The organism is Corallococcus terminator (assembly GCF_003611635.1).
GTDB lineage: Bacteria > Myxococcota > Myxococcia > Myxococcales > Myxococcaceae > Corallococcus > Corallococcus terminator.
Map to the genome: position 1 here is coordinate 1 of NZ_RAVZ01000038.1, position 42,029 is coordinate 42,029.

40 protein-coding genes and 1 pseudogene are annotated in these 42,029 nt (G+C 68.4%); 25 read left to right on the plus strand and 16 right to left on the minus strand.

Translation table 11 applies throughout. The features are described from left to right. From D7V88_RS08280 to D7V88_RS08300, 5 genes are all read left to right on the plus strand, one after another. The coding region (locus D7V88_RS08280) for an ICP22 family protein (protein WP_120540066.1) at positions 1–1,256 on the plus strand (1,256 nt) is incomplete at its 5' end. A 12-nt stretch (positions 1,257–1,268) separates the two neighbouring features. Next, positions 1,269–1,988 carry a VTC domain-containing protein gene (locus tag D7V88_RS08285; RefSeq protein WP_120540067.1) on the plus strand — a complete coding sequence of 240 codons (720 nt, stop codon included), beginning with the start codon at positions 1,269–1,271 and terminating at the stop codon, positions 1,986–1,988. 6 nt (positions 1,989–1,994) lie between these two features. Continuing rightward, positions 1,995–3,707 carry a dTMP kinase gene (gene tmk / locus D7V88_RS08290; protein ID WP_120540068.1) on the plus strand — a complete coding sequence of 571 codons (1,713 nt, stop codon included), beginning with the start codon at positions 1,995–1,997 and terminating at the stop codon, positions 3,705–3,707. A 5-nt stretch (positions 3,708–3,712) separates the two neighbouring features. Beyond that, positions 3,713–4,423, plus strand: a complete 711-nt coding sequence (locus tag D7V88_RS08295; protein WP_120540098.1) for a DUF4956 domain-containing protein — start codon at positions 3,713–3,715, stop codon at positions 4,421–4,423. Then, complete coding sequence (locus D7V88_RS08300) at positions 4,420–5,229, plus strand: hypothetical protein (RefSeq protein ID WP_120540069.1); 810 nt, start codon at positions 4,420–4,422, stop codon at positions 5,227–5,229. Before D7V88_RS08295 ends, D7V88_RS08300 begins: the two co-directional genes overlap by 4 nt. 206 nt (positions 5,230–5,435) lie before the next feature. Here the strand turns inward: D7V88_RS08300 and D7V88_RS08305 are convergent, their stop codons facing one another. Together D7V88_RS08305 and D7V88_RS42555 are read right to left on the minus strand one after the other, a co-directional pair. Beyond that, the gene (locus D7V88_RS08305) at positions 5,436–5,858 is read right to left on the minus strand and encodes a hypothetical protein (protein WP_120540070.1); all 423 of its coding nucleotides are present in this window, start codon (positions 5,856–5,858) and stop codon (positions 5,436–5,438) included. A gap of 51 nt (positions 5,859–5,909) precedes the next feature. Beyond that, positions 5,910–6,110 (minus strand): hypothetical protein, encoded by a 201-nt coding sequence (locus D7V88_RS42555; protein WP_147448661.1) that lies wholly within the window; start codon positions 6,108–6,110, stop codon positions 5,910–5,912. Positions 6,111–6,380: 270 nt separating this feature from the next. Between D7V88_RS42555 and D7V88_RS42955 the strand changes: the two genes are divergently transcribed. The 10 genes and pseudogenes from D7V88_RS42955 to D7V88_RS08345 all read left to right on the plus strand — a co-directional run bounded on the left by D7V88_RS42955 (position 6,381) and on the right by D7V88_RS08345 (position 16,817). Continuing rightward, entirely contained in the window at positions 6,381–6,911 is a 531-nt protein-coding gene (locus D7V88_RS42955) for a hypothetical protein (RefSeq protein ID WP_158625039.1), read from the plus strand. A 40-nt stretch (positions 6,912–6,951) separates the two neighbouring features. Then, on the plus strand, positions 6,952–7,746 hold the full coding sequence (locus D7V88_RS42960) for a helix-turn-helix transcriptional regulator (RefSeq protein ID WP_158625040.1): 795 nt from the start codon (positions 6,952–6,954) through the stop codon (positions 7,744–7,746). A gap of 241 nt (positions 7,747–7,987) precedes the next feature. Beyond that, the gene (locus tag D7V88_RS08315; protein WP_120540072.1) at positions 7,988–9,661 is read left to right on the plus strand and encodes a metallophosphoesterase; all 1,674 of its coding nucleotides are present in this window, start codon (positions 7,988–7,990) and stop codon (positions 9,659–9,661) included. A gap of 264 nt (positions 9,662–9,925) precedes the next feature. Beyond that, positions 9,926–11,290, plus strand: coding sequence for an RsmB/NOP family class I SAM-dependent RNA methyltransferase (locus D7V88_RS08320; RefSeq protein ID WP_120540073.1), 1,365 nt, complete (start codon positions 9,926–9,928; stop codon positions 11,288–11,290). A 39-nt stretch (positions 11,291–11,329) separates the two neighbouring features. After that, positions 11,330–13,102 carry a M61 family metallopeptidase gene (locus D7V88_RS08325; protein ID WP_120540074.1) on the plus strand — a complete coding sequence of 591 codons (1,773 nt, stop codon included), beginning with the start codon at positions 11,330–11,332 and terminating at the stop codon, positions 13,100–13,102. A gap of 17 nt (positions 13,103–13,119) precedes the next feature. Further along, positions 13,120–13,209, plus strand: a pseudogene (locus D7V88_RS45470) (B-box zinc finger protein); the annotation flags it as partial. Positions 13,210–13,230: 21 nt separating this feature from the next. Beyond that, the gene (locus tag D7V88_RS08330; protein WP_244238053.1) at positions 13,231–14,556 is read left to right on the plus strand and encodes a tetratricopeptide repeat protein; all 1,326 of its coding nucleotides are present in this window, start codon (positions 13,231–13,233) and stop codon (positions 14,554–14,556) included. Positions 14,557–14,623: 67 nt separating this feature from the next. Then, positions 14,624–15,013 carry a carboxypeptidase-like regulatory domain-containing protein gene (locus D7V88_RS08335; RefSeq protein WP_244238054.1) on the plus strand — a complete coding sequence of 130 codons (390 nt, stop codon included), beginning with the start codon at positions 14,624–14,626 and terminating at the stop codon, positions 15,011–15,013. 290 nt (positions 15,014–15,303) lie between these two features. Further along, positions 15,304–16,182, plus strand: coding sequence for a ribonuclease HII (gene rnhB, locus D7V88_RS08340; RefSeq protein ID WP_120540077.1), 879 nt, complete (start codon positions 15,304–15,306; stop codon positions 16,180–16,182). Then, on the plus strand, positions 16,179–16,817 hold the full coding sequence (locus tag D7V88_RS08345) for a hypothetical protein (RefSeq protein WP_120540078.1): 639 nt from the start codon (positions 16,179–16,181) through the stop codon (positions 16,815–16,817). The genes rnhB and D7V88_RS08345 overlap by 4 nt, the downstream gene beginning before the upstream one ends. A 41-nt stretch (positions 16,818–16,858) precedes the next feature. Here D7V88_RS08345 and D7V88_RS08350 read toward each other — a convergent pair whose 3' ends face one another. Further along, entirely contained in the window at positions 16,859–18,145 is a 1,287-nt protein-coding gene (locus D7V88_RS08350; protein WP_120540079.1) for an amidohydrolase family protein, read from the minus strand. A gap of 140 nt (positions 18,146–18,285) precedes the next feature. Beyond that, positions 18,286–19,410, minus strand: coding sequence for a sterol desaturase family protein (locus D7V88_RS08355; protein WP_120540080.1), 1,125 nt, complete (start codon positions 19,408–19,410; stop codon positions 18,286–18,288). A 195-nt stretch (positions 19,411–19,605) separates the two neighbouring features. On the opposite strand from D7V88_RS08355, the gene D7V88_RS08360 reads away from it, so the two are divergent. After that, the gene (locus D7V88_RS08360; protein ID WP_120540081.1) at positions 19,606–19,839 is read left to right on the plus strand and encodes a hypothetical protein; all 234 of its coding nucleotides are present in this window, start codon (positions 19,606–19,608) and stop codon (positions 19,837–19,839) included. Positions 19,840–19,866: 27 nt separating this feature from the next. Here D7V88_RS08360 and D7V88_RS08365 read toward each other — a convergent pair whose 3' ends face one another. Beyond that, positions 19,867–20,949: an SMI1/KNR4 family protein gene (locus D7V88_RS08365; protein WP_120540099.1), complete on the minus strand. Its 1,083-nt coding sequence runs from the start codon at positions 20,947–20,949 to the stop codon at positions 19,867–19,869. 127 nt (positions 20,950–21,076) lie between these two features. Here D7V88_RS08365 and D7V88_RS08370 point away from each other — a divergent pair, with 127 nt between their 5' ends. The 3 genes from D7V88_RS08370 to D7V88_RS08380 are packed head-to-tail and all read left to right on the plus strand — an operon-like array spanning position 21,077 to position 22,391. Next, a complete protein-coding gene (locus D7V88_RS08370; protein ID WP_244238055.1) occupies positions 21,077–21,520 on the plus strand; it encodes an ArsR/SmtB family transcription factor in 444 nt (147 codons plus the stop codon). Beyond that, the gene (locus D7V88_RS08375) at positions 21,517–21,987 is read left to right on the plus strand and encodes an SRPBCC family protein (protein WP_120540083.1); all 471 of its coding nucleotides are present in this window, start codon (positions 21,517–21,519) and stop codon (positions 21,985–21,987) included. Before D7V88_RS08370 ends, D7V88_RS08375 begins: the two co-directional genes overlap by 4 nt. A 17-nt stretch (positions 21,988–22,004) precedes the next feature. Next, on the plus strand, positions 22,005–22,391 hold the full coding sequence (locus D7V88_RS08380) for a DoxX family protein (protein ID WP_120540084.1): 387 nt from the start codon (positions 22,005–22,007) through the stop codon (positions 22,389–22,391). A 102-nt stretch (positions 22,392–22,493) separates the two neighbouring features. On the opposite strand, the gene D7V88_RS08385 is transcribed toward D7V88_RS08380, so the two are convergent. The 8 genes from D7V88_RS08385 to D7V88_RS08420 all read right to left on the minus strand — a co-directional run bounded on the left by D7V88_RS08385 (position 22,494) and on the right by D7V88_RS08420 (position 32,261). Further along, positions 22,494–22,730: a hypothetical protein gene (locus D7V88_RS08385; RefSeq protein ID WP_120540085.1), complete on the minus strand. Its 237-nt coding sequence runs from the start codon at positions 22,728–22,730 to the stop codon at positions 22,494–22,496. Then, positions 22,727–23,335, minus strand: coding sequence for an imm11 family protein (locus D7V88_RS08390; RefSeq protein WP_120540086.1), 609 nt, complete (start codon positions 23,333–23,335; stop codon positions 22,727–22,729). Before D7V88_RS08390 ends, D7V88_RS08385 begins: the two co-directional genes overlap by 4 nt. A gap of 20 nt (positions 23,336–23,355) precedes the next feature. Beyond that, the gene (locus D7V88_RS08395) at positions 23,356–23,907 is read right to left on the minus strand and encodes an AHH domain-containing protein (protein WP_120540087.1); all 552 of its coding nucleotides are present in this window, start codon (positions 23,905–23,907) and stop codon (positions 23,356–23,358) included. Between the two features lie 263 nt (positions 23,908–24,170). After that, entirely contained in the window at positions 24,171–25,265 is a 1,095-nt protein-coding gene (locus tag D7V88_RS08400; protein ID WP_120540088.1) for a hypothetical protein, read from the minus strand. A gap of 472 nt (positions 25,266–25,737) precedes the next feature. Next, positions 25,738–27,732, minus strand: coding sequence for a S8 family serine peptidase (locus D7V88_RS08405; protein ID WP_120540089.1), 1,995 nt, complete (start codon positions 27,730–27,732; stop codon positions 25,738–25,740). Between the two features lie 209 nt (positions 27,733–27,941). Further along, positions 27,942–29,045: a PE-PPE domain-containing protein gene (locus D7V88_RS08410; RefSeq protein ID WP_120540090.1), complete on the minus strand. Its 1,104-nt coding sequence runs from the start codon at positions 29,043–29,045 to the stop codon at positions 27,942–27,944. 192 nt (positions 29,046–29,237) lie between these two features. Further along, on the minus strand, positions 29,238–30,830 hold the full coding sequence (locus D7V88_RS08415; RefSeq protein ID WP_244238056.1) for a hypothetical protein: 1,593 nt from the start codon (positions 30,828–30,830) through the stop codon (positions 29,238–29,240). Positions 30,831–31,304: 474 nt separating this feature from the next. Next, on the minus strand, positions 31,305–32,261 hold the full coding sequence (locus D7V88_RS08420) for an alpha/beta hydrolase family protein (protein WP_120540091.1): 957 nt from the start codon (positions 32,259–32,261) through the stop codon (positions 31,305–31,307). A gap of 211 nt (positions 32,262–32,472) precedes the next feature. Between D7V88_RS08420 and D7V88_RS08425 the strand changes: the two genes are divergently transcribed. The 3 genes from D7V88_RS08425 to D7V88_RS08435 all read left to right on the plus strand — a co-directional run bounded on the left by D7V88_RS08425 (position 32,473) and on the right by D7V88_RS08435 (position 34,664). Next, positions 32,473–33,252 (plus strand): helix-turn-helix domain-containing protein, encoded by a 780-nt coding sequence (locus D7V88_RS08425; RefSeq protein WP_244238057.1) that lies wholly within the window; start codon positions 32,473–32,475, stop codon positions 33,250–33,252. Between the two features lie 105 nt (positions 33,253–33,357). Further along, positions 33,358–33,843 carry a VOC family protein gene (locus tag D7V88_RS08430; RefSeq protein WP_120540092.1) on the plus strand — a complete coding sequence of 162 codons (486 nt, stop codon included), beginning with the start codon at positions 33,358–33,360 and terminating at the stop codon, positions 33,841–33,843. Between the two features lie 248 nt (positions 33,844–34,091). Further along, complete coding sequence (locus D7V88_RS08435) at positions 34,092–34,664, plus strand: hypothetical protein (protein WP_120540093.1); 573 nt, start codon at positions 34,092–34,094, stop codon at positions 34,662–34,664. A gap of 43 nt (positions 34,665–34,707) precedes the next feature. On the opposite strand, the gene D7V88_RS42965 is transcribed toward D7V88_RS08435, so the two are convergent. The 3 genes from D7V88_RS42965 to D7V88_RS08445 form a co-directional block, all read right to left on the minus strand. Continuing rightward, positions 34,708–34,863, minus strand: a complete 156-nt coding sequence (locus D7V88_RS42965) for a hypothetical protein (protein ID WP_158625041.1) — start codon at positions 34,861–34,863, stop codon at positions 34,708–34,710. A 54-nt stretch (positions 34,864–34,917) separates the two neighbouring features. Next, positions 34,918–36,228, minus strand: coding sequence for an adventurous gliding motility lipoprotein CglB (cglB, locus tag D7V88_RS08440; protein WP_120540094.1), 1,311 nt, complete (start codon positions 36,226–36,228; stop codon positions 34,918–34,920). 203 nt (positions 36,229–36,431) lie between these two features. Further along, positions 36,432–37,535: a hypothetical protein gene (locus D7V88_RS08445; RefSeq protein WP_120540095.1), complete on the minus strand. Its 1,104-nt coding sequence runs from the start codon at positions 37,533–37,535 to the stop codon at positions 36,432–36,434. Between the two features lie 421 nt (positions 37,536–37,956). On the opposite strand from D7V88_RS08445, the gene D7V88_RS42560 reads away from it, so the two are divergent. From D7V88_RS42560 to D7V88_RS08455, 3 genes are all read left to right on the plus strand, one after another. After that, positions 37,957–38,160 (plus strand): hypothetical protein, encoded by a 204-nt coding sequence (locus tag D7V88_RS42560; protein WP_147448663.1) that lies wholly within the window; start codon positions 37,957–37,959, stop codon positions 38,158–38,160. A gap of 338 nt (positions 38,161–38,498) precedes the next feature. Next, a complete protein-coding gene (locus D7V88_RS08450) occupies positions 38,499–40,724 on the plus strand; it encodes an RCC1 domain-containing protein (RefSeq protein WP_120540096.1) in 2,226 nt (741 codons plus the stop codon). 199 nt (positions 40,725–40,923) lie between these two features. After that, complete coding sequence (locus D7V88_RS08455; protein WP_120540097.1) at positions 40,924–41,934, plus strand: hypothetical protein; 1,011 nt, start codon at positions 40,924–40,926, stop codon at positions 41,932–41,934. The last annotated feature ends 95 nt before the right edge of the window (positions 41,935–42,029 follow it).

The following is a 42,029-nucleotide window of genomic DNA, read 5'->3' on the forward strand; positions in this document are numbered from 1 at the left end:
GGATGGAGGAAAAGGGGTGGCGGCGGGGCTTGCTCGTCGCGGTCCTCCTGGGCCTTCCGGCGGTGGCGGGAGCCGAACCGGTGGAAGACCCGGCGAAGGACGAAGCGGAGCAACCGCTTGAGGTCGACCAGGAAGACAGCGCGGACACCTCCACGGCTTCATCGCCGGACGACGCACTGGACGGCGCGGTGGCGCAGGCGATGCCCGGCCCTGGACAGGGGCCGGTGAGGGGTTCGCCGGAGCAGGTGGATGATCCGAGCGCGCCGGTGCCCGACGCGGCGGTGCCGGGCCCGAAGAAGAAGAACAAGGGCGCGGACACGCTGGGCGAGGCGCCGGACGAAGCGGACAAGGCGGACGACAAGGGCAAGCCGCAGCAGCGCATCCGGGTGTTCGGCCGCGTGTTCGCACAGGGCACCGCCGACGAGCGCGCGAAGTACCAGCGGGAGCTGGGCATCGAGTCGGCGCGCGTGGGCGTGGCCGCGTCGCTGTCCAACCTGGAGGCGGAGGTCAGCGCGGATCTCGCCTCCAAGACGATCCTCAAGGACGCCTTCGTGCGGCTGGCGAACGACGCCAAGCAACTGCGCCTGTACGCGGGCCGCTTCAAGTCGCCCTTCCTCCAGCGCTCGCTGGAGTCGGCGTGGAGCCTGCCCCTGCAGGGGCGCGGCCTGGTGGAGGACTACCTCACGGACACCAACCAGCTGGGTGGCCGGCGTCTGGGATTGATGGGCGAGGTGCGGCTCAAGGAGGCCTGGGGCCTGAAGCTGTCCGCGGGCCTCTTCGAAGGCGGCGAGGGCCCGGGCGGGGAACGGCTGAGCGAGGACGGAGCTGCGCGCCTGAGCGTGCGGCCCTTCAAGTTCCTCACCGTGGGCGCGAGCACGTACCTCACGCAGGTCATCGACGGGACGCAGCAGTACGCGACGGCGGCGGACGCGGAAGTGACGCTGTGGGGTCTGTCATTGACGGGGGAAGTGGCGCGCGGCCAGTTGCCGCTGGGGCCCTTCATGTCGCAGTCGGTGCTCGCGTACTGGACGGTGCCGGTGGGGCATGACGGCTGGGCCGTGCAGCCCATGGTGGGGGCGGAGGCCTTGCAATTGCAGGGTGGTATCCAGGCGCGGGGTCACGCGCTGACGGGGGGCTTCAACGTGTTGCTGGCGGATTCCTTCAAGGCCCAGGTCCAGGCCGAGCGTGCGCTCCGGCCGGGGGATCTGGAGCCCGCACTTGAGCTGTCATTGCAGCTCGCCACCCGCTTCCGGTGAGGAGACACGACCATGATCTCGTTCGCTGAAGGCGAAGTCACCAAGCTGCGTCGTGAATTCAAGGTGGTGCTGCAAGGCACCGAGGCCGGGGCGGTGTGCGCGCGGCTGTCGCAGGAGTTGGGTGGGGGGCTGCCGCCGCCCACGCGCATCGTGTCGGTGTACTTCGACAAGCCGGGGTATCCGCTGGCGGAGCGCGCCATCCTCACGCCGGACAACTGCATCAAGGTGAGGACGAAGGAGTATTCACCAGACGTGGGTACGGCGGGCCGTGAGCGCGTGGTGCTGGAGGTGAAGCGCGAGCGCGGTGGGCTCACGCAGAAGCGGCGTGTCTGGGTTCCGCGCGCGGAGCTGGGCCGGGCGATTCGCGGCGGGGTGAGCCTGTTGCCGCTCATCGCGGGCGGCAGCCTGATGCCGGTGCTGGCGGTGACGTACCGGCGGCACGTGTATCAGGTGTCCCAGGCGTGGCGGGTGACGGTGGACCGGGACATCGGCTTCCATCAGGTGTCGCCGGAGCTGGCGTTGTCGCCCATCGCGCTGACGGTGGAACGCCTGGGAATGCCGCTGTGGGAGGACTCGCGGGTGGTGGTGGAGGTGAAGCACCTCGGGGCGGCACTGCCCGGGTGGCTGGCGGCCCTCAATCCGGGGGGCGCGTCGGCCTACAGCAAGTTCGCGGAAGGTATGGCGAGGGTTCATGCCTTCGCTTCGGCCGGGGTTGGGGTTGTAGGGGGATAGGGCACCGTGTTCATCGACTTCGAAGGCATCGACGGCAGCGGCAAGACGACGCTGTCCAACCTGCTCACCGCGCGGCTCAAGCGGCTGGGTTACAAAGTGACGCATGCGCGGGAAGGCGGCGAATTGCAGTCGCCCACGGCCCGGCGCATCCGCGAACTGACGCGGGACTCCAAGCTGTTGGAGATGGGGCCGCGCGCCGAGTTCTTCCTGAACCTGGCGCGGGATGCGCAGCAGTTGGAGGAGGTCATCGCGCCCTCGCTCAAGCGGGGCGAGGTGTGCGTCACCGACCGCTACCTGTATTCGCAGCTCGCGCTGACGGCGGGGGGCCGGGGCCTGAAGGAGAACGCGCTCCTGCCCGCCTGCGAGCTGGCCTCGCAGGGCCTGTGGCCGGACCTGGTCATCCTGGTGGACGTGGATCCGGAGCTGGCGCGGCTGCGCAAGCGGTTGGGCAAGCTGCAGAGCGGGCGCGCCAACGACACGGACAGCCGCAAGGGCCTGGTGGGCGCGGGGCTGGCGGTGCGCGTGCGCGAGGCGTTCCTGGAGCAGGCCCGCAAGGATCCGGCGCGGTGGATCATCCTGGAGAACAACGACCAGCCCCTGCGCGTGCTGGAGCAGCGGCTGGTGGAGGCCGTCGTCGCGCGGCTGGAGGGCCGTGAGCAGCCGGTGCAGCGGTTGGTGCCCGCCCCTGCCCCGCCGCTTCCTGGCGAGGCGTCGGTGGACGACGTGGAGCAGCGCTTCTTCCACGCACTGGACGGCCTGGAAGCGCGCGAGCCACAGCTCGCGGTGTGGCTGCTCAATGGCATCCCGGGCCTGCCCGCGCACCAGCGTCGGCTGACGTACGCGGAGCGGCTGCCGGGGCTGGTGGCCCGCAGCCTGACGGGCCTGGACGACGACACGGCGTGGACGCTGCGCGACGTGCTGATGGCGAGCGTTCCCGTGGACGTGGCGGAGGGTTTGGGGCTCGTCACCTCCCCGCGCTCGCACGCGCTGCGGCAGCGGCTGTACGCGCGGGCGCCGGGAGAGGTGCTGGAGGGCCTCAAGCGCCAGGACTCGCCGCAGGCGTGGGCGCTGCGCGAGCGGGGCATGAAGGACGGCCACCTGGGCGCGGTGCTGCTGGGGCTCGCCGGGGTGGATGGCGAGGAGTCCTGGGTGGTGCGCGAGGCGGGCATGCAGCGCAAGCTGTACGCCGAGGTGGCGCGCAGCCTGGGAGGGCTCGCCACGGAGCGCGCGGATGCGCTGCGCGAGGTGCTGCTCAAGCACGACCGGCTGGCGGTGCTCAAGAGCACCACGGGGCTGGAGACGCCGCTGGCGGTGGGGCTGCGCGAGCAGTTGGAGAAGGGCGCGTTGAAGCTGGTGCTGCGCTCGCTCACCGGGGTGGATACTCCCCGGGCCTGGGAGATGCGCGAGCGCGGGGCGCCGCTCACCAAGGAGGCGCTGGACTCCGTGGACGGGATGGATAGCCCGCGGGCGTGGAAGCTGCGGGCGTCGGCGGCGCGGCGGTGGCCGGCGACGGTGGTGTCCTCGATGCGGGGGCTGCCGCTGGTGGCGGAGACGCGGGCGCTGCTGGAGCGGGTGCTTTCGGAGCAGGCCGGGAAGCTGCCGGTGTTGCGCAACGCCTATGCGGTGGTGGCGCAGGCGCGGACCCTGGAGCAGGCGGGACGCACGGTGCGGCCCACGGTGGAGACGTCCGCGACGGAACTGGGACGGCAGGAAGCATGACGCCCATGGAAGGTCCGTTCGCGACAGTGTTCCAGGACGTGGAGCGGGAGCTTCAGTCGCTGTCGATGGCGTCGATGCTGCCCCGGTTGTTGGCGGCGGCGCTCATTGGAGCGCTGCTGTCGTCGCGGCCCTGGCGGTTGGTGATGGGCAAGCCGCTGCCGAAGTCAGACATGGTGCAGGCGCAGATTTTGCTCTGCGCGGCGGCGGCGGTGATCACCGCGGTGATTGGAGACAGCGTGGCGAAGGCGTTCGGCCTGGTGGGGCTGGGCGGGTTCGTGCGGTTCCGCTCGGGGCTGAAGGACCCGCGCGACGCGGCCATCCTGTTCCTGGTGATTGGCCTGGGCATGGCGTGTGGCCACGGCAACCTGGTGCTGGCGAGCGTGGGCACGGCGTTCGTGATGGTGCTGCTGCTGGTGTTGGATTTGTTCGAGAAGAAGGAGGCGCCAGCGACGGGCGCGAAGCAGCGGCTGGTGTTGTCGGCGCAGTCGGACGACCTGGTGCGCGCGGAGGCGACGCTGCGCAAGGCGCTGGGGGAGCGCAACGTGATGGTGAAGAGCTGCGCGTTGGACTTCTCCGCGAGACGGTTGGAATTGGAAGTGGAAGAGCCGGAGCCCGGGACACTGGCGGCGGCGTTGGGGAAGACGGAAGGGGCAGCCCTGCGGGGGTTGCGGTGGACGTCGGTGAGCGCCAAGGGCGCGCGGGAGGAGATGACATGAAGTTCAGGAAATGGGCGGTGGTGTTCGCGGCGTGTGGCTCCCTGGCGGCGTGTGGTGGCGGCGGAAGCCTGCCCACGGGGAACGACCCGGGCGCGCCCACGACGAATCCGGACGGCACGGTGGACCTGCCGGGCGACGCGGTGAATCCGGACAACGGCCAGACTGGCGGGGAGAACAAGCCGCAGGAATTCACGAAGCTGTGGCCGCTGACGCAGGGCTCGACGTGGACCTACCGCATCAACGACCCGGTGAGCGGGGTGTTCAACAAGACGGTGACGGTGCTGGGCCCGGAGACGGTGCCAGACACGCAGATGACGGCGATCAAGGTGCACAGCCGGCAGGACCGCACGGCGACGACGGGCACGGTCTACGAGGAGAACTCGTGGCAGTTGGAGCTGACCAACGGGCTGGTGGTGCGCCTGCGCGAGGAGGACATCACGGACGGCCTGCGCACGCGGGCGACGACCTGGTCCCCGGCGATGATGAAGTCCCTGGCGGCGACGCCGGCCTCCGTGCCCTGGGAGCACCAGGACGCGGTGCGCGAGCTGATCACGTATGACGCGGGCGGGACGGAGGGGAAGGATCCGACCTACGTCTGGAAGGTGCTGGAGAAGGACGTGACGGTGACGACGCCCGCGGGCACGTTCACCAATGCCATCAAGGTCCAGCGCGACAAGCTGAACAAGAACGGCGAGGTGAAGGAAGAGAAGCAGCGGATGTACTGGCTCGTTCCCGGCGTGGGCAAGGTCCGCGAGGAGGGGGAACGGACGGAGGAGCTGGTCTCGTTCGATGTGAAGAAGCCGTAGGTTCGTGAGTCGGCTCGGGCTGGCGTCTTGGGGCGCTGGCCGAGTCAACGCCCCCGGCAACTCCTCGCGCCCAGCCAGATAGCGCCGCCGCAAGGGCTTGAAGAGCCTAAACCGACACCGTCCTCCGCGATTCCGCAGGAACACGTGAAGATCAGATAGCGCCCGGAGGCCTCAGCCAGGATTCCAACATGGGTGCTCCCGGCAGGTCAGCCATGTTCGGCGTCCAATCGGATCCTTGAAGTCTCGACCCCACTTCTTCCCAGCAGTTGCTGCAAGTGCCGCACCTCCGCCAGGGTCACCTCGGTCACGACCCCGGTCATCCTGTCCCGGAGCCTTCCTGTTTCCACGAGGGAGAGCCCCAGCTCCGCGCGCAAGAGCTTCAGGGCCAGCACCGCCTGGGAACCGGATGCGTGGATCTTCAAGCCCCAGGTTCCATCCGCCCGCAGGAAGGCCTCGCGGAAGGACGCTTCCGGAATGCCCCAGCCGTCCATCTCAATCATGCGGCCACAGTGGGCACACGTGTACGACGCCCACCATCGGAGCCCTTCAGAGGCCACCTGCCCGGCGATCAGCTCGACGGGGCGACCGCAATCTCCGCACTCGGACTCGCCCACCCGCACAGCAGTCATGGCCTCAGCCTCGGGAAAACTGCCTGGACGCAAACCGCTCCCGAACCTGACCTACCCGCCGTCACCCTCCCCTGAAATCGCCTCCGCATAGGGGAGCGGAATGTGACGTTCCTTGAGGACCGCCTCGTACATCGTCAGATAGTCCCGCAGGCTTTCTTCCACGTCATCCAGCAGGCGGGCCGGAGCGTAGAAGCCCCGTTCGACATCCACGACAACTCCGGCCTCCGGAGACAGGCTGACCAGGACACGCATGTCCGCTCAGGACTGGCCGCTTGCGGCCGAGTTCCCCGCCTTCAAGGCGAACCGCTTCGCACCGCATTCCCGACCAGACTCCCCAATGACTGGCGCGGTAGTGGCCTCACGGGGTGACGTCTGTGAGAACACATCCCCTCCGGAAGTCTTCGAAGCTGGAGACAGCGCGGCCGCCCTCTCAAGCCTCCCCTGAAGCGCGCTCCCGCATAGGCCCGCGAGCGCGCAAGATCCTGATAGCGGCTCACTCGCGGCATTCTCCATGTTGCGGGCATGCGCACCCTCCTTGCCTGCTGTCTGCTGCCGCTCGCCTCCGGCTGTCGCCACACGCCCGCGCGTGGAGCCGAGGTCACCGACTCCATCGCCGCGCGCCCCGAGGACGTCTCGACCCTCGATGGCGCGATGCGGGCCTTCTACGACGTGGTCAACGTCGCGCCGGACGCCCCTCGGCAGTGGGCGCGGGACAGGGCGCTGTACAGCCCCTGGGTTCACTTCGTGGCCATCGGCCGGACGGTGGAGGTGTACGACCACGCTCGATTCGTGGAGGCCACGGAGCTGCTGGTCCGCGTGGGCTTCCGCGAGTGGGAGGTCCACCGGACGGTGCGGCGCTACGGCAACATCGCGCACGTCGAGTCCACCTACGAATCGCGCAGCGGGCCGGGGGAGGGCAAGCCCGGACGGGGCGTCAACCACCTCCAGTTCTACTTCGACGGCACGCGCTGGTGGGTCACCAGCGTCGTCTGGCAGACCGAGGACGCGGCGAACCCGCTTCCGCCCGAGCTGCTGCCGACTTCCACTCCGTGAGCCACTCCGCCATCCTCGCCACATGAACCAGGAATGGGAGTTGCCGTGCCCGCTCCGTCTGCTCGTCACCACGCCCGAGCTGCTGGTGGGCGAATGGACGTGCGCGGGCGGACAGCGCGCCCCGTGGCGTGAACAGGCCCGCTATCACGAGCTGGACCTGCTCCAGACAGGCCTCCACCTGCGCACGCATGGCCGCCTCCGCAGCGTGGTGGACTCGACCCTGGCCGCCCTCAACACCCCGGGCAACGAGTACTGGATGGAAGCCCCCACGGAGCGGCCACAGCGCGGCACCCTGGTGCTCCTCAGGGGCATCACGGCGGAGCAGTGGGCTCCCCGCTCGACTGCCCACACGCGTCGGGTATCAGCCAACGCCGCGCACCTGCACATTCAGATGCTCCGCGCCGAGGCGCCCCTTGCTCGCGAGGAGGCAGCGCTGGCCCTGGTCCACCAGCTCCACGCGGAAGACTGCGCACCGCCGCGGTGTCCGCGGGCCATTTCTCCCGCCTGGCGCCGGCTCGCCGAGGAGCTCCAGCACGTCATGGCCACATGCTTCACGAAGCGGCTGACGGTGAGCGCGCTCGCGGCGTCGACGCGGACGTCACCCTTTCACGCCAGCCGCGTCTTCCGAGCGGTGACGGGTGAGACGATGCACGCGCACATCACCCGCCTGCGGCTGCGCGCCGCCCTCTTCGAGCTGGAGCACGCCGCAGGCAACCTCACCGACGTCGCGCTCGCGATGGGCTTCTCCTCCCACAGCCACTTCACCCAGGCCTTCAGGCGTGAGTTCGGCTGTCCGCCCTCCGTGCTGGCCACCCGTCGCGCAAACGCCAGTTGAGGGCATCGCGCTCCTTGGCTCCCACGCGGTCGGGCAATGCAGCGTCCGGGCTGCACAAGCCCGCCTGCCCGCTGTTCCCCTATCCCTCAATGTCGCGCACCCACCCGAATCCCTGTTCCCACAGCCTTCGGCCCCACGCACCGCTCGTCCGCCTGTCTCCCCCTTCAGGGACGTTTTTCGGATGAACGTTCGACCATGAACGGTTGGGCCGGCGTCCCGAATGTCTCGGGCCGGAGGATGCATGGACCGGACGAAGTCTCTATCGCTCGCCACCCTGGCTGCCCTGCTTGTGACAGGGTTTGCCTCGGGCACCGCGCTCGCCCTGCCGCGTGATCCCTACCTTCAGCGCGTGGGCCCCGACACCGCCACCGTGGCGTTCCGGCTGGCCTCGAACTGCTCCTCGGCCCAGGTCCGCTATGGCGTCGGCAACACCAGCACGGTGGCGCGCTCGACGGATTCGGCCCGCGTCCATGCCGTGGTCCTCACCGGCCTCTCCCCCGCCACCACCTATACGTATTCGGTGGACGCGTGCGGTGAGACGACCCCCGCGAAGACGTTCGGCACCGCCCCCGTCACCGGCACCCGGCGCGTGCACTTCGCCGCCGTGGGCGACTTCGGCACGGGCGGCAGCGACCAGAAGAAGGTCGCCGCCTCCATGCTGACCAACAAGCCGGAGCTCTTCGTCGCCCTGGGCGACAATGCCTACGCGTCCGGCACCGAAACCGAGTTCCAGACGAACCTCTTCACCCCCATGGCCGCCCTGCTCGCGCAGGTGCCCATGTTCGCCACCCCGGGCAATCACGAGTACGTGACCAACGAGGCCCAGCCCTACCTGGACAACCTCTACCTGCCCACCAACAACGCCGAAGGCTCCGAGCGCTACTATTCGTTCGACTGGGGCCATGTGCACTTCGTCTCCATCGACTCCAACTGCGCCATCGGGCTCGCTTCCGCTTCGAAGTGCTCGCTCGCCGCGCAGAAGGCGTTCGTGGAGAAGGACCTCGCGGCCACCACCCAGCCGTGGAAGGTCGTCTTCTTCCACCACCCGTCCTGGTCCAGCGGCGAGCACGGCTCGCAGCTCACCATGCGCCGCCAGTTCGGCCCCCTGTTCGAGAAGTACGGCGTGGACCTGGTCCTCACCGGCCACGACCACGACTACGAACGCAGCAAGCCCATGCTGGGTGACGCCGAGGCCGGCAAGAGCGAGCGCGGCATCCCCTACCTCGTCGTGGGCGGCGGCGGCGCCACGCTGCGCGCCTTCGCCACCTCCCGCCCGTCCTGGAGCGTCCTGCGCGATGACGCGGCCCATGGCTTCCTCGACGTCGACGTCGTGGAGGGCACCCTCACCGCGAAGCTCGTGAAGACGGACGGCGGCGTGCTCGACTCCTTCTCCCTCACCAAGGAGCTGCCCGCCCCTCCCCCGCTTCCGCAGGGCACGCTCGACGTCACCGTCGGCGACGCCAGCGGCCCCGCCCCCCACACGGCCGCGTTCGTCGCCACGGCCTCCCAGGCGGGCGCCACCGTCGCGTGGGACTTCGGCGACGGCGTGACCGCCCAGGGCCTCCAGGTGGAGCACGTCTACACCCAGCCGGGCTCCTACACCGTGACCACCACCGCCACGGCCCAGGGCGCCACGCCCGTGAGCGCCACCACCGTCGTCACCGTGACGGCCAGCGGCACCACCGACCCGGGCACCGGAGAAGACCCCGGCACGGGGAGCGACCCGGGCACCGGGGAAGACCCCGGCACCAGCAACCCGCGCCCGGGACTGCCCTCCACGCCTGCGACGCCGGGCGTCACGCCCGGGGATGACTCGGAAGGGGGCGGAGGCTGCTCCGCCGGGCCGGCCGCCCTGATTCCCGCCGCCGCGCTCCTCGTCGCGGGCCTCGTCCGCCGCCGACGCCGCGGCCGCTGACCCAGTCCCCGGAAATCCCCTTCCTGACTGGCGCTCGGACGCCCGCCGGCCGGTCCCTCGGGGCCTTCCGGGGGCGTCTTTTGCGTTCCCTGCTTGTCAAGCCGGCCCGGGGGATGCGAAGGCCCATGCCACATGGCCACGACTCGCAAGCCTGGACCTTCCCGCGGTGCCGCCTCGAAGCCAAAGGGTGGCGGCGGGCTCCACCCGCCCCGCACCGGCGCACCGAAGCGCAAGGAAGCCAGCGGACGCCCCGACAAACCCAAGATGAGCCGCGCCCAGCACGAGCGCGCCCGTCCCAACCCGAACCGCCCCCTGCGCGAGGACCTGGTCCTCCAGGCCTGCCTCGAAGCCTACGGCGGCGTGCGCCGCGAGGGCCGGCTGTCCGACCGCGCGCTGGAGTTCGTCCTGCGCAGGAAGACGCTCCTCTACTCCACCGAACGCCGCGCCGTGGCCGAGCGCGTCTACGCGCTCTTGCGCCGCCAGCGCACCGTGGACTTCCTCTTGGAGCACTCCCAGCACAACTTCGAGACGCTGGACGGCACCCGCCAGGACGTCATGCGGCTGGCCGCGTCCCGCATCCTCCACGGCGAGGACCCCAACTACGTCTCGCGCACCAGCGGCCTGTCCGGCACGGACCTCACCGTGCTCGACCGCCTCCCGGACGCCGCCGCCGAACTCGACGCCCTGCCCGACGCGAAGCGCTTCCCCATCGCCGCGTCGCTGCCGGACTTCCTCGCGGAGAAGTTCCGCGCCGTCTTCGGCAAGGACGCCAGCCGCGCCGCCGAGGCGATGAACGAGCGCGCCCCGCTCAACGCCCGCGTCAACGCCCTCAAGGGCGACCGCGACGTGCTCCAGGCGCGCCTGGCCGCCGAGGACGTGGAGTCCACGAAGCCCACGCCCCTGTCCCCCCTGGGCATCACGCTGGAGACGCGGCTCAACATCTTCTCGCTCCAGAACTTCAAGGACGGCTGGCTCGAAATCCAGGACGAGGGCAGCCAGTTGCTCGGCATGCTCGTGGACGCGCCGCCCACCCGCGTCGTGGACGCGTGCGCGGGCGCCGGTGGCAAGACGCTCCAGTTGGCCGCGCAGATGAAGAACCGCGGCGACCTGCACGCGCTCGACGTGGACGAAGGCCGCATGGAGGACTTGCGCAAGCGCGCGCGCCGCGCCGGCGTGCACAACGTGCGCACGCAGATCATCCCGCCCGAAGGTCCGGAAGCCGAGGCCGCGCTCGCGCCCCTCAAGGGCCAGGCGGACCGCGTGCTCGTGGACGCGCCGTGCAGCGGCACCGGCACCTTCCGCCGCAAGCCGGACGCCCGCTACCGCCTCACCCCGGAGTCCCTGGAGATGCACGTGGCCCGGCAGAAGGCGCTCCTCGAGCGCTTCTCCACGCTGGTGAAGCCCGGCGGCCGGCTCATCTACGGCACCTGCAGCGTGCTGCGCGAGGAGAACGAGAACGTGGTGGAGGACTTCCTGTCCCGCCACCCCGAATTCACCGTCCGCCCCGTGGCCGAAATCCTGGGCGCGGAGCTGGGCAAGAAGGTGGGGCCCGGCCCGTTCATGCGCCTTGCTCCGCACCTCCACGGCACCGACGGCTTCTTCGGCGCCGTGCTCGTCCGCGCGAAGTAATCCCGCCCGCGGCCCCCCCGCGAGAAAGGCATCCCGGCCATGTCGCCAGCCATCCACTACCGCGTCGCCATGCCCCGTCCGCATGCGCACCTGTTCGAGGTGGAGGCCACCTTCCCCGCCGGGCCCGACACGCTCGACGCGGTGATGCCGGTGTGGACGCCGGGCAGCTACCTGGTGCGCGAATACGCGCGCCAGGTGCAGGACGTCAGCGCCGTGGACGAAGGCGGCCAGCCGCTGCCGGTGCGCCGGGTGGACAAGCGCACCTGGCGCGTGGAGGCGCGGGGGCACGCCGTCACCCTGCGCTACCGCGTCTATGCGAACGAGCTCTCCGTGCGCACCAGCCATCTGGATGGCAGCCACGGCTACTTCAACGGCGCCACCGTGTTCATCTACACGGAGGCCACGCGCGAGCGGCCCCACCACGTCACCGTGGACGCGCCCCCGGGCTGGCGCACGTTCTGCGCGCTGGACTCCGAAGGCAGCACGTTCCACGCGCCCGACTACGACACGCTGGTGGACAGCCCGTTCGAAGTGGGCCCGCACACCCCGCTCACCTTCACCGCCGCGGGCGTGCCGCATGAAGTGGTGGTCTGGGGCGACAGCGTGCCGGACGCGGACCGGCTGTGCTCGGACATGCAGCGCATCTGCGAAGCGCAGGCGCGCATGTACGACGGCCTTCCGCTGAAGCGCTACCTGTTCCTCGTCTACCTCACCGACAAGGGCCGGGGCGGGCTGGAGCACCAGGCCTCCACCGCGCTGCTCTTCCCGCGCACCGGCCTCTCCTCCTTCAGGGGCTGGGAGGACTTCCTCACGCTGGTGGCGCACGAGTACTTCCACCTGTGGAACATCAAGCGCGTGAAGCCGCGCGCGCTGGTGCCGTTCGACTACTCGCAGGAGAACTACACCACGCTCCTGTGGGCCTTCGAGGGCGGCACCGCCTACTACGACAACCTCTTCGTGCGCCGCGCCGGGCTGATGTCCGCGGCGCGCTACCTGGCCCGCCTGGGAGAGACGTTCAGCCTGCTGCACTCCACCCCGGGCCGCCGCGTGCAGACGCTCACCGAGGCGTCGCTCGTCAGTTGGGTGAAGCACTACCGCCCCGACGAGCACTCCCCCAACAGCGCCGTCTCCTACTACCTGAAGGGCGAGGTCGTCTGCGCGCTCCTGGACCTGGAGGTCCGCCGCGCCACGCGGGACGCGAAGAGCCTGGATGACGTCATGCGATGGCTTTGGCGACACCACGGCGACGGCGACGGCGTGCCCGAGGACGGCATCGAGAAGGCGGCCAGCACGGTGGCGGGCGTGGACCTGACGCCCTTCTTCGACCGGGCGGTGCGCTCCACCGAGGACCTGGACTACGGCGTCTTCGCGCACGTGGGGCTGGAGGTGTCCTTCCGCGTGCGCGAGGCCCCCAACGACAAGGGCGGCACGCCGCCGCGCCTCAAGCAGGAGCCCAAGCCCAAGGGCTGGCTGGGCGTCACCCTGCGCGGCGCCGCGACGCTGTCCACCGTGCCGGAGGGCACGCCCGCGCTGGAGGCGGGCCTCTACCCGGAGGACGACGTGGTGGCGCTGGACGGCTGGCGCGTGGACGGCGCGGGGCTCATCGCCCGCTGCGAGGACAAGCGCCCGGGCGACACGGTGACGGTGACGCTGTTCCGCCGCGACCGGCTGCTGGAGGTGCCGGTGGTGCTGGGCCAGAAGCCCGCGGATGCCGTGTGGCTCCAGCGCGTGGAGCGTCCCACCGACGCGCAGAAGGCCGCGTTCCAGGCCTGGCTCGGCGCGCCCTGGGACGAGACACCCGGCCCGGCGTAGTAGGCTTCCGCGGCATCATGGCCGCCCCCGCCTCCCCTACGTGCCCGTCCCATCCGGCCGCCGTCGCCGGCTGGAGGTGCGAGCAATGCGAGTCGCCCCTGTGCCCCTCCTGCGTGGAGACCCGGCGCATGGGCCCGGTGGAGTACTTCGCCTGTGGCCGCTGCGGTGGCACGGCGAACGTACTCCTGCGCCATCGTTCGGACTTCGACTTCCGGCAGCGCCTGAAGGACGCCCTGCGCTTTCCCCTCACCGGACCGGGCCTGCAGATGCTCCTGGCCGTCGGCACAATGCTGGCCGTCCTGCGCACGCTCGGGGGCGGCATCCGACTGATCCAGGTCCTGCCGCTGACGCTCGCGCTGGGCATCTTCTGGACCACGTTCTTCGCGCTCGTGAAGGGCGCGGCCCGGGGGGATCCGGATCCGCAGGCCCCCGACTTCACCGATGTCATCCGCGACAACGTCATGCCCGGTCTGCGCGGCCTGTGCGTCACCGTCGGCGTGTTCCTGCCAGCGCTCGCGCGCGCCCTGTCCCTGGCACCGCCGGCGCAACAGCACCCGCTGATCCAGTTCCTTGGCGCTCCCCTGGAGACGGTGATGTCTCCGGCCGCGGTGGAGGACCCGCTCACCTGGGGGCTCTTGCTGCTGGGCTTCTTGTGGCTGCCGTGGGCGTGGCTGCTGGCCTCCATGGGCCAGTCGATTCTCGGCGCGCTCCACCCCGTCCGTGCGCTGGCGTGCCTCCGGGCCCTGGGGCGCGACGCGTTCCAGGTGATGGGGGTGTTCGCGGTGCTGGCCGTCGTCCACGCGGCGATGCACCGGCAGGCAAGCGCGGTGCTGGAGTTCAACATCTTCTTCGTGTCGCGGTGGTTCGCGGAGGTGCTCACGTTGATCGCACCCTTCGCCGCCGCGAACGTGCTGGGACTGGTGCTGTTCGTGTACGGCGATGCCCTGGGCTACCTGCCCCCGCGCGACTTCCTGGAGCCCGTGCTGGGCAACACCGCGCCAGGGCGCGTGCCCCCGCCGCTGCGCTCCTCCACGCCCGAAGCCCCCGAACCCGAGCCCCAGCCGGAGCTCCTGTCCGCCGCGGAGGTGACCTCACGGCTGGCTGCGTTCACGAAGGCGGTGGACGCGCGCGACGTGGCGCAGGCGCTCGCGCTGTACGCGGCCCTGCGTGTTCTGCCCCGCCTGAAGCTTTCGCCCACGCACCATCTGTTCATTGGACAGGCCGCGGCGGTGGAAGGAGATTTCCCACTGTCGGTCGCGGCGTTGGAAGCGGCGGCGGATGCGGCGCCCGAGGAGCCCACCGCGCCCCGCGCGCTGGTGCTGCTGGCGCGCGTGCAGGGGGAGAAGATGGGAAACACGGTGCGCGCGGAGGAACTCTACCGGTACATCCTGCATCGCTATCCGGACACGGATGCCGCCCGTTTTGCCCACGCGAGGGTGCCGCCCGCTGCGTAGCCTTCGCGTTGCGTCACCCGCCCTCCGGTACCAGATTGCCTGCATGGGACGGGTTGGGGGCGTGGGGATGGGGAAGCGGTTTCGGACGTATGGGTGGTTGGGGCTCCTCGCGAGCGTGCTGGTGACGGGGTGTGATGAAGCCCCGAGCGCCAATCGACAGGAGGACCCGTGCGCGGAGCCCCTGTCGCTGCGCGTCCACGTGGTGTCGTCTGACGGCGCGCGCATCCAGGGCGCCACCGTGACGGCCACCAACCTGGAGAGCAATGTCAGCATCACCGGCGTGACGGATGACCGGGGCCTCACCACGGCCATCAACGAAAACCTCGCGCCCAGTCCCATCCGGGTGGTGGCCACCGCGGGCTCGCACGTGACGCCCGCCGAACGCGTGGAGTGGACCTGCGACGCGTGCCACTGCACGCCTGTTCCCGCCGAGCTGACGCTCGAATTGCAGGACTGACGTCGAAGACCCGCCAGAGGGGCCCGGGACGCGCGGAAATCCACCGCCCCGGGCCGTCCGGCGGTTGTGTTGACCTGCCCGCGTGCGGTACGGCTTACGCCATGCGTCAAACCCGCATGCGCGCTCTCGCGTCGGACAGGCTCCCCTTTCTCCAGGCCGCCCGCTCGGTGTGCCTGAAGGCGGCGGCCTGGACGTGTTGTCGCGGCACTGGTGTTCCCCCGCTCCAGTAGGCCGTGCAACCGCGCTACCCGCCGGGTAGGCATTTCCGTGGCACCCCCTGAAGGTCCCCCATGCCCGCAGACAGTGTGGAAGTGCTGCTCCAATGCTCGGTCACCGAGCTGACGGGGCGGTTCATCACCCAGGCGCAGTCCGTCCCCCAGGGCCTGCTGGAAGCGCTGGAGGCCGATCCCCGACAGGGCGCGCAGGGGCTCGCGCGCAAGCTGCGCTCGCGCCAGGAGAAGAACCGGGCGGAAGGCCAGCGACTGCGGCACCTGCTGAAGTTCGAGACGGAGCTGTGGGAGCAGGGCCTGCTGAAGGTGGCCGGGGTGGACGAGGCGGGCATGGCGCCGCTCGCGGGCCCCGTCGTCGCCGCCGCGGCCATCCTGCCCAGGGGCTACCGGCTCCGGGGGCTGGACGACTCGAAGAAGATATTGGACCCGGACAAGCGCGAGGCGCTGGCGGAGGCCCTCAAGCGCGACGTGGTGGCGTGGGCGGTGGGCCAGGCGGAGGTGGAGGAGATCGACCGGCTCAACATCTACCACGCGGGCCTTTTGGCCATGCGGCGCGCGGTGGAGGGGTTGGGGATGACGCCGGACTACGTGCTGGTGGACGCGCGCACGATTCCCCAGTGCCCCTCTCCGCAGCGGGGCATCATCAAGGGCGACTCGCTGTCGTTGAGCATCGCGGCGGCGTCGGTGCTGGCGAAGACGACGCGCGACCGGCACATGGCCGAACTGGATGCGCGCTACCCGGGCTACGGGCTGGCGGCCCACAAGGGCTACCCCACCGCGCAGCACGTGGCGGCGATCCAGGCCAAGGGGGTGCTGCCCATCCACCGACGGAGCTTCGGACCGGTGCGCGAGGCGCTCGGCCTGGAGCAGCCCTCCGGGCCCGTCCCGATGCAGGCGGATCTGTTCGCTGCTACTCCTGATCAGGTGGCGAAGCGATGAGCGCGGACCGGGACATCGACGGCTGGCTGGCGGAGCGGGGCGTCACGCTGATGGACGCTCGGGTGCGAGCAAGGGGCGTGCTGGAGGAGGTGGGGCTCACGCGGCCAGGCAAGGCGCGCATGAGCGAGCCCAAGCTGATGCGAGCGGCCGAGGTCCTGGCCGAGCGCTTCTTCCAGGTGTGCGCGGATCCCGCCTGCCTCCAGGTGGCGACGGCGAGCGGCCGGGAGCCCCTGCGTGTGGAGCCCCGGAGTCACTGCGCGCGGTGCGGCGGTTCGGCCAACCGGCGCGCGGAGGTGGCGTTCCTGGAGGTGTGCAACGCCCGCAACGTGAACCGCGTGGTGGTGGTGGGCGGCTCACCCGCGGTGCGCGAGGAGTTGGAGTCGAAGCTGGGCGGCCACATCGACCTGCGCATGGTGGACGGCACGGAGCGGCGCACGTCGGACCGGGCTCGGAGCGACCTGGAGTGGGCGGACCTGGTGCTGGTGTGGGGCGCCACGGAGCTGCACCACAAGGTGTCCGGCCATTACACGCACGGGCCGCCCGCGCATCACCACAAGGTGGTGCACGTGGTGAAGCGGGGCGTGGCCGCGCTGCTGGATGAGGCGATGATCCACCTGCAACGCGCCGCGCGCTGAAGGGCGTCACGGCGGGAAGGACGCAGCAGGGGTGCGGGTTTTCAGCGGCCCGACGGATCGTCGCTCTCCGCGGAGCGGACAAAGAGCTCCCTGCCAGCTTGGATCGTGCACTTGACGTCGGTGAACCGCCGAACGTCCGTGGAGGGATCGCCGCCGAGGACCACGAGGTCGGCGTCGAGCCCCGGCTTGACGCGGCCACGGCGCTCGCCCGCGAGCCAGCGCGCCGCGGGGGCGGTGGTCAGCGACGCGAGGATCTGCATTGGCGTCAGCCCCGCGTGGGCCATGAGGACGTATTCCTGCGTCGGATCCAGGTCCGCCATGTACCCGACATCGGTGCCGAACAACACCTGGCCACCGGCGCTCGAGAACGCCGCGAGTTGCCGTTCGGCATCCGTCACGATGGCATCGCGGATGTGGGGGGGCACGTCTGCCTTGGCGAGTTCGTATCCCCAGAGTTGCAGCGTCGGGACCACGGAAACGTTGCGCGCGACCATCTGGCGGATGAGCTCGGCGCTCCACGTGGACTTCGGCGGATCAATCGTCGTGTGCACGAGGATGTCCACGCCGGCCTGCACGGCGGCGCTCACCCCCTCGGGATCGGTGGGGTGCATCATGGACAGGCCACCCAGCCGGTGGGTCTCATCCACTGCGGCGCGCGCGACATCCGCGGACATGCGGCGGATCTCACCATGCCCCTGGGGCGTGGCGATGAACAGCTTGGTCCCCTGCGCGCCGTGTTCGAAGTTTTCGCGCACGATGGCGCGGGCCTCATCCGCCGTCGCGGGTTGCGGTAGCTGTCGCAGCAGCGCGGGCGGCAGGTCACGCAGGTAGAAGGGAATTCCGCGCTCCGGATACAGCGAGGCTCCGACGGTGAGGATCGCCGGCCCCCGCAGCTCGCCGCGCGCGATGCGCTGGCGAAGGGCCTCGGTGTTCGCGGGGTCGGATCCGGTATCAACGACCGTCGTGAAGCCGAAGCGCGTGGTCATCCGACTCAAGGGTTGCTGGAGCGCGTCGGGCGGGCGGCTGGCGGCCTCGGCGAACACAGGATCCGTGAAGTGAACGTGGCTGTTCTGGAACCCGGCCGTGATCACCCCTCCACCGCAGGTGGCCGCCCGCCGGATCCCGGCCGGCGGAGCGACCGCCCCGGAGCCAATGGCTTCAATCCTTCCGCCGCTCACGAGCACCCAGGCGTTGTCCATGGGAGGCTCATCCGGCGCCACATAGAGCCGCGCGGCTGTCAGGAGCCAGCGATCGGCGTCAGCTGGCCGCTGGCTCGAAGCGCAGCCAGCGGTGGCCAGCCAGAAAAGAAGTACGACCCGCTTCATCATCCCCACCTCTCGGATACCTTCATCAACGCGGATCCTCAACCAGCACGGTCTCAAGCTGAGCCCCGAGGAGAAGCAGGACGCCGGAATCCAGGCAGTCCTGCGCGCAGCGAACCTGGCCGAGCTGCTCGACTGACATGCCTCTAGCCGTAGGGCGTCTTCTCGTCGTGCCGCTGGAAGGGGTACGCGAGCTGCCCCAGGTACGTCTCCGGAGGCTGGAAATTCGTGGTCCCGTAGCGCGAAGGCCAGTGCTTCGGCAGGTAGGCGGTGCCGAAAATGACGTCAATGAATGACAGGAAGACGGCGAAGTTCTTGTCGATGCCCTCGTCATCCGACGTGTGGTGCCAGTGGTGGAACTCCGGCGTCGCGAACACCCAGCGCAGGTACGGCCAGCGGTGATTGACGTTGGCGTGGATGTACACCGCGTGGAACGACACGAAGACCAGGTAGCCGTAGATGGCGGACGGGTGGAAGCCCAGCAGGAACACCGGCACGAAACCCGCGAAGCGGTTGACCAGCACGTCCACCAGGTGGCTGCGTGAGCTGGCCAGCCAGTCCATCTGCAGCGTGGAGTGGTGGATGGCGTGGAACTTCCACATCCACCCGAAGGTGTGGAAGGCCCGGTGCACCCAGTAGCTGACCAGGTCCACCACCAGCAGGATTTCAAAGAACTGGAGCCACACGGGCTGCGCGGCGACGTGCGCCTGGAAGTCCATCTTCACGGCCCAGGACAGGAACACCTGCACGGGGATGAGCACGGAGAAGGAGATGAGCTGCACGCCCACGTGGCTGACGAAGAAGTGCTTCAGGTCCGTCTGCCAGCCGGTGCGGAAGATCTTCTGCTCGTTCAGCGACCACAGCCGCTCCATGGGGATGAACACCAGCCCCAGCACCAGCAGGTCCAACGCGAAGAAGTCCAGGCCGGCGCTCATCGCCCGGGGATTGTGCGTGAGGGGCTCCGCCTCGCCGCCACCCAAGAGCAGCGCCACCAGCGCGAGCGCCATGGCGATGCCGCCGTGCGCCTTGGAGCGCAGCGTCATCACGCTGAAGGCGCCCAGCAGGAAGGTGAGGATGATGGAGACCTGGAGGATGCCCCGGAAGACCTCCAGGTGCTCCGCGTAGAACGCACGGCCGTCGTTGGAGACGAGCACGTGGGGAAAGAGGAAGCAGAACTCAGCGACGACGCACAGCACGCCGAGCAGTCCGCCGGTGACGCCGGCGCGCTTGCCCAGGTCGATGCGCCGGGCGGGCGCGAGAAGGATGTCCAAGGAAACCGTCCAGGAGGGAAGAAGCCAGGCGCAAGCCTACGCCACTTCCGTGAAGGTCCAGGACGCGTGCTTCTTCAAGGACGCGCCCCGCGCGGGGTGAGCCTTCCCGAGGCCCCGGCCCGGCTTGCTCCCTCCCCCGCTGCTACCTAGGATTTCGACCTTCGCGGCCTCCCCCCATCACCAGGAACCATTTCCATGCGTTACACGCGTAAGAACATCTCCGAGCTGCTCGATACCGTGCAGGGCAGCCCCGACGTCATGGGCTTCTGGACGTCGAACTTCGGCGGCTCCGCGTTCACCCTGGTCCCCTCCCCCGGAGGCATGATCTGGCAGGACGTGTACGCGCCCAGCCACAAGGTCTGCGAGGACGGCATCCCGTACGGCACCGAGGACGGCATGAACAATCACTGCGGCGGCGCCGGCTACTAGAGCATCGGAGGATCCAGGACCGCGCCCTCAGTATTCCTTCAGGAGCGTGTCGGCCATCGTGAGGCCCAGCCTCTTGAACAGCGCCGACAGCTTCGCCTTCGGGATCATCTTCTTCGCGGCCGCTTCGACTCGGAGGAGCGCAAAGGCGAGGTGATCGAGCGAGGTGAAGGCCGGCGCGACAGAGCCTTCCTCGTGCGCGTAGCGGACGACGGCTCCCGTCGTGACGTCGAGAAGGAACATCTCGCCAGAGCCGTCGCTCGCGATGCCGACGTACTTGTCGTCGGCGGCACCGTACAGTTCCTCCTTCTTGCAGTCGAAGCCGTAGCTGTCGAAGTCGAAGGCGAGGGTCATCGACGGAACACCACCGCCCATCACCACTTCGTCTAGCGCGCGACCTGAGGGAACAGCACGAACCTTCTCGCTGCCGGGCTTCGACACGCGGGGCGCCTTCGGGAAGAAGCGCGCCGCGTCGGCCGCGAAGTCGCCGCGTTCAATGTAGCCGGTCAGGGTGCTCGCCTCGGCGGCCTCACCCCACGCGGTGAGCGCGGTCTTGCTCACGTCGAGGGTCGTGCCGTCCTTGGCGAAGTAGGTCGTGCTCTTCAGCTTGCCCTTGGCGAAGACCGCCATCACGCGATGGGGCCATGGTTTCGGGATCTTGAAGACCTTGGGCAGGAGCGTGGCGCCAGCGTGCTCGAACAGTGCCCCTTGGACCGGCCCGACGACCCACTCGACGGCACCGTCGATCACGCCGTCACGCAGCTCGACCCGCAGCGTGTCCGGGAAGTCGAAGCCGGGACGGAAGCACACCTGGACCAGTGCACCGTCCGCGAACGTCGCGATCATCGTGTTGGTCGGCCCCTTCGGCAGGCCGAGCGCCTCCTGCAGGGCCACACGCGGCGCGTGCTCGGACATCTGGTGAATGCCGAGCGACCACTTGATCTCTCCATCGAGCTTGCCGTCCTTGCGCGTGGCGTCGAGCAGCAGGAGGCCCGACGGATGGATCCACAGGCGTTCGCGCGAGTCGTTGGGGCCTCCGTCCCGCCAGAGGTTGGCATCGGCATCGAAGGTGGCTTCGGGAGGCACGCTCTTGGGGCGCAGGTCGGTCGTCATCGTGCCGAACCATACCTGCCGCATCCCCTATTTCCAGGAGCATGGTGAGCTTGCTCGGGCGCCACGCCACCCGGCGTCACGGTGAAGGCGCCGGCTCCGGACAAGCGTAGAGGCACTCCAGGGACAGGTGAAGACATCCAACGCGAACCTCCTGCGCACCCGCCTTGCCCGGCCCGCTCACGCATCCGCTCCACTTTCTTCCAGCCGCTTGACAGGTAAGCATCTCCTTACGCATTATCTGCGGGCGATGATGCACACGGAGCCAGAGGTGTTCGGAGCGATCAGCCACCCGGCGCGGCGCCGCATGCTCGACCTGCTGGTCGACGGCGACCGCCCGGTGAATGAGATCGCCGAGAACTTCGAGATGAGCCGCCCGGCGGTGTCCCAGCACCTGCGCGTGCTGCTCGGGGCGGGCCTCGTCACCGAGCAACGGCACGGCAGGGAACGGCGCTACCGCCTCGTGCCGGAGCAACTGGAGCCGGTGCGCGACTGGATCGCTCACTACGAGCGGTTCTGGGACGACAACTTCACCCGCCTGCGGCGGCACCTTGAGAAGGGCGACAAGCGATGATGACGAAGACAATCCGACGGGAGCTGAAGTTCACGCAGTCTCCCGCCGCCGTGTGGCGCGCGCTCGCGACCCGCGAGGCGCTCACCGACTGGATGTACCCGAACGACTTCGAGCCGCGCGTCGGGCATCGCTTCACGTTCCGCGTGCCCCCGGACCCTCGGGCCAAATTCGATGGCCTCGTCGTGCACTGCGAGGTGCTCCAGTGCCTTCCTCCATCCGAGCTCGAGTTCACGTGGGTCGTCGGCGAGGGCTGGCTGGATACACGCGTCAGCTACCGCCTCGAAGCCGATGGCGATGGGACGCGCGTGATCTTCGAGCACTCCGGCTTCAAGGAGGACTCCGCGTTCCACGGCGCCGAGTACGGCTGGAAGATGATGCACGGAAAGCTCGCCAAGACTCTCAAGGAAGCCTCGGGCGGCGCCGCCCTGCCTTCTCCCGATAACGACCACCCGGCCCTCAAGGCCTGATCACCGAGCCACCACCCATGAACATCGTCTTCTGGATTCTTCAGGCCGTCCTCGCGCTGCTGTTCCTCGCGGGCGGGTCGTACAAGGCATTCTCGTTTCAGCAGGTCGCGAGCCAGTTCAGTGAGGTCCCTCTCAGTGGATGGCGGGCACTCGGCGTCCTCGAGATGGCCGGTGGCGTGCTGCTGATCATTCCGGCGGCGTTGAAGTGGATGCCCGGTCTCACCGCGCACGCGGCCGCGGTGCTCACGTTCGAGACGTTCGCGCTCGCCGCGCTGTACGCGACCCATTCGACGAAGCTGACGCCCGAGAACCCGATGATCTGGGCGCTCGTGATGGGGGGGCTGGTCGCCTTCGTGGCGTACGGTCGCTATGTCCTCCAGCCGGTGGCGTCCGTCTCCGTGTGACGCATCCTCGGGCCCTTGTGTGGGGAGGCCCCTTTTTTGTCCAGAAGGCGCAGCACCCGGTGACGCACCACTGCCGCGCTCCCCCACCTGCCCCTCCCCCTGTCACACCTCGCCAGGGCAAGCACAGAGCCGGGCCTGCCCCGACTTGCAGAGCAGCTCTGCGAAGGCATCCACATCGGCCGTCTGCAAGAGCGCGCAGATGCCGAGCACCCGGTACGCCACGCAGATGTTCGAGACATGGTCGGCCTCGTACTCGTCCTGGCGCACCATGCCCTCCAGGCTGGAGCGGAGGGTCAGGGACATGTTGTACCGGGCAACGTCCACGGAGTCATGGCTCATAGGGTGATTTCCACCTCCGAACCCACGGGGTACCAGGTGATGCCCGTGACGCCTTCCTGCTCCACCTGCTCCTTGAGGTCCTTGCGGACGATCATCAGCCGAGGAGCCGTGGCGATGCGGAAGAGCTTCGCCGACGGGTCGAGCGTGTCCTCCTTCAGGACCAGGCGACGCAGGTACATGAAGCGGTCCGGCTTCAGCGCGTCCCGGTCCCCGTCCGACCGGTCCATGTCCACGCAGTCCTGCATGCCGATGACGTTCGCGATGTAACAGTCCTCGCTCGCGACACGTCCGCGATGGTTCAGCAGCACGAACCGGAGGAACTCGATGTCGGCCCCGGAATGCCGCGCCAGGAATTCCTTCATCCGCTTCGACACCATGAAGTAGTTCACGGCGTTCGCGATGACGTCCGCGATTTTCAGCCCGGGCTCTTGTTTCGCCATGCTGAATCGCAGCCCGTCCGGGTACTCGCTTCCCATGCGGATGCCGCGCGCGGGCTTGTGGATCTTCGGCATCCCTTCCGGAAGCTTGAAGACGGCGCAATATCCGTCGAGCGCCGCCCACTCCAGGATGAAGTATTCGCTCGTCCCTGCCCCAGTCGTTTCCATTTCCAAGTCCGCCTCCCTGCCTATCTCTTGAAGACGTCGTTGACCTTGGCCGCGGCCTTCTGGGCAATCGCAACCGCTCGTCCGACATTGACGAGGACCTTGTAGGTATTGTCTTCCCAGATCTCGATGTTGGTGCGAATGCCGCCCACGTTGGCCGGTGTGATTTCGTGCCCCTCCTCATCTTCGGAGAGCGACTGTTTGTAGCTGTTGAGGAGGCTGATGCACGACGTGTTGTACGCGCGATGCCAGCCCTTGTGCTTCGGCAGCATCAGTGCGAAGGCGACATCCTGGGTGATGGGCAGGATGATGATGTTCTTGCCCGCGTTGATGTTGTAGCTGGCGGCCTGGAGCACCTCCGCTTCCTTCTCGGTCAGTGCCTCGGAAATGGCCTCCTCCGGCATGAGGTGGTGGTACTCGTGGCCGAAGGGCAGGTGGCCAACCTTGTAGTTCTGGCCTTCGAGGTGCCACGCCTTGGCGTTGTGGCGCGGGTCGGTGTTCCGGTGGACCTTGCGGGGCAGTCCCAGTTCCTTCTCCGCATTGGATTGCCGGCCGGTGGAGGAAAAGGTCTCCATCTGGGCGGGAGGCGCGCACGCGGATTCCCATCAATGGAGCTGCCTTCGGGATGCATCTGGGTGAAGTCGTATTCGTAGAGGGAACGCTTTGACGTGGCGGTGCCCTTCACGAATTCGCTCAGGATGGCGTTGTAGCCATTGGGCTTGTAGGCGCAGTTGGGATAGGTCGGCTTGTCGAAGGCGACCTCGTGCTTGTTCACGCAGCCCTTCTCGTCCTTGTGGTCCTTGAGCTTCGAGAGCGCGACGTGCTTGCCGGTCGTCATCTATCTCCTCCCGTCTTCATCGGGCTGCCTGTCCGGAGCCCTGACATACAAGGCGCCCCGGCTTCCATCATCTCCCGCGGTCCACACGAGGACGCCGCGGGTCGTCGCATAGCCGCGGGCGAATGCCCGGATGGCCATGCAGAGTCCGACGAGCCCGGTCGCGGCGCCGACCTCCCCGAAGCTCTGGGCAGGGGACCACTGGCGTGACTCACCCAGGTTCAGGTCTCGGAGACGAACGAGCGCCGTGCCCCAGTCCTGGGCCCGGTAGGCATCCCCATTCAGGGCTGCGATGATCAGTCCGGTCTCCTTCCCTTGGTCCGGGAGGGCCTCCAGGGTGGCCCGGATGCATCGGGACAATGCCTGGCCCACGGCGGCCTGTCGTGAGCGGCGGTGGAAGGGCTCGGCTTCGGCTTCGTAGGCTTCCAAGCGGGCTTCGATTCGCGCACGCCTGCGGGAGGCCTGTGTCGGCAGTTCGAGGACGACGAACGCAGCGGCTTCCCCTGGCAGCACTCCCGTGGGGCGCTCAGGGCCCTTGAGAAGGCCGAGCCGGTACAGGGCCCATGTGACCTGGGGATCCACCAGACTGTCCAGGCCGCCGATGATGCAGCGGTCCACCTGCCCGAGGCGGAGCCGCTCGGTGGCATCACGCAGGGCCTCGAAGAGGCCAGCCTCACCGAACAGCGTGCGCTGGAAGCGAGGTGGGAAGCTGGGTTTCAGGTGTTTGAGGAGGGTGGGGAGCAGCCGCGTCGAGTAGACCTCCCTTCGCGCCTCGTGCTCCTCGGGCAGCAGGCCCTGCTCCTCCAGCAGTCGGCGGTGGATGTCGCTCGGGGCGACGACATAGAGCGCGCACCGTGAGAGGTCGGCCAGTTCCACGCTTCGTGCAAGGTCTCGAAGCCCCGCCTCCGCCAGCGCGGCGAGCCTGCCGAGTCCGGTGAATCCCGCGGTCACCCATGGGATGGAGTGCCCCCGGGCGGGTTGACCCTCGCCACCATCCGGGTCGAACAGCCAGGGCTCGTCGAGCGGAGCGATGCGTACGATGCCCGCCCTGCTGGCCGCGCACCCGTCCACCACGCCATTCCCGAGCGCCGAAACCATCCCAACTCCTGTGACGGCGAGCATTCCGACTCCTCGACTTGCTGTCCCAGGAAGACCCTATGCGCTCCCGGGTGCTCGTCCATCCCGATGAGGCCACATACCTTGCACCGCGCCTCCTCGGGGCCGTACCAGCCTCCTGGACAGCCACTATTCAATGCTACTTCGGGTGTCTGGAGTCTACTCGCGCCGAGAGCACCGTCTGCTCAATCGAATTCGCAAATCCGGACAGAGTGCCGCCCCTCTTTCAGAAGGAAACCGGGCGGGCGGCCTGTGGTCCGAGCAGGGACTGGATCTGCCCAAGCGGGTTCGATTCCCTCCGCCTCCGAATGGCCGCGCCGCTGTCCAGGCAGACCTGCTTCATGCACGACAAAGAAAAAGCCCAGCAACCGGAGGGGGTTGCTGGGCCTCTGAACCTTGAATCCAATCCGCACGTCTCGGTGCCGGCGCGGAAGGGGCCGCGCCGCCCGGAGGACTACCGGACGATGTTCAGCGCGGTGTCATCGAGGAAGAAGCTCGTCTGCAGCGACGAGTCCTCCGTGCCGTTGAAGTAGATGCGGACGGTCTGCCCCTTGTACGCCGCCAGGTCGAACGTCCGCTGCACGTAGGCCGAGCCCTTGTCCAGGTTGCTGTAGGTGGCCAGCGTCGCCAGCACCGTGCCCGCGCTGTTGCGGACCTGGATGGCCAGCTTGTCGTAGGCCGTCGTGGTCGTCGTCTCCGCCGAGGTGATGCGCGCCCAGAAGCTGAACGTGGCGCTGCACGCCGTGGAGGGGATGGCGATGTCCTGGTAGGCGAACTCGGTGCGCGTCGTGCCGTAGCCGTTCAGATAGGCCTTGTACGTACCCGTGCGCGGCGCACTGCCGGACGTGGTGCCGTCGATGACGCCCGACGACGTGGTCCAGCCCGTGTTGCCGCTCTCGAAGCCCGCGTTGAGCAGGAGCTGCTCGGAGATGGAGCAACTGCCCGTGCCGTTGTTCACCGTCACCGACACCGTGGCGGACGTGCCCACGTTGTTCGCCGCGTCATACGCCTTCGTCGTCAAGGCGTAGGTGCCGTTGGCCACCGCCGTCGTGTTCCACGCAAAGGCGTACGGCGCGGCCGTCGCCGTGCCCAGCAGCGAGGTGCCCGCGTAGAACTCCACGCGCGACACGCCCACGTTGTCGGAGGCGCTGGCGCTCAGGCTCGCGGTGCCGCTCAGCGTGGCGCCGCCCGCGGGCGCGGTGATGGACGTCGTGGGCGGGGTGGTGTCACTGCCGCCGCCGCCGGTGATGAAGAGCGTGTACAGCAGCCGGTTGGGCGAACCCGTCCCCGGGCTGGTCACCTTGTTCGGCGTGGAGTTGTTCACCAGCGCGTCACGCACCTGCGCGGGCGTCGCGGTGGGGTTGGCGCTCAGGTAGAGCGCCGCGGCGCCGGCCACGTGCGGCGAGGCCATGGACGTGCCGCTCATCGACGTGCTCGACGAGTTGCCGGAGTTCGAGGCCGAGGTGATGCTCGAGCCCGGCGCGAAGATGTCCACGCACGTCCCGTAATTGGAGAACGACGAGCGGCCATCGCTGCTGGTGGTGGAGCCCACGGTGATGGCGTTGGGCGCACGGGCCGGCGAGTAGTTGCAGGCGTTGGCGCTGTCGTTGCCGGCGGCGACCACCGTCGTGACGCCCGCGGCAATCAACCGCTCCGTCGCATCATCGATGGCCGGAATGCCCACATCGCCCAGGCTCATGTTCGCGACCGCGGGCTTGATGTGGTTGGCCGCCACCCAGTCGATACCGCCAATGACCTGCGCGTCGTTTCCATAGCCCGTGCAGTCGAGCACCCGCACCCCGTGGAGGGTGACCTTCTTCGCCACGCCCCAGGTCGTGCCGCCCACCGAGCCCGCCACGTGCGTGCCATGGCCATGGCAGTCCGAGGGGTCGCTGTCGTTGTCGATGAAGTCGTAGCCGTTGCCGGTGCGACCGGTGAACTCGGTGTGGGTCAGCCGGATACCGGTGTCGATGACGTACGCATGCACGCCCGTACCGTCGACATTGTAGGTGTAGGAGCTGTTGCGCGGCAGGTCACGCTGGTCGATGCGGTCAATGCCCCAGGTCGCGCTGGTCTGCGTCGCCGACACGTGGATCAGGCCGTTCTCCTGCACATACGCCACGCGAGGGTCGGCCAGGAGGCGCTGGGCCTCGGCTTCGCTCATGTTCGCCAGGAAGCCGTGGAGGGAGTGCTCATAGGTCCGCAGCACCCTGCCACCGGTCAGGGACACCATCTCCCGGGCGATGTTCGCCGCCCCCTGCTGCCGGACCTCCTGCGTGGAGTCACGCAGGACGACGATGTACTCGCCGGGGATGGCCCGCTCCCGGCGGATCATCTGCGCCGTGTGACCGAACTGCTCGCTGTCGGACTCCTGTGCTTCGGGCATCGGACCGCATGCCGCGGCCAGCAGGGAGATGACACTCACCGCCTGGGTCAGTTTCAGTTTCATTCGGCCTCACGGGAACGTGCGGGCCCCGGATCGGAAGCCCTCGCACAGCCCGTGGAATTAGCTTTTCTTGGAAAAGCGGTCAATGCGGCTTGTCCAGAGGGGAGGCCGTTCAACCCCTTGGGACACACACCGGCCCAGGCGGCCCTCCAGGAGGGCCGCAGCAAGGGCGTGGGCTTACAGCGAGGACGGCGTGGCGCGGGTGTGGGCGGTCAGACTGCGTCCTGGATGTTCCCCAGATACGTGTCGATGCCGTGCTTGCCGTCGGTGCCGAACACCTCTCCGCTCGACCCGGGGGAGTCGAAGGTGTGGATGGTCGAGCCCTCCGGGGCCTGCATGGACGGGCCGCCGTTGATGAGGCCCACGCCCGGGAACAGGCCGGACACGATGCCGGTGACGATGTCCGTGACGGGGTTGAACTCGTGCGAGCCCAGCCACGTCGGCACGGGGTCCTGCTTGTTGACGTAGAACGTGTAGTTCGGCCCGTCCGGGAACGTCTTGCCCGCGCCCGCGAACATGGTGGCGTTCACGTTGCCGAGCAGCTCCTCGCGCTTCTCCCGGTTGCCGTCCCCGAGGATGGGCAGGTTGCCCCAGAAGCCGCCCATGTCTTCCTTGATGCGGTTGTCCACATCGCGCAGCGCGCTGGACACGATGGCGCCACCCTGGCTGTAGCCGGTGACGTTGACCTTCTTGCCCGCCTTCAGGTCGTTGTAGATGGCGTCCGCCAGCGTCTGCGCCGCCGGGTTGTTTCCAAACCCCAGCCGGTCCATGCCCGTCTGCGCGACGTCCTCGGCCAGGCTCTCCGAGGCGTTGTAGATGGGCACCACGTTGGTGCCCGTCTCGTTGGCCATCTTCTGGGCCTCGCTCGTGGCGCTGCCCTGCGGGGTCTGGATGCCGTTGACGTGGTACGTCGTCGGCGTGGGGCTCGCGATGGGCGTCTCCGGATGGAACGGCGGCACCTCCGACACGGAGAACTTGTCCGGCGGGTACGCGTAGCCGTCCGACCCCAGGTACATGCCGTCGTACGTCGTCGGGTCGGCGGATTCGTCGATCTTCAGCGCCCCGCGCGCCTCCTTCGCCGCGTCGGTCAGCGCCACCGTGCCGGCCTGCACCGTGCCCGTGTTGGACTGGACGGGGGGCAGGTTCGCGTTGCCCGGCGTGGGACCCGTGGATTTGGCGCGCTTCGCCTCGAAGACGTCCGCGCGCGCCAGGGGGCGGGCCACCTGGTTCTTCGCGGCAGCGGGCGCGGCCTGGGCGTCCAGGGGACGCGGCGTCACCGGGCGGATGCTGCCTTTTCCTACTCCGTCGATGCCCATGGTCAGGTCCTCAGGATTCTCGGGTTCCAGGGAGTTATCGGAGCCTGAGAGAAAGAGTTGCCCCCCCAGGTCGGATAAGGACGCGGACCCGGGCGTGGGACGTCCAGCGGCCCGACCCTACGATGCCCTCGTAGAGAGGTCCCTGCGACCGGCTGTCGCTCAGCACCAGCCGGTCGCAATGAGGGCCGACCTCTACTTCCTGATTTCCAGCGTGACGGAGGCGAATGTCTCGATGTCCGGATCGGCCGCCAGCGTGTAGCTCACCGGCGTGATGGAGAGGCCGCCGATCAGGTGTTCCTTGACGGTCTTGGCGCTGAACCGCCCCAGCGTCGTCGTCTTCATCGCCATGCCTGTGCAGGTCTCGCACTTGGGGGCGCGGTACACGATCACCGTGCCACCCGCGATCTGGTTTGTATCGTTGAGGCTCGGCTTCGGTACGGCGATGAACAGCCGTTCCTTGGGCGAGGTATTGGGAATCTCCCAGACCGCACCCAGCGGGTGACCGCTGTCGAGGGCATTGTCCCCCACCGGTCGGAGGGTGACCGTAGAGGTGGCACCGTTGGCGATGGCCGAGGTGACATTGACGAGCTCATTCTTCTTCGTCCACCCCAGCCAGTGGAGCTGCGGGAGGTTGTAGTTATCCGACGAAAATCCGCTCATGTACGAGCTTGAGTCGCCGTACGGGATGTCCTTGCCGCCCAACGGGTCTTTCGCGTTGCTGTGTCCGAGGCCGAGGACGTGCCCGGTCTCGTGGGTGTGGTCCCGGAGCAGGTTGCCATTGAGGTAGATGCTGCGCGCGCCGGCCTTCGAGGTGGAACACAGCCCGCTGGGCATCGAATACACGGTCAAGAACGTGTTCGGGCTGGCGTATCTGAGGGCATGTTGCTTCGCCTCATTGCAGGTGCTGCCTGCCGGCGCCGCCAGTTCCCGCCGGGTGAGGGGCGCTGCCAGGCTTATCTGCCCGCGAGACGCGTCGTTGAAGAAGTCGTACATGTTGACGACCTTCTCCTCGATGAGGCCCATCGAGGGCGTGCTCCTGCCCGCGACGGTGACGCGGACGATCTTGACGGTGTGCGGCCGGTTGATGGCGACCAATCTGCTTGTGCTGTTGTGGTTCTTGACGCACGTCGACTCCTCGAGGGCGCAGTCATAGCGGTACTCTGATGGCGGCGCCTCGACGTCCTGGACCCGGAACGAGCGCACCTTGTCGTTCGTGCTGGTGCCGTTGGCGAACGACGTCTCGCAAAGGCTCGTGTCGGTCTGGACGGTGACCGAGGTCCCGGTACAGCCCACACCGGCGAAGAGCCGCACGGCCTTGCCGATCGGCACGTCGAAGTAGGAGGCGCCAGCGGTTTGCGCGAGCGCATAGCAGCCGTTGGCCTCGACCTCCTTGATCACCTGGGCGGCGCCATTGCAAGCCAGGCGCACGCGGACGAGCGGCGGGCGTGGGGTGATGAGCTGCTCGCGCAGCGCGGACCAGTTGGCCGCCGTGCAGTTCCCTGACTGCACCTCTTCGATAAAGAGGCCATCCTCGAGTTCCCCGTGCTCGTGGGTCACGCACGTCTCCACCATCTCGCTCCAGTGAGCCCAGTCGCAGGTCCCGGCGTTGGCATACGTCTCGACGCAAGCGAGCGACGCCTCGAGCTCCGGGGAGATGACCGCCTGACGGGTGGACGCGACGGACGCCTCGGTGCCGGTGCCACCGGGCTGTTCGTGGGCGGGCTGCTCCCACTCTCCCGCCTGGCACCCGGATACCAGTGCTCCGCACAGCATGACGCCCGTCATGGACAGCTTCCGCATACGTCTCCCGCTTGCAGCCCAAGGCTGCATGGCACCGCGCGGCATGCGCAGTGTCGCGTCTGTTGAATTCACTGAAGTCGACAGCCTGTCGGCTGTGTCTGTCGTCAGGGTTGTCTTGCCTGCGGATCGCGCGGCCGACGCCCTTTCTGCAGTGAATGCTCTTACGCGACTTCCATGACAATGGCGACAAGCGGTGAACAATACTTTACGCGCCGTCTGACTGCCTCAATTGATGGGAGCTCAGATTGCGCGGTGCATCAGGAGCGCGGGGACTTCACGCGTCATCCAAATCCGTATCATGGAACGTCTACCGAAACTCGCCCGTCATGGATTGAGGTGTGTTCCCAAGGCTGCCGCGTGAAGTGCGCCGTACTTGCGAGATTGTCGTCTTCCCTCTCCGCCGGTACGCCCACCCGCGCTCCTCCACGTCTGGAGGGGCGCGTGGACGGCCTCCTCCGCCTATCTGGATTCGATCCGTCCGAGCGGGTTGGCTGCGCCCGTCAGCGCGTCTTGCGCCTGCTGCCAGGCGGAGTCTCCGGGATGGAGCGCGGTGCGCAGGTAGGCCCAGGTGAGAAGCTGGACGGCAGCGACTCTCTCGGGGTTCTCATCCGTGGTCTCGGCGACGTCATATCCCGAGACTCCGCCCAGCCCGTGCCCTGCGCCGAACAGGGTGACCAGGGACTTGGGGCCTGGGGAGAGGAAATAGGGGTCGGCGTGCCAGTCAGCGCCCGCGACCGTCAGGTGGGGAGAGTCGTCCTTGTCGCCAGCGACCACGAGCGCGGGCGTCGTCATCGTGGAGAAGTCGATGGTCGAGAAGAAGGCGTAGTTCTCGGCCGCGAACTTGCTGAGGGCGTCGCCTCTGCCGGGCGCGGCGAGCAGCACGCCCGCCTTGATCCGGGGCTCGGCGAGGTTCACTTCGGTTCCGTCCTGGAGATCCTTGTGCCGCGCGCCAAGCAGCAGGCTCGCGGTGTGCCCACCCATCGAGTGTCCGATGACAGCCACCCTGCTTCGGTCCAGGCGGCCGGCGAGTCCTGGGACGGCGCGCTCGATGACGTCGAGCTGGTCGAGGATGCGCTTCATGTCCACGGCCCGGGCTCGCCAGTACAGAGGCGCATCGGGGTCACCAGGGCCCAGGGTGAGCGTCTTGGAATCGAGATGGGTGGGCTGGATCACGACGAAGCCGTGTGCCGCCAGGAAGTGGGCAAGCGGGGCGTAGCCGTTCAACGAGGAGAGGTGATTGGAGCGGCCGTGGCCGTGCGAGAGCAAGAGGATGGGCAGCTCGCTTCCAGTCACGGGCGCGGAGACTCGCACCTGGAGTTCGACGGCGCGGCCGGGGGCTGGCAGCACGACGGGACTGATGGAGAAGACCGGCGTGGGTGCGCTGGGGGTGTGGGCTGCCGGAATCGGTTTGCTCATGGCGCTGCGTTCCTTTCGTGGGTTCGGCCAGTGCTCTCGGTCGAAGAGGCGCTGCACGTCGTCACGCTTCGTCTGCCCATGCGTTACCTCCACCCCTTTCGTACCTCCCGCCGCGGCCCTCCGATTGGAAGGACCGGACATTTCATCGTTCCTTGCGTGCCGGCTTGAATGGCCACGGTGGACGCGTGAGAGTGCGAGGGTGCCGCGCACGATGGACTCCACCGCCTTGACGTTCTCACTCTCCCGCTTCGTCGAAGACGTTCGCGCAATCGTGCCGGTCGCCGGACACGCACGTCACGAACGGCTGCCCGACGGAAGAACGACGCTTGTCTTTCGAGTGCTCGAGGAGGGCCGCAAAGGGGATGTGTGCGTCGCGGGTCCGCGAACGCGGGCGCTGTTCAAGAACGCACCCGGCGTCGCGCTTGCGGTCATCGTTCAGTTCAAGCCGGGCTGGTCGGCGCCGCTCCTCGGCGTGGCGGCAAACGCGCTGACGGACCGGATCGTCCCGCTGGAAGACCTCTGGGGCCGTCCGGGCAGCGACCTCTGCCTTGAGCTCCTCGAGGCGCGAAGACTGCCGGAGGTCATGGACCGGCTCTCCCACGCGCTCGCCCTGCGGCCCCACACCACCTTCGAACCGGCATCGGCACGGCTCGCTCGCCGCGCGGTTCGCTTGCTCGAAGGCGACGAGGTTCGGGTGGAGAGCGTGGCGAAGCAGTTGGGTGTCACGTCGCGGCATCTTCGCCGCGCCTTCGTGGAGAACATCGGCATCGGGCCGAAGGATTTCGCGCGGACCGTTCGCCTGCAGCGTGCCGTACGGATGGCGGCGACCTCGAAGGACTGGGGAGGCATTGCCGCGGACGCGGGCTATTACGACCAGGCGCACCTCATCGCCGACTTCCGTGAGTTCGTCGGGCTCACACCGGGCGCCTTCCTGAAGCGTCCGGGCGTTCGGCCCGGCCCCGGCGACGCGCAGGCCGCTGGCGCCCCCTGAACACAAGCCAGGGCTCGCATGACAGGAGGGACGGAGGGCGGTCTGGCTTCGTGCTACCGCCTCCTGCCGGCGCGGTGCCCACCGTAGCCCCAAGGAGGAGCTCCCATGTCCGTTCCCCAGAAGATCGTCACCTGCCTGTGGTGCAACAACAACGCGGAGGAACTCGTAGGTTTCTACACGTCCATCTTCAAGGACTCGAAGGTCCTGCAGGTCGCCCGTCACACCGAGGCGGGGCCCGGCCCCAGGGGCTCGGTGCTGACCATCGAATTCGAGCTCGCGGGACAGCGCTTCCTCGCGCTCAATGGCGGGCCGCAGTTCCCCTACACGGAGGCCATTTCGCTGAGCGTGAGCTGTGAGACGCAGGCGGAGGTGGATGACCTGTGGGACAAGCTCATCGCGAACGGCGGCAAGCCGGTGCAGTGTGGCTGGCTCAAGGACCGCTTCGGGCTGTCCTGGCAGATCGTCCCCACGGTGATGCCGGAGTTCCTCCAGGACCCGGACGAGGCGAAGCGGGACCGCGTCATGCGCGCGATGATGAAGATGGTGAAGCTGGACATCGCCGCGCTGAAGCAGGCGGCGGAGGCGCGGTAGCCGCCACTTCCGCCTGGAAGAGCGGGCCTCGCGTCTCCACCTTCAGCGGACCCTCGTTGAGGGCCACGCTGAGCCAGCGCGGCACGTCCACCTGCTTTGCGGCGTGAATCGACTCGGGCTCCAGCCTCCCTGGCGAGGCTGGAGCCCGTGTCTGTAGGACTCCGGCACGCGACAGAAGGACCTCCAGTCCTTTCTTTGGGACGGGACTTCGGCATAGAGCTCGAAGACACACGCCCCATGGAGGACCGATGTCGCCGCGCCATCTCATGCCGTGGTTGTTGCTGGTGGGGCTCTTCACCGCCTGTGCTTCGTCCTTCCCGGAGGAGCGTCCCGCGCGTCCGCCGCCCCCCAGGGTCCTCTTTCAATCGCCGCTCGCGCTGCTGCTCGAGCACCAGCAAGAGCTGATGCTCACCACGGACCAGTTGATCCAGGTGGGTCAGCGGGATGAAGCACTCGATGTGACCAACCGGCCCCTCCGTGAACAGCTCCGGCAGGTCTGGCACCCCGACCCGCTCCCGGGAGACGGTCCACCCCAAGGGGCCAGGATGCCTGGCGGAAACAGCCCCGTGGGTCTGGGCGGCCGGCCCCAGTACAGGCCTCCCGCCCGACCTCCCACGCCACTGAGTGAAGAGGACTTGAAGCGGGAGCAGGCCCTGCTCCAAGCGATGGAGGAAAACGAGATGGCCGCCTACCGCGATGTCGAAGCGCTCCTGGACGACACGCAGAAGGAGAAGGCGCGAGGGCTGGTCTCAAAGCACCGCGAGGAGCGCTTGCGCGCGAGGGAGTCCCTGAAGGGCCCCGAAACAAAACCGGCGCCGTAGTCCCGGCCCGCGGCTCAAGGCGCGCTGATGCGTGGCGCGCCCTTCACGAAGAGGGGAGCTGACGAACCTCGCGGACGCGATGGAGGGCCAGCTCCTGGATGAACCGCGCGCCCCCCTTCAGGGGCTCGGGAAACTCCCCACCCAGCAGGGCGCTCGCATCCTCGAAGCACTCCAGTTCGCGCAGCGCTTCTGCCCTCATCAGCCGTTGCGCCGCATCGCCAGGCGGGAACAGCCGCCGCGACGGCGCCGCGCGCTAGAGTTCGCGGATGGCGCGCACTTCGACGCTGACCGGCGCTTCCGGACGCGACGCTTCGAGGCGCGCGCAGGTGCTGCCGGTGAACCGCACGCCCGTGTCGACGACCGACCAGGAGTCCGGCCCGCCGAGCGTGCGCTCGCCGTTGATGTAGACGACGATGAGCGCAGGGTCGGACGGCATCTGGCTCGGATCGAGCGGGATGTAGCAGGGCTCGCCGGGCAGGAGCTGCTCGCTGATCGCCTTCAGCGCGGCCCCCAGTTCCACCTGGTTTCCCGCCTGGTAGAAGGCGCGACCGCAGCGCTGGGTGGCCACATCGCACGTGTCACCCGCGCCGCAGTCGATGTCCGCTCGGCACGTGCGCGCGAAGCCGCCCGCGCGGGCCATCTCGTTGAGCACCTGGGGACCCGCGCCCGCCGACGTCTCCGCGCCGAAGCCGATGACGATGGTGGAGATCTCACGAGCCTTCAAGGCCTGCACCGCCGCGACCGAGGCGTTCTTGTCGAGGCAGCCGCGCTGATAGTACGTGCCATCTTCCACGGCGCAATGGGTTGTCGGCACCACCGTGCAAGCGCACTCCACGGGATTCTTGCCGCCGTTGTATTCGTTGTCCGCGTTGCAGTTCGGCAGACCGTCGGTCAGCAGGATGATGATCTGCGGGCGATCCTTGGGGTTTGTCGTCAGCAACGAGCCCGTGAACGCCAGACTCCCGCTCGTCGGCGTACCCCCTCGGGGACGATTCGCGCCGCCGTTGGGGATCGCCTGAAGGACGGTGTTGAGGTTCTTCGCGTGGGCCAGCAGGTCGTCGTCCGACTCCAGCGTGGTCGGGATCGCGACGCGAACGCTTTCGCCCGCGGAGGCCGCGGCGCAGAGCTGGACCGGGGTCGCACTGGTCGAGGTGATGGGAGCCGGATACGTCGTCAGGCCGAAGCGGACCAGCTTGCCGCTCTCCGCCAGGAACGGCGCCATGGCGGCCTGGAGCTCCGACCAGCGCGTGGGACACACGGACGTATTGCAAGGAAGGTCCTCGTCGCAGACGTAGTCCCGCCCCTGCTCATCCTGGCCGTGACAGACCTTCACGCCGTTCACGATCTTCTCGGGCTCCACCGGCTTCGTCATCGAACCAGAGGTGTCCACCAGCAGCATGACGTCCGGCTTGCTGCCGCGCGCCGCGATCACCGTTTCTATCGTCGTCTGGGCGATCGCGAGCGGATCCACCGGCTCGAAGTCATACGTCTGGCAGCCGGCCAGCATGGCACCGCCGATGATGCCGGCCAGCATTGCGCTCAGGGAGGGTGACTTGGCGCGCATAGGCTTTGAGGATTTCCTTCCAGCGGGGAATCGCTAACCACGAAGGCGCCCAGCGTAACGCGTGCGCACCCGTCGGGGCTACAACGACTTGCATCTGGAAGGTTCCTTTCAGGTGAAGTTGCGAAGTTCCAACAACAAGCGAGCCTCTTGGACGAGGAGCGAGGGCTGCGATACGGGTTCCGTCACGGCCATCGCTCCGGCGCTCATTCTTCGAGTCGTTCCGGCGTGAGGCATGCCGCCGCGAGGTCCAGGTCCTCCAGCGGGATGCGCTGGATGTGCACCCGGGGCTCCTTGACCTTGTCGCGGTACTTTTCCGAGCCGCTCTCGTACGTCACCCAGAGCTCGCCATCGATGATGTTCACGCCCTGGGCGTAGGGGTCGATCAGCCCGTTGCTGATGTCCACCCGGGCATCGATGTCCGCCTTGAAGGAGTCCTCGGTGGATTCGATGGGCTGGTAGACGAGCTTGTGGTCGCCCGTGGTGAACAGCAGGGCGCCGTCGACCACCGTCATGCCCTGGGCGCGGTCCGGCGCCCGGATGGGCCCCTCACGCGAGTCCTCGATGAGGGCACCGGTCTTCTCGTCGAGCTTGTAACGCCAGACGGCGCCCGCCTTGCCATCCCCGTCCGGGCTGTAGCTACCGATGTACGCGTAGCCGTCCTTCACGGTCATGTAGCTGCCAGCGGACACGAGGTCGAGGCCGGTGGCCGGATCCTTCACGCCGTCGCGCTCCGGGACATCCATCACCTGGAAGGCGCTGGCCTGGGTCCCGGCCTTCGCCGCCCGCTCAAGCTCCTCCCGCGTGTAGACGAAGATGTGCTCCGTGTCGGAAACGTAGACGAACTCACCGTCCGTCGAGACCCCGCCACCGTGAGTGGGCGCGGGCCCCGTGCAACTGGAACCTCCGAGTTCGACCTGGAGCGTCTCACCGCCCGAATCCTTGTCCTGCACGGAGAGCAGCACGTCGTGGTCATCGTTGTAATAGGTCGTGAGCACTTCGCCCCGCCCGGCGTCGTAGCCCTGCCCCTGCGGCGTCCACCCGGCGCCCAGATGCAGCATCGGCGGACCGTCGGTCTCGCCGCTGGCCGCCCGGGTCAGCTCCGGCGTGACGCGCGAAGCCTCCGTGGACGCCTGAGCGCTCCCGTAGCCACTGAGGTTCACGGGGTTCGGCCGCGCCTTGTCCAGGGCGTCCTTGAAATACGGCGCAGGCGGAGCCGCCGGGGGCGGGGCCGGCGTCGGGGCCGCCGGGGGCTTCGTGACCGCCGTCTGGACCGCGGTGACGACCTGCCGGATGAGGGAGCTGATCAAGGTCCTGCCTCCATCAGATGACGTGAGGGTCACGAGCGTCGTGAACCCACAGGTCATGAAGACACCCAGCATACACCCGGGAATGCCGGAGGGGTCGACGGCAGGTCACAAGTCCCCGGGTCCAATGCCTCTCCGCCAAGAAGACGCTGCCTGAATCACCACCAGGCCCCCACCTGATGGGCTGGAATCCAACCTCCCGGCCAGAATGTTCCCTGGAGGACCCCGGGGCCATGTCGCTCAAACAAGGGGCGGAATGGCACACCGCGCCATAGAGGAGCTGGGTGCGCTCTCCATCCAATTTTCTTCAAGACAGGAACAAGTTGATTGTAATTTTTATTGGAAATACTGTTTCAGGGCCGCACGCAGTCCGCTGACTGCCGAAACACTGTGTTCACCCTCCCATCCATACCGAAGGATTGAGATGACCCTCTCTGTCAAGAAGGCAGGACGTGCGTTGTTCGCGATGGTCACCGGTGCTGCCTTGTCGTTCGGCGCCACGATGGCGTTCTCCACGCCCGCGGAAGCTTCCCAGGTGGAATGTAACCCCGTGGAATGCAACCAGAGCTGTCAGAGCAAGGGCTTCCGGCTGGGCAAGTGCGTCAAGGCCGCCTGCACCTGCTTCTGAACGAAACACCCTCGCGAAGCCCACGAGGTCTCATGCCGCGCGCCGGGCCCGTCCGGCGCGCGGCATCCCCCTGAAGTACAGCGGGCATCATTGGGACGCGGACCACACCCCGCGTCCGAGGTGGATTGGCCTTGTATCGGACTCTCCCCGTGAGCCCCTTCTCCAGGGTGGCGCTGCTTCGCCCCCGGGGATGAACGCGCGTCTGGAATCCGGACACGGCCCGCCGGGCCGTGTCCGTCATGCGACGCCGGGATTGTCCCGCGGTGAAGCCCCCCTCACGGAATACAGGCCCGGTTCGTTCAGGGGTCGTGTGGGCCGGAAGCGGGGGGAGAAATCACATGGCAGGCGTCTTGAGCAGGCTTTGGAGTGTCTGGCTGGGATTGGTGTTGGGCCTCACCGCGTGCGGCCCGGAGGTGGAATCTCCGGAGTCGCTGGCGCGGCGGTCCTCCGCCCTGGTCGCCCCGCCCCGGGTCGCGGCGGGGGTCTCCCACGCGTTGGCGCTCCGCCCGGACGGCACCGTCTGGGCTTCGGGCCTCAACGTCTTCGGAGCGCTGGGGGATGGCACCACCGTCCAGCGCGCAAGCCCGGTGCGCGTCTCCGGGCTCAACTTCGTGAACGCCGTGTCCGCCGGGAGGAACTTCTCCGTGGCGCTGCGCTCGGATGGCACCGTCTGGGCCTGGGGCGCCAACGGCTACGGACAACTGGGAGACGGCACCACCGCCCACCGCACCACCCCCGTGCAGGTGATGGGCCTCACGAGCGTGGTGTCCGTGGGGGCGGGTGACAGCCACGTCGTCGCCGTGCGCTCGGATGGCACCGTGTGGACCTGGGGCTACAACGGGCAGGGCCAACTGGGCTCCGGCACCCTGACGAACCGCTCCACGCCGGGCCAGGTGTCAGGGCTGTCCAGCGTCGTCGCCGTGACGGCGGGCTCCAATCACTGTCTGGCGCTGCGCTCGGACGGAACGCTCCGGGCCTGGGGTTGGAACATCTATGGACAGCTTGGAGACGGCTCCACCACGAACCGCACCCTGCCCGTCGTCCTCCCGGGACTCACCCAGGTCTCGACGTTCTCCGCTGGCGGCTACCACTCGCTGGCGGTGCGCGCGGATGGCTACGTCTGGGCCTGGGGCGCCAACAGCTACGGACAACTGGGGACAGGCACCTTCGCCGCCAGCAACGTGCCCGTGCGCCTCGCTTCCATGGATCAGACCGTGTCGGTGGCGGCGGGCGGCAACCACTCGCTCGCGATGCGCTCCGACGGCACCCTCCGGGCGTGGGGACAGAACACCTGGGGCGAACTGGGCGACGACACGCGGACCGCGCGCAACGCTCCGGTCGCCGTGTCGGGCCTCTCCGGCGCGGTCTCCATCGCGGCGGGTTGGGGCTTCTCCCTGGGCGCGCTGGGCAACGGGACGCTGTGGGCCTGGGGCACCTCCGACGTGGGCCAGCGCGGTGACGGCACGTCCGCGACGCGCGTCACCCCGATGATGGTGTCGGGGCTCACCAGCGTATCGAAGGTGGCCGCGGGCACCGCGCACACCCTGGCGACGCGCTCGGACGGTTCCGTCTGGGCCTGGGGCGCGAACGACGTGGGCCAGTTGGGGCTTGGCCACCTGAGCAACCGCGCCAAGGCCACCCAGCTTCCCACCCTGGGCTTCGCGACGGGCGTGGCGGCGGGGGGCCTGCATTCGGTGGCGCTGCGCTCCGACGGCACCGTGTGGACCTGGGGAAGCAATGACCGGGGACAGTTGGGCCAGGGCACCTCCGTGGGCAGCACCCTTCCCGGCCAGGCGGCGGGGCTGGGCAGCATCATCGCGGTGGCGGCGGGCACCCTGCATACGCTCGCGCTGCGCGCCGACGGCACCGTCTGGAGTTGGGGCTACAACGGCGCGGGCGCGCTCGGCGACGGCACGTTCGTGGACCGTCGGAGCCCGGTGCAGGTGGCGGGGCTCACCGGCGTCGTGGCGGTGACGGCGGGCCACTACCACAGCCTGGCCCTGCGCGCGGACGGCACCGTGTGGTCGTGGGGGTCGAACTACAACGGCGAGTTGGGCGACGGCAGCCAGGTCCATCGCTCGCTGCCCGTCCTGGTGTCGGGGCTGAACAGCGTCGTGGCCGTGTCGGCGGGCGGCACCTCCTCCTTCGCCATCCGTTCAGGTGGCACCCTCTGGGCCTGGGGCGACAACAGCTACTTCCAACTGGGTGACGGCTCCGGCGCGAGCCACTCCGTGCCCGTCCAGCTCAACGGCTGGAGCGGGACGACCGTCGTGGCGACGGCGGCCTACCACACCGTGGCGGCGCGCTCGGACGGCACGCTCTGGGGCTGGGGCGTCAACTACGAGGGATGCCTGGGCAATCCCGCGACCCTCGACAACATGGTCGTCACGCCCTCGCCGGTGGTGGGCTTGAGCGGTGCCACCACGGTCGTCGTGGGAGAGGGATTCACGATGGCGCTGACGTCGGGGGGGACGCTCTGGGGCTTTGGCCTCAACACCCATGGCCAGCTCGGCAACGGCCCCCCGGTCCACGCCTTCGCCCCCATCCGCTCCCTGCTCTACTGAGAAGAGGCGTCGTGGCCTTCCCGCTGACGCGTCAGGGATTGCGCCTGATGCGTCAGCGGGGCGCTGGTGCGAGGGCTGCTGCTGGAGTTCCGCGCGGTTCGGAGGTGTGAGTCATTGGCGTGGTGGGTGCATTGAGGTCCCAGCATCCGCCGGGGACCTTCCCGCGCGCGGATTTCACTCCCTTCGACGAGGCACGCCCATGACCACCAAGTATGACGACCTGTTCTTCCGCACGACCACGTCGGACACCGGGGAGATTCCCTCCCCCCGCAACTACGAGTCGCCGGACATCATCCCCTACGGCATCTCCCCCCAGGGGGACCCGAAGAAGCTCTTCACGTCGAACTACGGGCAGGACGTGGGGCAGAATCTGGTGGGCAACGGCCCCAACTACATCTACCTGCGCACCACGAACCTCTCCTCGGGACCGCAGCAGGGGGTGGCCTCTCTGTACTACTCGAAGGCCAGCCTGTTGCTCTTCCCGGACCAGTGGCAGGACAACCAGATCTTCACCAGCGACAACCAGCCGGGGTCGCTCCTGAAGGCAGACTCCGCGGGGGACATCGCCGTGACGGAGAGCCCGTTCTTCTGGGAGCCGAATGACATCAGCGGGGACCACTACTGCCTCATCTCACGGGTCGTCACCAACAAGCATGAGAACCCCATCCCCCAGGTGGGCACCTACTCGGACCTGACCGACTTCATCATCGAGAATCCCGGCTTCGGCTGGCGCAACGTCAGCGTCGTCGACGCCAACAGCCCCGACTTCAACCACGCCATTCATTTCCCAGGGAAGCCGGATGGCGGACAGTTCATCTTCCTGCTGACGTGCACCAATGTGCCCGCCGGAGGCGTCGTCGCCTTCTCGTCGGGTGACGCGGGTCCCAATCCGCCCATCGTCGTGCAGCCGACCGTCGTGCCGGACACGGTGCCCGGCCCGGATGGGAACCGGAGCTGGGGCACCTTCGTCATCAGCAACATCCCCCCCAACTTCGAGACGAACATCACGTACTCCTACTGGGCCAAGGGCACCAAGCCCCTCCTGGGCTTCAAGATCCAACTGTCGTTCCAGGCCTACGTGGCGCCCGGCAGCAAGAACTTCAGCCGGATGCTCGCGCCCCACCAGTTGGGCGCGCCGCCCGAGTTGGCACAGAAGCTGAGCGGTCAGCGGGGCATCACGCTCGGCTCTCACACCACCATCCTTCGCTGAAGCCGCGCCTCGCGCACGAAGCAGACCCCAGCGGTCATCGGGACGGGTGGTCCAACCGTCACCGATGGCCGCTTTTCTCATGCCCGCCCCACCCC

Excerpts from the sequence above, each read along its gene's own strand:
- D7V88_RS08455 (WP_120540097.1), top strand. The coding sequence starts at position 40,924 with ATGACCACCAAGTATGACGACCTGTTCTTCCGCACGACCACGTCGGAC.
- D7V88_RS08300 (WP_120540069.1), top strand. The coding sequence starts at position 4,420 with ATGAAGTTCAGGAAATGGGCGGTGGTGTTCGCGGCGTGTGGCTCCCTG.
- D7V88_RS08390 (WP_120540086.1), bottom strand. The coding sequence starts at position 23,335 with ATGGAAACGACTGGGGCAGGGACGAGCGAATACTTCATCCTGGAGTGG.
- D7V88_RS08365 (WP_120540099.1), bottom strand. The coding sequence starts at position 20,949 with ATGACGACCGACCTGCGCCCCAAGAGCGTGCCTCCCGAAGCCACCTTC.
- D7V88_RS08405 (WP_120540089.1), bottom strand. The coding sequence starts at position 27,732 with ATGAAACTGAAACTGACCCAGGCGGTGAGTGTCATCTCCCTGCTGGCC.
- D7V88_RS08325 (WP_120540074.1), top strand. The coding sequence starts at position 11,330 with ATGTCGCCAGCCATCCACTACCGCGTCGCCATGCCCCGTCCGCATGCG.
- D7V88_RS08375 (WP_120540083.1), top strand. The coding sequence starts at position 21,517 with ATGATGACGAAGACAATCCGACGGGAGCTGAAGTTCACGCAGTCTCCC.
- D7V88_RS08395 (WP_120540087.1), bottom strand. The coding sequence starts at position 23,907 with ATGGAGACCTTTTCCTCCACCGGCCGGCAATCCAATGCGGAGAAGGAA.
- rnhB (WP_120540077.1), top strand. The coding sequence starts at position 15,304 with ATGCCCGCAGACAGTGTGGAAGTGCTGCTCCAATGCTCGGTCACCGAG.
- cglB (WP_120540094.1), bottom strand. The coding sequence starts at position 36,228 with ATGCGCGCCAAGTCACCCTCCCTGAGCGCAATGCTGGCCGGCATCATC.
- D7V88_RS42555 (WP_147448661.1), bottom strand. The coding sequence starts at position 6,110 with ATGCGTGTCCTGGTCAGCCTGTCTCCGGAGGCCGGAGTTGTCGTGGAT.
- D7V88_RS08315 (WP_120540072.1), top strand. The coding sequence starts at position 7,988 with ATGGACCGGACGAAGTCTCTATCGCTCGCCACCCTGGCTGCCCTGCTT.
- D7V88_RS08380 (WP_120540084.1), top strand. The coding sequence starts at position 22,005 with ATGAACATCGTCTTCTGGATTCTTCAGGCCGTCCTCGCGCTGCTGTTC.
- D7V88_RS08360 (WP_120540081.1), top strand. The coding sequence starts at position 19,606 with ATGCGTTACACGCGTAAGAACATCTCCGAGCTGCTCGATACCGTGCAG.
- D7V88_RS08430 (WP_120540092.1), top strand. The coding sequence starts at position 33,358 with ATGTCCGTTCCCCAGAAGATCGTCACCTGCCTGTGGTGCAACAACAAC.
- D7V88_RS08415 (WP_244238056.1), bottom strand. The coding sequence starts at position 30,830 with ATGACGGGCGTCATGCTGTGCGGAGCACTGGTATCCGGGTGCCAGGCG.
- D7V88_RS08450 (WP_120540096.1), top strand. The coding sequence starts at position 38,499 with ATGGCAGGCGTCTTGAGCAGGCTTTGGAGTGTCTGGCTGGGATTGGTG.
- D7V88_RS42965 (WP_158625041.1), bottom strand. The coding sequence starts at position 34,863 with ATGAGGGCAGAAGCGCTGCGCGAACTGGAGTGCTTCGAGGATGCGAGC.
- D7V88_RS08385 (WP_120540085.1), bottom strand. The coding sequence starts at position 22,730 with ATGAGCCATGACTCCGTGGACGTTGCCCGGTACAACATGTCCCTGACC.
- D7V88_RS08320 (WP_120540073.1), top strand. The coding sequence starts at position 9,926 with ATGAGCCGCGCCCAGCACGAGCGCGCCCGTCCCAACCCGAACCGCCCC.
- D7V88_RS08330 (WP_244238053.1), top strand. The coding sequence starts at position 13,231 with ATGGGCCCGGTGGAGTACTTCGCCTGTGGCCGCTGCGGTGGCACGGCG.
- D7V88_RS08400 (WP_120540088.1), bottom strand. The coding sequence starts at position 25,265 with ATGGTTTCGGCGCTCGGGAATGGCGTGGTGGACGGGTGCGCGGCCAGC.
- D7V88_RS08420 (WP_120540091.1), bottom strand. The coding sequence starts at position 32,261 with ATGAGCAAACCGATTCCGGCAGCCCACACCCCCAGCGCACCCACGCCG.
- D7V88_RS08335 (WP_244238054.1), top strand. The coding sequence starts at position 14,624 with ATGGGGAAGCGGTTTCGGACGTATGGGTGGTTGGGGCTCCTCGCGAGC.
- D7V88_RS08410 (WP_120540090.1), bottom strand. The coding sequence starts at position 29,045 with ATGGGCATCGACGGAGTAGGAAAAGGCAGCATCCGCCCGGTGACGCCG.
- D7V88_RS08295 (WP_120540098.1), top strand. The coding sequence starts at position 3,713 with ATGGAAGGTCCGTTCGCGACAGTGTTCCAGGACGTGGAGCGGGAGCTT.
- D7V88_RS08435 (WP_120540093.1), top strand. The coding sequence starts at position 34,092 with ATGTCGCCGCGCCATCTCATGCCGTGGTTGTTGCTGGTGGGGCTCTTC.
- D7V88_RS42560 (WP_147448663.1), top strand. The coding sequence starts at position 37,957 with ATGACCCTCTCTGTCAAGAAGGCAGGACGTGCGTTGTTCGCGATGGTC.
- D7V88_RS08305 (WP_120540070.1), bottom strand. The coding sequence starts at position 5,858 with ATGACTGCTGTGCGGGTGGGCGAGTCCGAGTGCGGAGATTGCGGTCGC.
- D7V88_RS08285 (WP_120540067.1), top strand. The coding sequence starts at position 1,269 with ATGATCTCGTTCGCTGAAGGCGAAGTCACCAAGCTGCGTCGTGAATTC.
- D7V88_RS08350 (WP_120540079.1), bottom strand. The coding sequence starts at position 18,145 with ATGATGAAGCGGGTCGTACTTCTTTTCTGGCTGGCCACCGCTGGCTGC.
- D7V88_RS42955 (WP_158625039.1), top strand. The coding sequence starts at position 6,381 with ATGCGCACCCTCCTTGCCTGCTGTCTGCTGCCGCTCGCCTCCGGCTGT.
- D7V88_RS08345 (WP_120540078.1), top strand. The coding sequence starts at position 16,179 with ATGAGCGCGGACCGGGACATCGACGGCTGGCTGGCGGAGCGGGGCGTC.
- D7V88_RS08425 (WP_244238057.1), top strand. The coding sequence starts at position 32,473 with ATGGACTCCACCGCCTTGACGTTCTCACTCTCCCGCTTCGTCGAAGAC.